We start from the raw sequence: 57671 nt of genomic DNA, 5'->3' as shown, positions 1-57671 counted from the left end.
ACCACGTTTGGGATCACAACCCGTTGCGGCCCCAGGCTGTCGGCCACCCGCACCTCCCACCCGTGGCGAACCAGCGTGCCCGCCTGCGGCAATTGCGAAATGATTTTTCCCTGTGGGACATCGGGACTGTAGAAGTGCCGCTCCACCACAAGACCCAGGCCATTGCCCGTGGCCAGGCGGGTCGCTTCTGAGGGCGTGAGCCCCACCAACTTGGGAACCGTAACCTCACGGCCGTGGACCGAAAAAGCAATGGTTACGACCGCGGATAGCAAGGCCACAATCAATAGAACCATGGCCAGCGAGAGCAGCCTGAAGACATTTCTCATGCGGACGGTCTGCCAATTGTAGCGCCTTTATGCCGACGCATGAGATGATGCTGCTTTCAACGTCGCATCGAGGTGCCACATGAGCTCTCAGACTGCCGTGGAGTCCGCCACCACCGCCCGCTTAACCCGGGAAGAAATCAATCGCAAGCAGAAAGAATTCATTTTTCCATCGGTGACGAACTATTACGCCGATCCGGTCCCCATGGACCACGGCAGCATGCAGCACGTTTGGGACGTTGACGGGCGCAAGTACCTCGACTTTTTCGGCGGCATTGTGACCGTGAGCGTCGGTCACTGCAATCCTCGCGTCACCTCGCGGATGAAAGCACAGATTGACAAGCTGCAACACGTCTCAACCTGCTTTCCTAACGAGCCGATGGTCACGCTTGCCGAGAAGTTGGCGCAGATTACACCGGGCCAACTGAAAAAATCGTTCTTTACTAACAGTGGTACTGAGGCGAACGAAACTGCGGTGGAGTCCGCCCGCATGCACACTGGCAATTTTGAAATTGTTGCGCTGCGTCACGGGTACAGCGGCCGGTCTTCGCTTGCCCGCGCCCTCACGGGAATCAATACCTGGCGGCGCGGGACGATCCAGGTGGGAATCGTACATGCGATGAATCCGTACTGCTACCGCTGCCCTCTTGGACTTAAGTATCCGGACTGCAACATCGCGTGCGTGCGGGATTTGGAGCAGGTGATTCAAACTTCGACCTCGGGGCAGATTGCCGCATTTCTGGCCGAGCCCATCCAGGGCGTCGCCGGTTTTGTGACCCCTCCCAAGGAATACTTCAAGATGGCGTTCAATATCGTGAAGCAGTATGGCGGCGACTTTATTGCGGACGAAGTCCAAACCGGATGGGGTCGCACCGGCCACAAGTGGTTCGGTATCGAACACTGGGAAGTTGAGCCCGATATCATCACTTCGGCAAAAAGTATGGGAAACGGCCACCCCATAGGGCTGACGATTGCCCGACCAGAAATCGCCGATTCATTCCAGGGCTTAAGCATCTCGACCTTCGGCGGCAATCCCGTGACCTGTGTGACCGCAAAGGCGGTGATTGATGTGATCGAAGAAGATGATCTTCGAACCAACGCCGCTGTGGTTGGCGGCTACTTCCGCCAAAAGTTGGAAGAGTTGCAAGAGCAGCACATGCTCATCGGCGAAGTGCGTGGCATGGGCTTGATGCAGGCCATGGAGCTGGTTGAGGACCGGAACTCAAAGAAACCTGCCTCCGCTGCGACCAATGCTTTCATGGAAGAAACCCGGAAACGCGGCCTGCTTGTTGGCAAAGGAGGCATGTGGGGAAATGTGATTCGCATGTCCCCACCGCTGAACATCAGCAAACAAGACGTAGACGAGGCAGTGCGACTGCTGGATGAGAGTTTCATTGCACTGGAAAAGAGCGCCCGTTAACGGCAGCTCGAGACTAGTCAGCGGTCCTGAGGAACAGCTGCAGCGGTGAGAACGGAAGCAACAACATCAGGAACTGGCGAATCGTTTCGGTAGAGCTGAGCAACGCCACTGTTGATCGCTGAAGTCAGGTTGGGGACGTTCGTTTCCGGCGCGAGCACAGCCACAAAAGCAGATGTAAATGCACGCCTCAGCACGCCGGCAAGTGTCCATCCGTCACCCTGCTCTGAAATTCGGGAAGAGACAATCGCAATCTCAAAATAGTGTTGCGTCATCGCCAGCAAGGCCGTCGGAAGGTCGCGGGCGACAACGGTGCTGATGCCATTTTTTGCCAGAGTACCCTGATAACTCATGAGGACTTCCAAATCGGGGTGCACTACCAGGGCCATCTTATTGGCGAATCTTGCTTTGGACTCGGTCATCTCGGGCTAGTACTCCTTGCGTTAGTCCGAAGCGCCATGAGTCTCCTGAGTGCCCCCAGCAATTCCGGCAGATCGGCGGGTTTGGTGGCAACATAGTCCACGCGCAGATCTAATGCCGAACCCAGGTTTGAGACGCTTGCGTAGCCGGTACAAATCACGATGACCGGCTTCGGTTTAAGGCGCTGGGCTGCGCGGGCCACATCCAATCCAATGTCTTCCTTCTCCATATTCAAATCGGTCATGACCACATCAAAATTGCGCCCATCAGCAAGTTTCTTAAGCGCTTGAGCGCAACTATGGGCAACTGTGACCTCATAACCCTCGCTTTCAAACACCATCTGCAGGGTGAAAGCCACATTAACCTCATCATCCACAATGAGCATATTGGGAGAAATAGGCATGCCAAAAGACGAGTGGAGTTCTCAATATTGTACCAGCAACTCGCCCTGAATTCATGCTGGCATGCGGCCGGGCGTTCCTTTTTGTATGATCAGGAACCGACAGCAAACCATGGCAGAATCGCCCACCCATGTGCTTCCGCTCCAAGAAGCCGTCCGAGCAGTGGAACAGCATGCCGTTAAGCTCCCGCCCACGAAACCGGAATTGATTGAACTGCTGCAGTCCGGCGGACGCATATTGGCCGAGCCTATTGCGGCGGATCGAGATTTCCCGCCCTTTCCCCGGGCGGCGCGCGACGGTTATGCGGTGCGTGCCGCCGACGCGCAAAGAATTCCCGCGAAGTTGAAAATCACGGGCGAGATCAGGGCTGGCGCTGCGCCCGAGAGCACAGCCCGGTCATTAAGAGAGGGCGAGGCAATCGCCATCATGACCGGCGCACCGGCGCCAAGCGGCGCTGATGCCGTGATCATGGTGGAGCACACCGCCCGCAATGGCGAACGGGTGGAGCTGCACCGAAGTGTCTCTGCCGGCGAAAATATTGTTCCGGCAGGAGCGGAGGCGCGTGCCGGAGAAGTGCTCCTGCAAGCCGGCGCTCGACTTACCCCGGCAGCGATAGGGGTGGCAGCCTCGGTGGGCCGCAAACAGGTTCGCGTTTACGCCCGCCCCAGCATTGCGGTTCTTTCCACCGGCGATGAAGTGGTGGAGGTTGCGGCGCAACCCGGTCCCACACAGATTCGCAACTCCAACAGCTATTCGTTGGCCGCCCAGATTCGGATCGCGGGTGGCGAACCCCTGTTGCTGCCGATCGCGGCGGATGAGCCGGTGCAATTAAAGCGCCTGATCCAGCAGGGACTGGCGTCGGACCTACTGCTGCTCAGCGGCGGTGTCTCAATGGGGAAATACGATCTGGTCGAGCAAATTCTGGCGGAGTTGAAAGCGGAAGTCTTTTTCACCGGCGCGCTCATACAGCCTGGCCGCCCGGTCGTGTTCGGGCGGGTCCCACAACGGACGGCAGGCGCCGGGCGGACGAACGTATATTTTTTAGGCCTACCGGGCAATCCGGTTTCGACAATGGTCACCTTTGAGCTATTTGCGCGTCCTCTGATTGACGCGCTCTCGGGAGCACCACCTCGCAAGCTTCAGTTTTTGAAGCTGCCTTTGAAATCAGAAATTCGCACTAAGAGAGGGCTCACACGGTTTCTACCTGCGCTTTTGTCCGGGGAGTTCGAAGACGTGGAGGTAGAGCGCGTGTCCTGGCAAGGCTCCGGAGATATTGTTGCGGTAGCGCGGGCCAATTGCTTCGTCGTCGTTCCACCCGACCGTGAGCATATTCCTGCCGGGGAGATGATATCGGTGCTGCTGCGTTAGCCGGGGACGTCGCCGCCCTGTGGGATGGCCCAACAGACCCGACTGCTAAGATACGAATAACCGAGAAGCATGCGACGAAAGCTCTCTCATTACGATTCGAGCGGCAAAGCGCGGATGGTGGACGTCTCCGCCAAAGAGCCGACTCTCCGCCAAGCCGAGGCGAGCGCATTCGTGGCCATGTCTCCGGTCGTGCTTAAGGCTTTGCCACAGAATCCCAAGGGAGATCCGTTGGAAGTGGCCCGGCTTGCCGGTGTAATGGCGGCAAAGAAAACCCCGGAGCTGATACCGTTGTGCCACCCCGTACCCTTGTCGCACATTGATGTGCATCTCCGGCTATGCGAGAATGGCGTCGCCATTACTTCTAAAGTCACTACTACCGCCGTCACCGGCGTGGAGATGGAGGCCCTGGTCGCCGCCAGCGTCTCCGCCTTGACCGTGTACGACATGTGTAAGGCCCTGGACAAGGGAATCGAGATCCGGGAAGTGGTTCTGGAAAGCAAGTCAGGCGGCAAGAGCGGCGGGTACTCCCGGGCGAAGAAGCCTGTCTGAAATGCCTGCAAACGTCAAAGTCCTCCTCGTAGACGACAATCCCATGATCCTGGGGATGCTCAAGCAGGCGCTCGCCCCACTCGCCAGTGTGAGTACGGCAACTGACGGCGCCGACGCCTTGCTCAAGGCGGTGGACGATCCGCCGGACCTACTGATCAGCGACTTCCAAATGCCAGGCATGGACGGTCGACAGCTGGTGGAGAAGCTCAAGAGCCGTCCCGCAACCGCCGGCGCCTCAGTGATTCTGTTGGCGAGCAAGTCCGAAATTGCCGATAAGCTGATGCTGCAGGAGCCGGTAGACGACCTGCTGGAAAAACCCTTCTACTTGAAAGACGCCACCACTCGCATTAAGCGGCTGATTGACAAGATCGCCCTGGAGAAGATGGCCAAGGACACCGGAGGCTCCGGCCTACGTGGCAGCTTGTCGCAGATGAATGTGATTGATCTTATGCAGTCGCTGGAAATGGGGCGCAAAAGCTGCTCGCTCATTCTTACCCAGGACAGCGACCGCTGCGAGATTTTCTTCGCCGACGGGCAGATCAAGCATGCCGTGTACGGATCCGTGACCGGCGATGATGCGGTTTACAAAGTCCTGGCTTGGACTGCGGGCAACTTCCAAGTCGATTTCGATGGGCGCAGTCCGGAACAGACCACGACTCGCTCGACCCAAGGTCTGCTCATGGAAGGCCTGCGCCTGGTAGATGAGGCTGGGCGCGACGCTCAGGAAGATGTCCTCGACACCTGAGTACCGCCAGTGCCTCACCGCCGCCGTGCTCACGGTGAGCGATTCGGCGTCCGCGGGTACAAATAAAGACCTCTCTGGTCCTGCTGTGGTGACCCAACTACAAAAACAAAATATTCAGGTGGTGGCCACCGAAGTTGTGGCCGACGAGCAGCCGCAGATAGAAGCTGCTTTGGTGCGTTTATCTGAGCGGGCGCAGCTGGTAGTCACCACCGGTGGCACCGGTCTCGCGGCACGCGATGTAACTCCGGAAGCGACGCGTGCGGTTTGCGATCGGCTGGTGGAGGGAATCGGAGAGCGCATGCGAGCCGAAGGATCAAAGAAAACCCCGCTGGCCGCGCTCAGCCGTGGCATTTGCGGTGTACGCGGACGGTCACTCATACTCAATCTTCCCGGTAGCCCAAAGGGCGCTGCCGAATCGCTGGCCGCGGTTATTGAAATCCTTCCCCACGGGGTGGAACTTCTCAACGGACAAACCGAACACAAAAACTCGTCTCGATAACTAATCGCGTAGAATCGATTCTTCTTTTGACTGTCATCCGCCACCTTCTGTCGCGCTATACGCTTTTCATCTGGGGGCTGCTACAACCACTCGGATCCTGGGGAGTGTTCGCCATCGCCGCGGTGGATGCTTCGCTCCTGGGAATGCCTCTCGATCCGGTCGTAGCAGGATACGTGTATGCCTATCGGTCGCGGTTTCTTGTGTACGTGATCATGGCTTCTGCAGGGTCAGCCCTGGGCAGCAGCTTGCTTTATTTCATTGGCTACAAAGGCGGAGAGGTCCTGCTGGAAAAGCGCATTTCCAAAGAGCGGTTTGACCGCATCCGGCAATCTTTTGACCGTCACGAATTCTGGGCGCTCATGTTCCCTGCCATGTTGCCGCCGCCATTCCCATTCAAAGTCTTTGTGTTAGCGGCGGCGGTATTCGAAATGAAGTTCGAGCATTTTCTAGTCGCGATTTTTGCCGGACGATTCGTGCGCTTCACGCTATTGGCGTTGCTGACCTTGAAGTTCGGCCCGGAGGTGGTCAGCATTACAGCGATGCTGGTGCATAAGCACCTGACCGCGTTAGCGCTGGCGGTGATCGCCGCATTGGGAATATGGGTAGTGATAAGACGAATTCGGCGGCCCAAGCTTGCGGTGTAAGACGGATTGCCCGGAGTTCAGCCCCCTGGGCCGTCGTTGCTGGCGTAGTGCTCCAGCGCATCCAACTCGCGGCTGAGGTCATCAACTCGCCACTGCAACAGATGCCGGATGGAAAGCATGCCCAGCAATCGCCCACGGTCATCAACGATGGGAAGATGCCGGTAATGGTGTTCAACCATATTGGCCATGGCTTCACCTGGGTTGGTAGCGGTAGTGCCCAACTCTACCGCGCTGGTCATCACCTCCCGCACGGGAATAGACCCTGGGTCGCGGCCACTCAATGCCACTTTGCGGAGGACGTCCCGCTCAGTGAAAATGCCGGCCACGCGCCTTTCCGCATCTACCACCGCTACTGCGCCGACGTGCATGCGCAGCATGGTTTCAATTGAATCCTTTACCGTCGCGGTGAGAGGCACCGAGGCAATATCTGGATCACAAATATCGAGGATTCTCAAACTGCACCTCCCGTCACAGAGCGCAGGTCTCGCGCCGCATTATGAACTTCCCGGCCAGCAAGTCAAGCCCTGATCAATGAATTTCGTTCTTGTACACCTGGCCATTTTTCATGACGAACTGCACCTGCTCCAGCTGCTTGACGTCACGAAGAGGGTCTCCTGGCACAGCAATCACATCGGCATAAGCGCCGGGAGCTATTACCCCGATCTGCCCCGGCATATCGAGCATCTCAGCCGCGCGAACAGTGGCTGAGCGGATGGCTTCCAGGGGGGACATGCCGAATTCCACCATGCGTCCGAACTCCTGGGCAATGGGCTCGCTCCACTTGAAACCGCCGACATCAGTGCCAAATACGATCTTCAGACCCGCCTTCATCGCCTTCTGGAAAGAGGTTGCGTGCTCGGAGGCGCGAGCGCGGTCGCGCTTACCTTCGGGCGTGTTTTCTGGGGCCCAGTCGGTGTAATAAATTGCCAAGGTGGGAACGTACCAGGTACCCTGTCGCTTCATTTGGGCAATGGCCGCATCGTCGAGGAGGAGGCCATGTTCAATAGAGTCACAGCCGCCATCCAGAGCGCGGTGCAGTCCTTCGCCGCTGTAGGCGTGACACGCGACCTTTCTTCTCCAGCCGTGCGTCTCATCAACGATGGGCTTCAGCTCCTCCACCGTGAGCGTGGGCTGGGAGATCAATTCTCCGTTCTTTCCGACCCAGGAGCGATGCGTCATATAAACCTTGATCCAGTCGGCGCCATGCTCAAGCTGCTCGCGTGCAGCCTTACGGGCCTCTACCGGACCATCCACAATCTGCACGCCTTTGGGCAGGTCAATTTCCGGGGCATAACCTTCTAGCGGATATCCACCCGTAGTTGAAATAGCGCGCGTGGAAACCAACAGGCGTGGCCCAGGAATGTGCCCCTCCTCGATCGCCTGCTTAATGCCAACGTCACCGTAGCCCGCGCCTTCGGTCTCGAGATCACGTAAGGTAGTGAATCCCTCTTCCAGCGCGCGCCGTACCGATACAGTGGCCCGAGCGGCCCGGTAGGCAAGTGGGTACTTCAGGAGCTGAATGTCATACCCGCCTTCGGCAGGATCTTCACCCTGCAAGAATATGTGGGTGTGAGAATCAATCAGGCCGGGGAGAACTGTGCCCCGAGAGAGGTCAATTACTTTAGCGCCAGGGGGCACCTGGGCGCCGGGCGCGTCGGAGACGCTCTCCACACGATTGCCCCGGATAACGATCACTTGGTTGTGCCGCGGCGTGTCGGCGCGGGGATCTATCAGCGTGCCCGCGCGAATGACAGTGACGGGAGCGGCGGGATTGGTGGTGGGCGCCTGCTGAGCGAAAGCAAAGGTTGAAACTAGGAGTGCAATCAGACAATAGAAACGCATGTCCACCTCCGTTTTTGAGGACGGGCATGATATCACGTGGCCAGTGTGGGCCAAGGTGTTCTGACAACGGAGAACTGAAGCAATTTGCTATCAGCTTACTCCGCTTTCGGCGGCGACGATTGCATCGGCTTCGATTTCCACCAGCATGTCAGACGAGACGAAGCCGCTCACCCCGATGATGCTTGCAGCCGGCCGAATATCGCGAAAAAATTCGCCGTGGGCCTTGCCTACCTTTTCCCAATCGGCGGTGTTGACCAGAAAAGTGCGGGTCCGGACCACGTCCCGCAGGCTCGCGCCCGCGCGCGTCAACGCGGCTTCGATGTTGCGCAAAGTCTGTTGAGCCTGCGCGTACACATCGCCGATGCCCACAATCTTGCCTTCTGCATTGGTGGCGGTGGTGCCGGAGACGTATATGTGCGGTCCCACCCGTACGGCGCGGGAGTAGCCAACAATGGGTTCCCAGGGTGTACCGCTGGAGATATTCTTTCTCTCCATGAATGGTTCTCCTATCCCAGGAATAAACTTCAACCTGAATTAGCAGCAGATGAGCTCGTGTGCCAACAAGTTTCAACTCCCGACTATACCCGAAACAGCACTGTCCCACTCCAGCAGCATCTAACGTCATATGGCTGTAAAACCGCCACCGTGGCCGTAAATGGGAGACCCTAATGGGCTATCCCGGAAGTTACTTGTCACAGGTCGTGACGATAGGATAAGAAACGCGGTAGGAATGGCGGAACAGGACTCGGAGGTGGTTTAAGTGATTCCTGAATCTCATCCTTTGCGACAGTTGTTTCTGGAACTTGTGAGCCGGCATTACACCCAGGAAATAGGCCTTCGCGACGCCGAGATGAGCGCCTATGTGGCCAACGTGCTCACCGATTTTTGTGAGGTTGAGCAGCTGCACAAGATCCGGAATGCCGCCGACAAACCGCTGGATGACGTTGGGGAAATGCTGCTGGAATCCGATCCCATCTACGGGCAGGCGCCTTCATTCGACCGCGAGCGACAGGTGCGAAAGCACATCGGGGATTACGCTCTGTTTTTTACCGGCATGTTCCCTGAAAGCATCAGCCATTTCCGTTTGCGTAAACAACGCATGGAAAACTTCATTGATTTTATGAAAGCCGGCAAAGAGAGTTACTACATCGTTTCCAAGTTCGAGTTCTTCGAGTATGCAAAGGTGGCGCCGCTGTTCGCTCGTCTCTCACAGCATTTTGAACAGTGCGTGCACGGACTGAACCTGGTGAAAAATGAGCTTCAGGAGATGCAACATCCGATCACGGTTCGTGCTCAAGAATTTCTGATGTAGGAAATGTTTACCCAACCCCATAGAAGCTGAGTCCTGCGTCGCCCTGCAGGAGCTTGCGATAGCGCTCCAGGGCGCCCGCCCGCTGCGGAGATTCAAACTTACTCGCATGCTCTGCGATGACCACGCTGCCGGGCTTCAAAAGCCGCGATTGAGATAAGAACCCCAATACAGTCTCGTAATCTTCATGCTGCCGATAAGGCGGATCGAGAAAGCAGTAATCGCACACGACAGCCTGGGAATCCAATCGTCGCAAGGCGACGTTTACCTCGCGTTGCAAAACTTCGTAGCTCTCGGTTTCGATTTTCAGGGAGGCAATGTTCTCGCGGATGAGGCCCGCGGCCTTGGGCGACGACTCCACGAAATACACGCTGCGGGCACCGCGGCTCAGGGCCTCAATTCCTACTGCTCCTGTCCCGGCATATAGATCCAGCCAAACTGTTTCAGCAAGCGCCTCGGGATTGCCTGCCGTCAGCACATCAAACAGGGTTTCGCGGAGGCGGTCCGATGTGGGCCGCAGGTCAAGACCGCGAAGGGTCCTGAGAGGGCGGCTACGGTACTTACCCGCTATGATCCTCATTTTTCGCGTGCAGGCAGACCATCTTCTTGCCCTGGTCCTGAATGGACTACAGTGCTCTCGAACGCTGCGGGTTTAAGTGTATAGAATGGAAGAAAGGCGCGGGATAGGCTTCCGCCCTGGCAAACGCATGAAAAGCTGGTCCATTTCGATGGGGCGCGTCTTTGGCGTGGAACTGCGCTTACACCTCACCTTTCTCTTGCTCTTGGCCATTGTGTGGGTAACCGAATCGGCGCCCCAAGGGGCGGTAGGAGCGTGGCGAGGCCTCGCGCTCGTGGGCATCATTCTTTTGTCTGTCGTATTTCATGAGTTCGGTCACTTGTTGGTCGCCAAGCGGGCGGGAGTGCCGGCGCGGAGCATCATCCTGTTGCCGATCGGTGGAGTCACGCTGATGGACGAGAGCCGCATGCAGAATAGCGGTATCGCTCCGGGCGAAAGTGGTATCCCCATCTGGAAGCGCGACATTCGCGTCGCAATCGCAGGGCCGCTGGTGAATTTGGCGATTGCATTTCTGGTGGGCGGCATTTTCCTGGCAGTAGCGCCAGAGGTGGGACTAACGACGAGGCCACTGCTGCACTCATCGCACCTGCTGCGTAGCCTGTTCTGGGCAAATCTCTACCTGGCAATTTGCAATCTGCTTCCGGCCTACCCGTTGGACGGCGGCCGAGTACTGCGCGCCCTATTTTCCCGGAGCATGGAGATCGTACGGGCCACGCGGCGGGCTGTAACCGTCGGGCAGAGCTTTGCCATCCTCTTCATGCTCGGGGGCATGCTGTGGAACTTTCTCTTCGGAGGCGCGGTTTGGACATTGTGGCTGACGCTACTCGGCTTCTTTCTTTTTGTGGGAACACAATTGGAGGAGCGTTCAGTGGTGTTCCAGTCGGTCCTCGAAAAAGTCTGCATGGAAGACGTCATGCTGACGGACTTCGCCACCCTCTCACCGGCAGATACGCTTGAGGACGCACTGGAAAAGGCCGTACATTCGCTGCAGGACGATTTTCCGGTGGTCCGCGGGAGTGACATGGTCGGCGTGGTCTCCAAGCAGAGTATTCTGCAAGCCTTACGCGCCCAGGGAAATGGCTACGTGCAGGCCGTGATGAGCCGTGTGTTCGACGTCGCGCAGCGACGCGAGTCGTTGGCGTCGGCTTTCCGCAAAATCACCGCTCGGGGTCTTACCATCATTCCTGTAGTTGAAGACCAGCGCCTGGTTGGGATTGTGACCCTGCAGAACCTGATGCACAGCATGGCCTTGCTGGCGGAAACGCGGAAGTTACGGCGTGAAGCGCTCAACGGCTGATCCGAGGCCAATCTAAAGTCGAATTGCCTTCGCGGACTGTACCGCGGGAATCTTTCGCAGCTGCTGCAAGACGTCTTCCGGGACCCGACTGTCCACGTGCACAACAGCGACCGCTCCCCGCTGCTCCGTGGAAGAGCGGCGAGACCCGGCGATCTTCCCATTGTGCTCACGACCGAGTGAAAAATCGGCAATGTTGATCTTGTGTTCGCCCAGGATTGTGCCAATACGTCCAATCACGCCGGGTACGTCTCGGTTGCTTAGAAAAACCAGATTGCGCTCCAGAGGCGCCTCCACATCAATCCCATCAACCGCGAGCAGGCGGGGCGACACGTCGTGGAGCACCGTGCCCTTGGCCAGTCTTTCTTCGGTGGTCGTCTTCAGCAACACAGAGATCACGTTTCCGGCAGCGCCACTGCTCCTGCCTCTGCGTGCCTCGTGAACGCGGATGCCGCAATTTTCCGCAATTCCGGCCGCGTTCACCAGGTTGGCATGGTCTGATAGCGCCTGATTCAGCACTCCCTTGATCACTGCATTGCGCACCAGTTCTGTTTTCCACTCCGCTATTTCGCCGCTGTAGCGCAAAGACAATTCTTTTGCATTACCCTCGGCGATCTGCGCCAGGAACCCGCCCAGACGTTCCGCAAGCACGATGTAAGGCTGCATTTGAAGGTACTCGTCATGGGAGACCGACGGCACGTTCACCGCATTCTGTATGACGCCGTGCTTCAAATACTCCTTCACCTGGAGCGCGATCTGATAACCCACCGCCTCTTGCGCCTCATGCGTAGAGCCGGCGATATGCGGAGTGAGCACAACATTCTCCAGCCCCAGCAACGGCGAACCTGTGGGCGGCTCTTCCTCAAATACATCGAGGGCCGCAGCCGCGACTTGGCCGGATTTCAAGGCCTCAGCCAGGGCTGAGGAATCCACGAGTTCACCCCGCGCGCAATTAACCAGGCGCACTCCGCGTTTAGTCTTGCCCAAGGAATCAGCGTTGATCATGTGAGCAGTTTGGGGTGTGAGGCCAACGTGCAGAGATAGGTAGTCGCTCTGTCCGAACACCTCATCCAACCCGAGCAGCCTGATTCCTTGTTCGCGCACGATTGCTGTAGATACGAAGGGGTCGTGGGCCACAATTTCCATTCCGAAGGCACGGGCACGGCGCGCCACCTCCATTCCGATACGTCCCAGCCCCACGATGCCCAGAGTTTTGCCACGAAGTTCGGTGCCCTGAAGTGACTTTTTCTCCCAGCGGCCGGCGCGAGTGAGCTCATTTGCCCGGCAAACATGTCGAGCCAGGGCCAGCATGAGCGCGAAGGTGTGCTCGGCCACGGCCACGGCATTGGCGCCGGGCGTGTTCATTACCGCGATACCCTTTCGGGTAGCGGCCTCGAGGTCAATATTGTCCACACCCACGCCGGCGCGTCCGATGACGCGCAGTTTGCGAGCATGTTCGAGAATGGCAGCGTTTACTTCCACAGCGGAGCGGACGATGAGCGCATCAGCAGCTTCAATATGGCGGGTGAGATGTCCGTCAACCTGCTCGGGCGTGACCAGCGTCCAGCGGCTTTCTTCGCGCAACAGGTTGACTGCCGATGGCGAGATCTTTTCTGCGATTACGATCTTCATAACGCTTTGGCTTCGCAGAGTTCAGCCGTGTGCTCGGCATAGGTTGTTTGTGCCGCGCGCAAGCCCATCCCAAATTCCACTTTGCCGTTGGTCACAGAAGCGAGCACGTGCTCCAGGGCGCCTATTATGGCGATGGTATCGAGGTAATCGTAATAACCGAGATGAGCGATGCGGAAAAGCTTGCCCTTCATTTCACTCTGCCCGTTGGCGATGACCGCACCGAATTGTTCACGGAAGGTCGACACGATCTTGCCGGAGTCAATTCCTGGCGGAGGTACAAGGGCGGTGAGAGCAGAAGCCGGGCACCCGGGCGAGAATAACTGTAAGCCCAGCGCTTGCGCAGCAGCACGGGTCATCTCGGCGGAAAGCTCAGCACCGGTGATAAGGGTATTCCGACCTGCGGCAAGATTGCCGTTTCCGATTTGCCGGATATATTTCAACGCGGCGGCCAATGCTGCGACTAAAGACGTGGCCGGGGTGAAGGCTGATTCGCCCTTTGAGGCCGCCTTCCGCTCCTTCCGCAGGTCGAAGTAGTAACGCGGAGAATGAGCCGATTCCATCCTTTGCCAGGCGCGCTCGCTGACCGAGCAGTAGGCCAGTCCGGGCGGGATCATCAGAGCCTTTTGCGAACCTCCGATGATGACGTCTATGCCCCAACCGTCTATGTCGAATTGCGTTGTACCCAAACCGGTGATTGCATCTACCACCAACAAAGCGGCGGGTGCGTGGGCCCGCATCAGGCGAGAGACACTTTCAACGTCGTGGCGCGCGCCAGTTGAGCTTTCAGTGGCCTGCATGTACACAACGCCAGGTCCCTCATCCAACTTCGAGCGAATGTCTGCTGGGGTAAAAGTCTGTCCGTATGGGGCGCTGACCATTTCCACTTTGCAACCAAAACTCGTGGCCAGATCGCGCCATCGCTCGCCGAATTTCCCCGCCGAAAGCACCAACACTTTGTCGCCAGGGGAGGTCAGGTTTGAAATCGAAGCCTCCATGGCGCCGGTTCCAGACGAAGCCAGTACCAGCACATCGTTGTGGGTGCCGATGAACTCTTTCAGATCTGCCAGGGTTTCACTGTAGAGCGCCCGGAAATCGGAGGTGCGGTGATGCATGCTGGCCGATGCCATAGCAACCTGTGCAGCCGGCAGCAAAGGGGTTGGCCCGGGGGTAAACAGTCGCGGCTTTCTGAGCATGCTTTGGAAACCTTTCGCGTGGATCGCCGGCCGCGATCTTGGATCAGTCTACTGGGACGCTCTGATAATTGACCGGAACGCCACTTGCAAGGCGGTGCCCTGAAAGAAATATTACCAGTCCGGACTTGGGATCGTCGGCGTTACGAACTATCAGGATACCGTCGCCATTAATCGGTTCGGGCGCGGGCCCGTTCCATTCCACCCCTGGAACGCGGGATTTGCGCAGGCGTGCAGCCACAGCGAGCGAGGGAAAGCGTGTGTCATAACGAACAGCCCCGTTGGAGATTATCAGCACGCGCCGGGAGCCGTCAGCCCGTACCAGCACGTAAGCAGCGTCCGCGTCATTGCCTTGGCCTGAAAAGTCACCGCTGATGAGCCCGCTCACGGTTGCGCCTTTACTCCGCATCCAGGCCAGAGTATTAGGATCAAAATCGTCGCTACTGGCAGTATGCCAGCCGCTCAATCCCACGATCAGGCTTGCATGCGCAGGCGGCACCCCGGAGATCTCCACCGCAGCCGCGTCCGTTTTAGGCACAGTTGCCCGAGGGCGACTGGCAGCTACGACCAGAGAAATCGCCGCCACGATGCCCACGATAATGGCAGCCCTGCCCAATAGCCTGCGCTCCTTTTCGATCGGCTTAACCACAATCGTGTCCGCGCCGGGCATTTCCGAGAGCGCCGCTCCCAGCGTTGCGATGGAACGCAAGTGCTCTAGTACGTGATTAGCCGTGGCGGGTGTCGGGATCTCTAACTCGCTTAGTTCGAGCGCCGACTCCGCCAGTGCAAGAAAGCTGTTGCCCGAGCAAGCCAGCTGGCGCAGGCAGGTGGGGACCTGCTTCATGGCAAGAAACATACGTGCTTGCGTGGCATCGTCGCTGCGCGCCACGAAGCGAGAGTCGAAGATCATGTCGCCGGTGCGCAGGGTAGTACGTCCCTCGGTGGTTTCGGCCGAGCGTGGTGCGATCCAGAGGGTGAAGGTTGAAGGCACGCCCACGCGGATGTTCAATCCGGGGACGCTTTCCTTGTTGGAAAATCGGACCACAGCGGGTAGGCGGCCCATATTGCCGGAGGTGACCAGATCGCCTCCGTCACGAAAGATCTCTCCCCCTAGGGACTTGGCAATGCGTTCGGCGTCTCGAGCAATCTGGGTAAAGCCCATGAATCGACACAAATTTCGGGCCAGGGCAATCAGAGCACCCAAGATAGCTACCCCTAAGATAATGGCCAGGGTTATGGCCAGCGGTGAAAGAGACGAAATCATGTTTTTTATTTCCAGATAGTTGCTTCCCGCAAACGTCGGAGCCTCCTGCAAGACCGGCTCATATAGAACGCCGGAACTTACAAGAGACGGTTCAGTTTCTGGGGACGGATGCGCCGATCATAACCCGCTCACTCGAGGGAATCAACCAAACTATAATGCCTTCATGAGCATAAGCGAACAGGTACAAAAGGACATGACCGACGCGATGCGGGCCCGGGATGAACACCGGCTCTCCGCCCTTCGGATGGTTAAAGCCGCCTTGAAGAACCGTGAAGTTGAAAAACGCGGGCCTCTGGATGATAAGGAAGCCATGGCAGTCCTGAACACGTTGATAAAGCAGCGTCGCGACTCGGTTGAGCAGTTCACCAAAGGCGGGCGGCACGAGATGGCAGAAAAAGAAGCCAACGAGATCAAGCTCATAGAATCCTACCTGCCGAAAGCCATCGGAGAAGCAGAAATCGTGACCGCGGTTCGCGCCAAGATTTCCGAACTGGGTTCCCCTTCCATGAAAGACATGGGAACAGTTATGAAGGCTGTAATGGCGGATTTCCAGGCGAAAGGCGCGCGGGTTGACGGAAAAGCGGTAAGCGATGCGGTGAAGCGCGAGCTAAGTACGCCCGCGAAGTGAGGTGTGGCCTAGAGGCTTTGGTAATATCGGGTTCCTGGCGCGCCGTCATCGCTTTTCTTTTTACCGGGGAACCGATTCCCCATATCTGAGGAGGCAATCATGGGAAATGAATCGCTCAACTTACCTATTGGTACCCGCCGCAATGAAGATATCGCCCTTGACATGATGAAGTTCATAGCCATGACAACCAGTTACGGCAAGACTGGTTCCCCGGGGGCGGGATTCGGCGGAAACACGGTTTCTAAGGCGGAAGACTACGCCACCCATCTACTCGAGCTCTACGGACGATGTCTGGCGGCAGTTGAACGGAAGAAATAGACGCCCAACCAGCGGCCATGGCTTCCCTACGACCAAAGAAGAGCGCCCCGGTAAACCCCTGGGTTGCGCAGGGCATCGGTTCCTAATAAGCCGGTTCTTCTGAGGTTACAAGCCATGAGAGTTCCACGTTGTTTGTCTTTATTGGTAATACTGCTCGTGTCGTCGTGGGTCATTGCCCAGCAGCCCGAAACATCAACTCCGACCACAACCCCAGCTGATCAGCCGTCAGGCCAGCAGAGCGGTGGCTACTCTGGGCAGCGGAGCACAACCTCCCCCGCGGATCAGCAGAATACGTCCGGCCAGGGTACGTCAGGTCAGAGCACGGCGAGTCAAAGTCCGGTCGAGAATCAGACTGGCACCGAGAAACAAGACTCCAGCCAAGTGGAACCGATGGCGCAAACGCCTGTGTACCGCATTACGGTGGTCTCGCGGACGACCAAAGCAGTGAATTATCGCCATCGCGGTGGATCCACCCGGGTGGACTTCCGCGGAACTGACCTGATGCCGCAGGTAACCGGGTCGGCCAAGGTTGATAGCAAAGCCGGAAGACTCGAAATCAATGCCGGGTTTGACCACCTGCAGCCGGCACGCAACTTCGGCCCCGAATATCTGACCTATGTTTTGTGGGCAATCACGCCAGAGGGACGCCCCAGCAATCTGGGCGAACTCGTGCCTGGAGACGGCGGGGTCAAGATACATGTAACGACTGGGCTGCAGTCCTTCGGCATGATCGTAACTGCGGAACCATATTTTGCGGTCACACAGCCAAGCAATCTGATAGTGGCGGAGAACGTTGTTCGGCCCGATACTGCGGGTTGGGAACAGCCGATTGACACGAAATTCGACCTGCTGGAACGTGGCGCGTACACCATTGATGTTCCTGCTGCACAACTACCCGCCACGAGTGCTCCCCCCAATACACCGCTGGAACTGATGGAAGCCATGAATGCGGTGGCCATCGCCAAGGCCGCAAAAGCAGATCAGTATGCGCCTGATGCGTTACAGAAAGCGCAGGATTTTCTGGCGAAGGCGCAGGATTATTTGACTCGTAATCAAGGTCGAACCCCGATTGGAACCGTCGCCCGGGGCGCAACTGAATCGGCCGAGGATGCGCGCGTCCTAACTATTCGCAAACGCGAGCAGGAACGGTTGGATGCGGAACGGCGCTCGATGCAGGAGCAGACGACACAGGCCCAGAGTGAGGCGCAGCAGTCCGCTGCGCAAGCGCAACAGGCAGCCCAAGAACGTCAAAAGGCGGAAGAGGCCCGCGCACAAGCCGAGCAACAGGCCCAGAACGCAACCACCGAAGCCGAACAACAGCGGCAGGCCGCCGAGCAGGCCAAGGCGGATGCTTTAGCACAGCAGCAACAGGCGCAAGCAGCCAACCAGCAGGCGGAACAGCAGCGGCAGGAGGCAGAAGCCGCCAGGCAGGCAGCCCAAGCCCAGCAGCAAGCCGCCCAAGCCGAAATCCAACGTGCGAACCTGGCGGCACAGCAGGCGCAACAAGAGAAAGAACAAATGCGTACCCGGCTTCTGCAGCAGCTCAACCAGGTGTTGCAAACCCGGGACAGCGCGCGGGGATTGATCGTCAATATGTCCGACGTTCTGTTTGATTTCGGGAAGAGTACGCTGAGGGCGGGAGCGCGTGAGCGGTTGGCCAAGGTGGCGGGAATCGTTTTAGCTTATCCCGATCTCCGCCTGCAGATTGAGGGTCATACCGACAACGTCGGTAGCGACCGATACAACCAGCAGCTTTCTGAGCGCCGAGCTGGAGTGGTGAAGGATTACCTCGTAGCCCAGGGAGTCAACATCAATAATGTCACCGCTCAAGGTTTAGGCAAGACCCAGCCTGTAGCCTCGAATGCCACGGCCACAGGTCGGCAATTGAACCGCCGAGTTGAGCTGATTGTAAGTGGCGAGGCAATTGGGAACCAGGTGGGCGCCATGAACCCGGCGGGAGGAGCGCCCAACACTGCAGTTCCCGGCGGCCAGATCCCAGGAAGCCAAGCGGCAGTTCCGTCACAAACTGGGACTGCGCAGCAGGGCAACTCTTCAGTGGGGCAGAGCGGAAGCAGCCAACCGGAGAACGGGCCGGCTCCCCAGAGTACTCCCCCGAGTATGCCCCAGAGCGGGTCCCAAACACCGCCCCAATGACTCGTGCGCAGCGATGGGCAACGGAAATAAATTCGGCGGGCTGCTGGAGACGTCGGCAGCCCGCCGGATGTTTTTGGGAAGGATTTAGCGCCGGCGTTTGCCGCGCGCGGGCTTCCGTTTGCGCGCACTGGAGCGCTTACCCTTTCGCGAGCTGGATTTCTTAGCGGCTTTTTTCCCGCCACGCTTCTTGCCGCGAGCTTTGGCCGCCCTCCCTTTGCGCGCAGTGGAACGGCTACGAGTGGATTTTCGCGCGGAGCTCTGTTTCTTGGCGGCCTTCTTGGGGGCAGACTTTCTGGCCGGTGCCTTACGTGCTCCGCCGCCACCGCCACCGGAGCCACGTCCTCCGCCTCCGGATTCGATATCGCTCGCCGGTTGGGATGGCATTGAACCAGTGGATACAGACGATCCACCTGGTTCCTCTTCTTCTTCCTCTTCCTCTTCGTAATCTTCTTCCAGAGATTCGCCATACGAACCGGTGTCGCCGAATTCGTCCATATCGTCATCACGCCCGTACAACGTCACATCGTCCGATAGCATGTTGCCTCCGATCTCTCCGGTCTCTGATCGAGACTCAATTTTGCAAAAAATAAAAGAATTGCCAGACCTACGCTGCTGCGTATTGCCCAAGATCAATTCAACATACGAAAAAGCTTGCCCCTGCTCCACGGTCCCGCAAATGGCGCGCGATTATAGCACAACGATTTCAAGTGACAGGACACATGCTGCAAGCGTTGCGCGCCCAAGAATATTACACCCGCCGGAGCGGCAGCGTCTGCAAGTGAAGACTGCGCAAATTTGGGGTGGCGGTTGGTGGCTTAACGCGATTGGTTTATAACCAGCACGTCGCCAGCGCGAAGGTTGGAGGCCACTTTGTGGTTGTCGCGCCGAAGTGCCTCAACCGTGGTGTTGTAGGTGCTTGCGATGCTGTAGAGGGTTTCGCCGCGTTGGACTTTATGGAGCACCCGAGCACTCGAGCTCACAGTTCGTATCTTGCTGGCGGACTTTGATTTGGACGATTTTGTGCGGGATGGCGCGATCTCCTGCCCAGGTGAAACCGGCAAATGAATGACCAGCAGTCGTCCGGACCGAACACGGTCGCCGCGTAACCGATTCCAGCGACGTATGCGTTCGGCGGGAACACCGAAATCACTGGCAATGGAGGCTATGGTGTCGCCCCTTCTGACGCGGTAACGAGTCCCGTGGCGAGAATAGACAACTTCTTCACCCGGCACGCGATGTCCGGGTGCAATTGGAATAATCACCTTGCTTTCCGCTTTAAGCTCATCGGCTTGCAGATGATTGACGTCGAGAATCGCCTTGCTGGTCACCCGATAATTGCGAGCGATGCCGCTCAGCGTATCCGCGGGGGCCACCTTGTGGTAGCGCCACCACACTCGCATGTCGCGCGGTATGGCAGCGATAGCGGCTTGATACTTGTCGGCGGTTCCGAGAGGTAGATGGAGTTCATATCCGCCCTGCTTCGGGCTGACCGTCCGCAACAAACTGGGATTGAGCTCCTGCAGGTTCTGCAGGGTAGAGTCCACGCACTGTGCCACCAGGCGAAGATCCACGGGATAATCAATTGTCAGCCGGTCCACTTCCAGAGGTTTGTCGGGAATGATTTCGTCCAAACCGTACTGGGCGGGATTCTTGGCCATAATGGTGACCGCCAAGATGATGGGAACGTAATTCCGCGTCTCTTTGGGCAGCACGCCACGCCGATAGAGCTGCCAGAAATCAGCATAGCCAGTGCGCCTGACGGCATGCTGCACCGTCAGCGGACCCGAGTTGTAGGCAGCCATTGCCAAGTACCAGTCGCCGAACTGGTTATAAAGATCCTTCAGGTGACGGGCAGCAGCCCGGGTTGATTTCTCCGGATCCTGGCGCTCGTCAACCCAGGCGTCACGCCTTAGGCCATATCCGCGAGCGCGAGCGGAAATGAACTGCCACATCCCGCGTGCGCCCGCACGCGAGAGGGCCAAGGGACGAAATCCCGACTCTGCTTCGGCCAGGTAAATTAAGTCCTGAGGAACGCCTTCCTCTTTCAAAACGCGAGAGATCATGTCCTGGTACAGACCCGCGCGCGTGAGAGCGCGCTCCAAAACGTCCCGTCCCCGAGTGGAGTAGTAATTAATGTAACTGGCGACGGTATCGTTGAGCATAAGAGGCAGGTCGGAATGGGTCTTGCGGACCTCGGCTTCGGCTTTGGCCTTTATGTTCGGATCAACCGGAAATGTAACCTCGTTGGCTTCGTCAATGGGCGCAGGTTCGGACTTTTGCTGCTCTGGGACCGCATCGGCCTGCTTCAGCCCTGTAAGTTCAAGGCTATTCACTCCGTCAACGATTTTGTCGAACTCGTTTTGAACTCGTGGATCGGAACCCGCCCCAGTGGGGGCTCCGGCGAGCAGATCAAAGGCACGGTCGAAATTGCTTTTTGCCGCGTCGGTGCGGCCAGCGGAATACTGTGCTTGCCCTGCCTCATATTGTTTGTCGGCTGCGGCAACCAGATTGTCGATTGCATCGGATTGCGATTGCTGTTTTGGTTCTTCCTCAATTCTGGGCCGTTGTGATTCTGCTTTGACTGCCTTTGTGGACTTGTTGGTTCTGGCTACCTTGGCGGATTTTGGGGTCAGCGTGGGTGGGGCAGGCTCCGCCGGCGCCACAGCCATTGGCTTCTTAGCGCTCTGGCAGCCAGTAATGCTCAGGACCAAGGCAGCGACTACCGCCGTCCAACACTTAGGTTTCGGAATCTGCATGCGCCTATTGGACTTAGCCGGTCCAGCCTTGATTTGGGATGCGAATTTCGGGATCTCTGGAATCCTACTATGGAAATTTTTGATGGGTCAATGAAACCTAGGTACTAGGGTAACCTTACGTTGGGACGTGTACGCGGCTTTCGGGGAAGGCGCGAGGACTGCGCCCCACCCGCCCCTCGGCTTCAACGCTCACCACGAAAGCTTCAGCGCCAACTGAAACTGCCGAGGATCAAAAGCCGCTGTGGGACGCCCAGCATCACTCCACAACGGGTTCACATCCGCCACGTTGAACCGGTTGATAAAGTTGAATACGTCAACCATACCGTCCAGTGCCAGACGCTCACCCAGCTGTATACGGCGCGCTATCCGCATGTCAGTAAATAGAGTCATCGGACGTACTCCGGCGTTGCGAGACAGGTTGCCGGTAAGTGTGCCACTCAAGAAACAAGCGGGCTGAAGGAATCCAGTGGGTGAGAAAGACGATGCCATAGCGGAGTCGCCGCACGCATTGGGCGGGGCGCCGCTTCCGACCGTAAGTGGCCGGTCAGTGGTGGTACCAAAATCAAAATTGCGATCAGAGCCCACGATGATATTGAACGGCCGACCGGCACCGGCCTCGATGATGGGCGCAAAGGTCCAATTGCTGGCAACCTTGCTCCAGACTGAATCACCACTCACCCTGCCGGTCTGATACATGCCGCTGAAAACGAACCGGTGGCGCTGGTCAAAGAGTGACGTCGAGCGATCCAGGTTGGGGCGGTAATTGTCCTGCGGAGATAAGGGAGACTCGAGGTCAGTGGAGTCGTCAATCGCGTGGGAGTAGGTGTAGGAAATCAGGAATTCGTAATGATCGCTAAACCGCTTCTTCAGATTGGCGGTAAAGCCGTGATAAACAGAACTGCCATTGGAAAAGTTTGCCGGCATATCGCTGAACGGGATGCAGCCGGAGAGGCTCAGGGGATCGCAGGTACTGTTGAGTCCCTCTGCGGACAAGATCTGTTGCGCCAATTGGACGCAACCAGCTCCTCCTTGGGCAATAAGGCCGCGTGCCAATGACGGATTCAAACCAGAGGGCCGGAAGAAGCTGACCAGGGCGGCACTCACCCAAGGCTGCCCGGCGAATGGGCCGGGATTCATGTCCACTCCGCACGGCGCGCCCGAGGACCCCACCAAGAGCGGTGCGGCGCCGCCTCCCCCAACTGCTGCTGGATCGCCTGCGGCGGCCGCAACCTGCCAGTTCCGTATGAGCAGATCAGACCGGACCGCGTTGGCATTAATGGGGCGGTTCAGATGCCGGCCGCCATTGAAGTTGTACTGCAGGCTAAGGGCAAAATCGTGACCTAAGTCGCGCTCGATGGTCAGATTTGCCTGGTTGGAATAGGGATACTGAAAGTTAGCGGACGTTGGGAAACCAAATGGCTGCACCACCAGCGGTATGCCGGCAGCCAGATATTGCTGCCCAACGAAAGCAGAGGGCGCGTTCGGCGTCGGATTGAAGCGCTGCTGTCCGGCCAAATAGTTTGTGGCCTGCGCGAAACCTGGCGGGGTACAGTTGGCATTTCCGAGGGTCCCCTGAAAGGTATTCGCCGCGTTCATGTTCAACGGGCTCGGCGTACTGGCGGCAGTGCATGGTGCGCCACCAAACAAGACCATCTGCGGCGCCTGAGCCGCATCGGCTACGTCAGAATCGAAGGCTAAAGCCAGCAGCGGGTGATCATAGAAAAGCCCGTAAGATGCACGGACGACGGTTTTCCCATCCTTGCCTGGATCCCAAGCTATTCCGAGGCGAGGCGCAACGTTATTGGTATCGCGGGGAATGCCCTGGGTGATCCCCAACGAATTCTGCGCGGCTTGGGAGAGCGGATTAATGGCGGCAAAGGTGGGCGTCAGCTCTACTTCGTAACGTACCCCATAATTCAGCGTGAGGTTGGGACGCAAACGCCAACTATCTTGAATGAATCCGCCGAGCGGGACATTGGTAAACGCGTCGTGAGGATTGCCTACACCCTGAATGAAGTTTGAGGGAAGCCCTGCGCCGTATGCCTGCACAGCCGAGAAAGCCGGGAAGGGCTGCGGAAACGGGTTCACGGCACCGAAGTTATAGACTCCACCGAAATTGACGGTGAAGTTCGCGGTCAAGGGGATGAAGTTACCATCAAGCCCGAACCGCAGACTGTGGTTCCCGTGGATCCATGAAAAATTATCAGTGGCCTGATAACGCTGCTCAGTGCGGTCTACAAAGGAAAATGGTTCTCGTCCGAAGAACGCGAATCCGGGGATGTTGACGGCCACACTGCCGCCACCAGGCGCGTGCGAGAAGTTGTAGAGTAAGCCCCGGCGGGCGTACTGAAAGCGGAATTCGTTCACTTTGTTTGCGCCCAGCGTCCAGGTGTCCTGTCCGGCGACGGTAACATCTCGGTAGGTTTGCTCCGAAGTGCGCGAAAACGCATTCTGACCGAAGTTCTGCGGTCCCTGCGCATTCACCTGAATACCCGTGGTCGTGCTGGGGCTGACGTTCCCGCGCAACGATACCTGCTGGGAGTTGGTTAAACGATGGTCCAGCCGCAGCGAATAGAGGCTTGTTCCCTCCGAGATGGGGTAATTTCCCACGATTGAGTTGAGCGGTACGAAAGAACTTGGCAAGAGGGCGTTACTGGTAGGAAATACAGGAAAACCGCCCAGGGATGCCGGCAAGGCGCCATTTAGCGCTACTGCTGCGGAGCCTCCTGCCAGGCCTGTGTACTGTGCCACCGCCATGGCGAACGCTGGCGACGCCTTCTCCATCGCTATGGTTGCAGGGTTGGTTAAGAAGGCCACCTGTTCCTGTGTTAGAAGCAAGGTCCCAAACGGCTGGCCCACCAAAGTCGTATCAAAGGGCACGAACCCGAAGTTGTTGGCGCCGATGTTGGAGAAACCGGTTTCTCGGCGGCGCGTTGTCTCATAAGAGAAAAAGTAAAACGTCTTGTCTTTCTTGATCGGTCCACCCAAGGTAAGGCCAGCCTGCACCCGGGTGTAAGCGGGATCGGAGACATTGCTGAAAGGATTGACAGCCTGAAGATTGCGATTCCGTAAGAACCCGAATACGTTACCGTGGAATGCATTCGAGCCAGAGCGAGTAATAATGTTTACCACCCCGCCCGAGGCGCGACCGTATTCTGCCGAATAGCTATTCTTGATAATTTGAAACTCCTGCACCGCCTCCTGCGAAACCGTAGAACGAATGCCGTTCACCGAATTATCCACCGCGTCCGCGCCATCCACATTCACCAGATTTTGACGGGCGCGCTGGCCGCCAAAGTTCAAACCAGATGTGGGCGCCGCTCCGATACTTGGAGCCGTATCGCGTGCGATCTGCGAATCGGTGAGGGCAAAGTTGATGTAGTTCCGCCCGTTGATGGGGAGATTGTCAATTCTTCGCTGATCAATGGTGGTGGTCGAGGAGGTGCGCTGGGTCTCGACCAGCTCGGCCTCGCTTGAGACTTCTACGGTTTCAGCTGTACCCGCTACCCGTAACGTAACCGGCAATGTAGCCAATTGACCTACGGTGACGATGACGTCACGACCTAAGAACTTGGCAAATCCTGGCGCCTCCACCGTAATTGTGTATTGACCGGGTGGTAGGAACGCAAATTGATATTCGCCATTGGAGCTGCTGCCGCTGCGGCGAGTGAAGCTCTGGGCTTGATTCAGCGCCGACACGGTGGCGTTATTCACCAGCGCACCGTTCTGGTCCTTGACCAAAATATGCAGTTCTGCCGTGGCGGCCGACTGCGCCGCCGCCGATATCGCAAGCACAGCCAACACACTTGTCACGCAAACGAGCTTCACCAGGTTTTTCATCGGGCACTCCTCATTAGGGTGGTACACCGGCTGACAGGACCCGTCCTCGAGAAGTGGCACTCGGGGGCGGCAAACAGCAATCGGCAAAGGGTTGATTTCCCGCAGTTTTTACATCAGGAAAGGCATGAAAGCAAGTATTTCCGAAGGGTAGTCTAGAAATGGGACAGCCAGACAGGCACTATTGGCTGCAGTGCACTAGGTATTCCTTGTGATGCCGCATTCTTGTTTCGCCACCGTTGCGGCGCCCCAAGCCATTCGCGGAGTGTTGTGGGCAATGCCGCACCGTCCATGGGGATCCAAAAGGATGATGCCACCGTGCCCGTTTAAGCGGGATTGGAGATATTTGATCGCATCAGCCGCGGCCTGGGGCGCAGCGACGTAGCCCCCAACTCGGTCGGTTGCCCATTTCGCCAATACAAGCTTCATGATGGGCTCGCCCCAGCCAGTGGTCGATGCGGCGGCAGTTTGATTGTCCGCATAGCAGCCGCAGCCAATCAAGGAAGAGTCGCCGACACGGCCAGGCGTTTTGTTCAGGGTGCCGCCGGTCGAGGTAGCCGCAGCCAGGTTACCGCGCTGATCCAGAGCCACCGCCCCAACCGTGTCATGAGACGCAGAGAAGGTGGATTCGGCGCTGGTGCTGGACTGGACCTGCCGCAAACGCTCAACCTCTCGCGGAATCACCAGGTCCTCATTGCGGCACCGCGGGATGCCGTGCTGTTCGGCAAAACGTTCGGCGCCCTCGCAGACCAGATAAACGTGCGGACTCTCATCCAGAACTTTGCGCGCCGCCCGAATTGGATTGCGGATGTGCTCCACGCATCCCACCCCGCCGGCCCGCAAAGTGGCGCCGTCCATCATGAGAGCGTCGAGCTGAACGCGGCCATCGCGATTTAAGAAGCTGCCACGGCCGGCGTCGAAGGCTTCATCGTCTTCCATGATGACAACTGCCTGCTCGACCGCGTCCAGAGCGGAGCCGCCGCGATGCAATACTTCCCATCCTGCCCCCAGCGCCTTACCGATGCCATGCAGATGGTCGTCTACCATCTCGTCGGGGATTGCCCAACCACCACCATGAACCACCAGGACTGGATCCATGCCCACCGGTACTCAGAGCGCAGCCATAGGAAGACGAGTTGCACAGTCTAGCATCGCCGCGCTACACGTTCTTTGGGAATCGCAGGGAAGGAACCAGCCGCTACTGCGGAGCAGTTTCGGTTTTCTCCTCGGTCTTTGCGGCACCCTGCCGGGTCTTTTTCGCGCCCTTGTGGACGATTTTCTTGGCCGTATGCTTGGTCTTGTGGCCAACTTTTTTCGCTGCTCTCTTGGTAGCGTGGCCAGCTTCTTTCATGTCGCCTTTTACGCCCGTGTCCGTGCTGGTTGTCTCTTGAGCAAATGCGCCCACGCCAACCCCCAATGCAAGCACCAAAACCAGAAATGCGTTTACCAATTTAGTCATATTTTCCTCACTGGATTGTTATATTCGAACTTCTGATACATAACCCTACTGATACATAACCCTACGCGACTGAAATTGTTGTTTGCGGTTTTTGCAATTCTTCTGAGCGTGTCCGCTGCCAGGTGTAGTAGATACGGTGTGCGACGGTAATGTTTGAGAGTACGGCAATCACCCACAGAACCGGAGCCATGCGGTTAAAAACCGCTCCTATGATGACCAGGACGAGTCTCTCAGGCCGCTCCATGAATCCCACTTTGCAAGTTCCAATCAGAGACTCCGCCCGCGCGCGGGTGTAGCTGACCATAACTGATCCGGTCATAACAACGGCCACCAGCACCACATAGAAGAACCGGTTTACGCGCGCGTAGTAAACCAGCAATCCAAAAAAAAGAGCGACGTCGCTGTAGCGGTCCACCACGGAGTCGAAAAAGGCGCCGAAGCGGGTGACCTGGTTAGTGGCGCGAGCCACCCGGCCGTCTACCATGTCCATAAAACCGGCGAGGATGATGACCATTCCGGCGTAGAAAAACATGCGTTGTTGGTTCTCGGCAGTGGCGTACCCGAAGAAGAAAGCTGCAAAGGAATTGATCACCAGGCCCAGAAAAGTGAGTGCGTTAGGCGAAATGCGGGTCAATGCCATGCGATCTACGATGGCGGTCAACAATACGCGGCACCCGCGTCCGAAAGCTCCTGTCCAGCTCACTGCGGCATCCTCACTGGGCCACGTCGTGGATGGTACTCAAGCGGAGAATTTCAAGCTCCCGCTTGCCGTTGGGGGTCACAACGATGGCTGTATCGCCCACCTTCTTGTTGATGAGCGCGCGGCCTATGGGCGAAGTAGTCGAAATCTGCCCCTTCTCGACATCCGATTCTTCGCTTGTAACCAGCTTGTACTCGATCTCCTCGTTTTTGGTGGAGTCGAAGACTTTAACCGTGGATCCCAGGCCAGCCTTGTCCCTGGGAATGTTGCTCATGTTGATTAAGGAAAGGTCGGCCATCCGCTTCTTAAGCTGCCCCAGGCGCGCGCGAACGAATTCCTGGCGCTGCTTAGCCATGTGGTACTCGGCATTTTCACTGAGATCACCTAGAGCGGCCGCTTTTTTCAGCTCCTTAGGGAGTTCATGGGTAAGCTCGTGCTCGAAGCTTTCAATTTCTTCCTGGAGCTTCTTCTTGATCTGTTCCGTCATATGCTAACGCCAGGATTATAAACCGTTTGTTAGTGGCATAGTTTGGAAGGTTGAGGCCATTGCATGGCCATCCAAAGCAGCTGCTTTGCGGTGCACCGGGAGTTTGAAGCTATGGAGCACTCCAAGGGGGCTAACACATAGCTAAAATTGACGTTTTCCCGTTTTGGGGTTATACTAATTTGCGTTGTTCCCCAGATGTAGCCTGCTTTTTGGTGTGCCTCTCATGATGATCAGCGAATTGAATTTCCACATCGGTGACAAGGTCGTTTACCCCAACCACGGCGTAGGAATCATTGAGCAAATTAGCAGCCGGACCACGGGGGCCACGGTAGAGAAATTCTACCTCCTCAAGATTAAGTCCAGCAGTCTCAAGGTGATGGTGCCATTCCACAATGTTACAACTGTGGGCCTGCGACGGGTGGTGAGGAACGGGGAGGTACAACGGATCCTCGAGTACCTGACCGACGGAGAATGCAATAACAACACCGACTGGAAATACCGTTTCAAGGAAAATTCGGAGAAGATGCGCACCGGGTCTCTTCTTGAAGTAGCGGCGGTCTTGAAAAGCTTGCTGGTATTGGGCCAGACCAAGCCTTTGTCATTCAGGGAAAAGAAGATGCTGGAGCGCGCTCGCTACCTGCTGGTCAGCGAACTGGCCATGGCTAAGAACCTTGAAGAAGTTGAAGTTGAGGACATGCTCACCAAGGCCCTCTCCAAGTCTAAGCTCCGCTTCCCTGAGGCCTCGCCCGCCGAAGCCTAACGGCTCCTGGGTGTATTAGCACGCAGTTCAGCAGACCACACCTTACCTTTGCCCGGAAACCTGCCGGTCCTTCCACACATCCATACCACTGAATGCCGGGATCGCTCCACATCCTCGAATTAGGCCAGCGCCGGGACCAGTACGACAATCCTATCCGGGAGTACCAGGTCACCTACGCGCTTGAGGGAGATTCATTCTCACGGACGATCTCAGGCGATGACAAACTTGAAGAGTTTCTGAGCGGGCATGTGGGGTTGGCCTCGGACGCCATACGCCAGGCTATTTCCGAGTTGAAGCAAAACCGCCACGCGACTGTCGCCGAGGTGGAAATCCCCACCGAGCAAGCTGTGGCATCGGGGATGATCCAGGCACCGACCGAAACCTGAGGTCGGCACCCACCGTATAATTCCCGCAGTGAATTTCAGTCAGAAAGACTCTGATCCCAAAACAGTCCCTCCGGCACGGCTCTTAGGACTCGATGTGGGCTCCAGAACCATCGGTTTGGCAGTTTCCGATCCATTGGGAATCACCGCCCAAGGACTCGACACCATCCGACGAAAGAACAAGCGGTTGGACTTCCAGCAGCTCGAGGGTGTAATCCGCCATTACGGGGTGGTTGAAATAGTAGTAGGCAATCCCCTACACATGAGCGGCGCCAGCGGCGTTCAAGCAGAAAAGATGGCAGTGTTCGCTCAGGAATTGCGCACTCGTTTCGGACTCCCGGTACACCTTTGGGACGAGCGACTCTCCTCAGCCCAAGCAAACCGCCTGTTGCGGGATGCCGAGCTCAGTATTCAACGGCGGGGCGAGGTGGTTGACCGTATGGCTGCTGTGCTGATTTTGCAATCCTTTTTGGACGCTAGTGCAATCGCCAGGAGTCGCCGGACTGAGGGCAGCAACGGTTCAACAACCAACGAACAGTAACCGCGATAAAAAGCGGCCAAATGGCTCAACACCTTCGGCTGACCCTTGCGGGTAGGAATTCATCTAAACTGCTGTCGTGCGGGTATTCCTAAAATTACTGGGGTTGGCAATCCTGGCAACCGCGGGGTGGCTGGCCTGGGGTTTGCTGTTGCCGGTTCGTCCCAACGGCGAGAAGTTCGTCCTTCTCAGGCCAGGGTACTCGACCCACCGCATCGCCAATGAGTTGCGCTCTGCGGGAGTGATTCGAAACACCCCCGCATTTCTGCTATGGCATTACGTCGCGCGCCCTCGGAGTCTTAAAGCCGGAGAGTATCTTTTTGACCAATCGGCGAATGCGTTGCGAATTCATAGGCGATTGGCTCGTGGCGACATCTACGTTCACACCGTCGTCATCCCCGAGGGGTTCAACGTATTTGAGATCTCGCAGGCAATAGAAGGCGCTGGTCTGGGGACACGCGCGGACTTTTTAACTGCCGCGCAAAATACGGCGCTGATCAACGATCTTGATCCGGCAGCACACTCGCTCGAAGGCTATCTCTTTCCCGCGACCTACCAGTTCACGCGCACGCAAACCATGCAGGACATGGTCGCAACCATGGTACGCCGGTTTCGTCGCGAAGCCGCTGCCATAGGATTAACAGGCAATCTCCACCAAGTGGTTACCATGGCGTCGATCGTCGAAAAAGAAACCTCCGCGCCGCAGGAACGGCCGGTGGTCGCCAGCGTCTACTACAATCGCTTACACCGGGGTATCGCTCTGGACGCAGATCCCAGCGTGATCTATGCGGCACTGCTGGCAGGCAGCTACGATGGCGTACTGCATCACGCAGACCTGCAGATCAACTCGCCGTATAACACCTACAGGTACCCCGGACTGCCACCCGGTCCAATAGCAAATCCGGGACTTGCGTCATTGAAAGCAGCTCTGCACCCCGCAGACACGGAATACTTTTATTTCGTGAGTAACGGCAATGGGCAGCACCGTTTTGCCGCAACTCTAGAAGAGCATAATCACAATGTATCCATGTACCGGCGCGCCATTTCAGCCTTGCGCCCGCAAACTCCAGCCACGGCCGCAGCGCCTGTTTCCCGACCTTAGCCGCACTGTATACTCGATAGATTGAATCTAAGTTGTTGTGACTTCCAGAGAATGACTCTGCTGATTCGTTTTCGAATCCTATTGCTCCTTTTTGTTGTTTTGCCATTGAGTGGCTGCCTTTTCCGCTCGCGCAAGGTCACCTCCAACGTGAGTATGGCCAAGCTGCAAAGCGCTACCAAGGATGAATTGATCCAGCGCATCAATAGTGAAGCCTCCAAAGTGCAGACCCTCAACGCGACGGTAGACATTGATACGGCAGTTGGCGGCTCGGTAAAGGGGAAGATCACGGAATACAAGCAGATCCGGGGCTACGTGCTGGTCCGAAAGCCGGCGATGCTGCGCATGATCGGATTAATGCCCATCGTGCGAAATCGTGCCTTCGATATGGTGAGCAACGGCGAAATCTTCAAACTTTGGATTCCGCCGAAGAACAAGTTCATTGTGGGGCGGAGCGACGTGGTTCATCCTTCGAAGCAGGCGCTGGAAAACGTGAGGCCGCAGCAGATTTATGACTCACTCCTGCTACGCTCGATTGATCCGCAGAATGAAATCGCCGTGCTGGAGAACGGCCACGAACTCGTGGAAGACCCTCAGACGCACAAATTGCTGGACCAGAACGATTATGAATTGGATGTTATTCGCAACGGGGAGCATGGCTGGTACCTGGAGCGCAAGATCATCTTTAATCGGACCAATCTTCAGCCCAATCGCCAACTCATTTACGACCAGAATGGCTATGTTGCCACGGACACTCGCTATAGCGAGTTCAAGGAGTATGGCGGGGTAAAGTTTCCGTCTGTGATTCAGATCTGGCGGCCCCAGGAAGAATATTCCATCGTGCTGACGATCCTGAAGATGCAGGTCAATGAACCTCTTCGTGACGATCAGTTTGAATTGGCTCAGCCCCCAGGCTCGCAAGTGGTGTACCTCGATAAGCCTGGCAGTCCGGCAAGCTAGAAGAGGGTTTAGAACCAACCGACCATGAACAAGCTAATCGTTTCCAATCTGCTGCACCGGCCGATACGGTCGCTGATCAGCATCGTCGCGGTGGCGCTCGAGGTGACGCTCATCCTGCTGATCGTAGGTCTGTCGGTAGGAATGCTGACCGATGCTCAACAACGGCAGGCCGGGATAGGGGCCGATGTCATCGTCCAACCACCTGGCTCGTCATTCCTTAGCGGCATCACCGGCGCGCCCGTATCTGTGAAAGTGGCTGACGTATTGCGCAAAATGCCGCATGTGGTGACGGTGGCTCCCATCATCATGCAGCTCAGCACTTCGGGTGCTGTGGAGGTGCTGTACGGGATCCAGCTTGATAACTTCGAAAAGCTCGCCGGGCCGTTTCACTATCTGTCGGGAGGCCCGTTTCGTGGTCCCTACGACGTGTTGGTAGATGATTACTACGCGCAGGCGAACCATACCAAAGTCGGCGACACGCTCACCATGTTGAATCATCAATTCCGCGTGGCCGGCATCGTGGAGCACGGCAAAGGCGCACGCAAGTTCATGCAAATGTCCACCCTGCAGGAGTTGAACGGCGCCCAGGGCAAGGCTTCAGCTTTTTACGTGAAGCTGGATAATCCGGCGTACGCTGATTCGGTGGTGAAGCAGGTGAAGATGACGCCGGGAATGCAAACCTACGCGGTAAGGTCCATGCGCGACTATCTCTCCATGATGACACCCGCAAATTTGCCTGGCTTGGCCACGTTCATCAACGTGGTAATCGGCGTGGCTGTGACCATCGGGTTCATCGTTATTTTCCAGGCGATGTACGCGGCGGTGATGGAACGCACGCGAGAGATCGGAATCTTGAAGTCGCTCGGGGCCTCCAAGTGGTACATCGTGGAGGTCATTCTGCGGGAAACGACGCTGCTCTCATTGACAGGAATCGCGGTGGGGATCGCATTCAGTTTTGCAGCTGCTGCAGGAGTAAAAGCTCGTTTTCCGACGTTGACGCCCATGATCACACAAGGGTGGATCATTCGCGCGACGATTATTGCCATCATCGGCGCCCTGGTCGGCGCAATTTATCCCGCATTTAAGGCCGCGCAAAAGGACCCGATTGATGCGCTGGCTTACGAATAATGCGCAAAGTGGGTTGAGAAGCATGCCTCGCGGCCGGTGCATTTTTACTGCTGTTTGTTGTGCTCCCGAACAGCGTGCACAGTGCCGAAAATCAGGGGTGGTTACGTTGACAACCGGCACCTCGTAAGCTATCTTCTAAACTTTAGGACTAGTGTGGTTGCCCGCCTGAGCCCCCGTGCTTTTTCGAGCGTGGGAACGATTCAGCGGTCTTCTTAGCTGTTTTTCATTCTGGGAGAGTTTCAGATGTCAACCTATTTCCCCAAAGAGGGGGAAATCGTGCGCAAGTGGTACGTCGTGGATGCCAGTGGGCAGACGCTCGGGCGTCTAGCGACGCGTGTCGCCAGCATTTTAGCGGGTAAAAACAACCCGCGCTACACCCCATTCATTGATACCGGAGACGCGGTGGTGGTAATCAACGCCTCGAAAGTCCGGCTGACGGGAATGAAGGCGGAGAAGAAGGTCTACCACCGGTACACCGGTTACCCCGGCGGCATGCGCAACGAAGAATTTGAGAAGCGCCTGGCTCGCCGTCCTGAGGCAGTATTGGAAGATGCGATCGTAGGCATGCTGCCCAAGTCGAAAATGGGCCGCGCAATGGCTTCCAAGCTTAAGGTTTACCGCGGAGAGAAGCACCCGCATCAGGCACAAAAGCCGGAAACTTTGGCTTTGGCGTAGAAATTTCAGAACTATACGGGGAATGGACTTTTAATGGCTGAAACAGCTCAATATTACGGAACGGGGCGGCGCAAGTCGAGCATCGCTCGAGTTTATCTACGTCCCGGCAGCGGCGAATTCAAGGTCAACAATCGGGCGTTTGAGCAGTACTTTGTAACCGAGGAGCAGCGTGCCACGGCGCGCCAGCCCCTGATTACTACGGAGAGCGCCGCGAGCTTCAACGTTCTCGCCACGGTCCGTGGGGGTGGAGTCAGCGGTCAGGCGGGGGCGGTAAAGCTCGGGATCGCGCGGGCTTTGATCGTTTTCAATGCGGAATTGCGCAAGAAGTTGAAGACGGAGGGATTTCTCTCCCGCGATTCACGCAAGAAAGAACGGAAGAAGTACGGGCAGAAGGGTGCGCGTAAACGCTTCCAGTTCAGCAAGAGATAGAAGCAGCTTCTAGTTTGAAGACTTGAAACTGATTTACAAATTTTCCCGCGCCCTGGTAGGCGTCGGGGCAACGGGAATCAATCCGGAGCGGCTTCGGGCCAGACGCCGGATGCAAACCTAAATAGGGGGTTAATTGGCTAATATCACCATGAAGGAGTTGCTCGAAGCAGGTGTTCACTTCGGGCACCAGACCAAGCGTTGGAATCCTAAGATGAAGGAGTACATCTTTGGGGAACGCAACGGAATTTACATTATTGACCTGCAGAAGACGCTGAAGTTGTTCAAAGAAGCGTCGAAATTCGTGGCCGATTTGGCCGCCCAGGGCAGGACACTGTTATTTGTCGGGACCAAGCGCCAGGCGCAGGACGCAATCTCCGAAGAAGCGCAACGCTGCAGCATGTTTTACATCAACCAGCGCTGGTTGGGCGGATTGCTTACCAACTGGGTCACCGTGCAAAAATCTGTAAAGCGACTTAAAGAACTCGATGAGATGGCCACGGATGGCCGCTACGAGCTGCTGCCGAAGAAAGAAGTTATCAAGCTGGAGCGCGAGCGCAAGCACCTCCAGGCCAACCTTGCCGGCATTAAAGAATTGACCCGCTTGCCGGATGCGGTTTTCGTCATAGATTCCAATAAAGAGCAGATCGCGGTGCGTGAGGCCCGTAAATTGGGGATTCCCGTGGTTGCCGTGGTGGATACCAATTGTGATCCCACAGAAGTGGATTACGTTATTCCGGGTAACGACGACGCACTGCGCGCGATTCGCCTCTTCGCCTCAAAGGTTGCGGATTCAGTGCTGGAAGGTGCGCAAGTGGCGACCGATAAGCAAGCTGCGGAAGTGAGCGCCGCGCAATACGCGGCCAGCGCAGGGGTTGGCGGCGAAGGCGCAGAAGTGGCGACGAGTGACGCCGGAAGCGAAGACATCAGCATGGAAGATGTCCTCGGCGGCACTCCCCGAAAACAGCCCGCAGCCGCGACCAAACAGGCTGAAGAGGACGAAGTTCCGCAGGTGGAGAGCCAGACCTATTAGCTGGGTTCCTGGGAGACGCTGCGAACGCACGTCAGCGTCACCGAGAATTACGATGATGAATCTGACCCGCGCGCGGGTGAATGCGGCGCGGGTCGAAATTTGTAGAATGAAAAAGGGCAATGATGAGTACAACGACAGTGAATATCTCTGCTGCACAGGTGAAGGAACTCCGGGAGAAAACCGGGGCCCCGATGATGGATTGCAAGCAGGCCTTGACGGAGTCAAAGGGCGACTTGGAACAGGCCGTCGTCCTGCTACGCAAGCGCGGTGTTTCCGTGGCCGCCAAGAAGTCCACACGTGTGACCAGCGAAGGATCAGTAGCGAGCTACATTCATGCGGGCGGCAAGATTGGTGTCCTGGTCGAGGTGAACTGCGAGAGCGACTTTGTGGCCCGCACCGAAGACTTCAAAGAACTGGTGCATGACATTGCCATGCACATTGCGGCCAGCGATCCCAAGTTCATCCGCAAGGAAGACGTGACTGCCGAAGCCTACGAACGCGAGAAGGATATTTATCGGGCGCAGGCCAAGGCCACGGGCAAGCCCGACAATGTGGTGGAGAAGATCGTGGAAGGCAAGATGGCGAAATTCTACGAAGAGGTCTGCCTGTACGAGCAGCCTTTCATCAAGGACCAGACGACGACGGTCTCACTTTTGATAGCTTCGAAAATTGGCAAACTGGGAGAGAATATCGCCGTGCGCCGCTTTGCCCGTTTCAAGGTTGGCGACGCGGGCGAGACGATTGCAGTTACCAGGCCGGACCAGAAGACAGAATAGCCTGAGACTTGAAACCTGAAACCAGCAGCTTGAAACATTAGCTATGGCACCTGTAGCTTTCAAACGTATCTTACTGAAAATTTCCGGCGAGGCGCTGGCCGGCAAAGGCGATTTCGGCGTAGAAGGTGATCGTCTGCAGCAGGTGGCTGCTGAGCTGCAGGAATTGCAAGCCATGGGCGTGCAGATTGCGGTGGTGGTCGGCGGAGGAAATTTCTTCCGCGGAGTACAAGCCCGCGACATGGACCGTGTAACTGCCGATCACATGGGCATGCTGGCGACGGTGATCAACGCACTGGCGTTACAGGATGCTCTGGAGAAGCAGGGCGCTCACACCCGGGTAATGTCGGCAATCGAGATGCATCAGGTTGCCGAGCCGTTCATCCGCCGCCGCGCCATACGCCACCTGGAAAAGAACCGGCTGGTGATCTTCGCCGCCGGGACTGGCAATCCATATTTCTCCACCGATACCGCGGCCTCCCTTCGCGCCATGGAGATCAAAGCCGAGGTTATCCTGAAGGCCACCAAGGTTGACGGGATCTACGATGCCGATCCATTTCTGGTGAAAGAAGCAAAGATGTTCGACCGAATCACCTACATGGACGTGCTCAAGAAAGGTTTGAAGGTGATGGACTCCACCGCCATCAGCCTGTGCAAGGACAACAATCTTCCCATCATCATCTTTAACCTGAATCGCCCTGGAAACATTAAGCGGGTGATAGTCGGCGAAAAGGTGGGGTCGCTGGTCAGCGCCTGAGCCTCCCACCGCAGCTGTGCAAGCCGTAGTCTCCCCCGGGCGAAATCCTGCCTTCGGTTTATAATTCGCAGTTCGCAGCTCGCTGAAAAGGACGGCTGAACGATGGCACAGACATCACTGGCTACGATTCCCGGGCTTAAGGAGTCATACACTCAGCTCAAGACCCGAATGGACAAGGCAGTGGAAGACTTCCGCCGTGAAATGGCGGCAGTGCGCACAGGAAGGGCTTCAGTTCACATGTTGGACTCGGTACAGGTGGAATACTACGGCACCATGATGCCCCTGAACCAGGTGGCCCAGGTACACGCCCCAGAGGCGCAACTGATCACGGTGCAGCCTTTTGATCCGAGTTCACTGGGGCCTATTGAGAAATCCATACGCGCGGCAGACCTCGGACTAAATCCAATGAACGATGGAAAGATGATCCGGGTGCCAGTGCCCGCGCTAACCGAGGAGCGCCGCCGGGACATGGTGAAGCACCTCCACAAAATACTCGAAGAACACCGCACCGCGGTGCGAAATATTCGCCGCGATGGCAACGAGATCATCAAAAAAGCGTTGAAAGACAAGAAGATTACTGAAGACGAGGAACGCCGTGGAGTAGCAGAAATCCAGCGCCTTACGGACGACGAAATCAAGAAGATGGAAGAAATGAGCAAGGGCAAGGAAAAAGAAGTAATGGAAATTAAGTAGATGTGACGAATCGCGAGTAGTTAGCTACCAGAGTTACCGTTTTCGGATAGAATGAATTTTTATGGGGTTTCGGTTCCCACCCTTGCTGGCTTTCGTGCTGGTGTTGTGCATGTTGGCCATCGTATATTCCCCATTTGTTGATCTTCCGCCCACCGTATTTTTAACTCATTCAGCACTCGCCGCCTTCTGCCACATTGTGGCATCTCTTTGTGTTTTTGTGCTGGCACGGTCCATGGCTCCGGTGTTCAGCACCGTGCGCTCTCGGGCGATTGAGCCGGAACGAGGCCCTACTCGCAATCTTCAACTTATAAACTTCATTTGCACATATCTCTGCTAGTCAGTTTCCCCACCTGCTAACAATCTGACTCGAGTCGGCTCTACAACCACAATAACGAACAAGCGCGAAGGGGCAGCATGAATCGAAATGACCACTTCAGGGCAGCGTAATCAAGGTTTGGGGAAAAACTATGCCGATTACTTTTAATCCGATCGCATTTGAATCCTCCCGTTCTTGGGACCAGCACGTTCAGGTGGCTGGAGCTGTGGTCGGACGGACCCTTGAAAATGCAGTTCATTGTCCGAGCTGTGGTGCTCCTTACAATTTATTGGTTCCCGCCCATGCCTCGCTTTCTGAAGTGGAGGATTACAAGAGCTATCTCGAGGCGGTTTTGCGTTCGAGTTGTGGTATGCACCCACCATTTGTGCAGATGCAGTAGAGGTATAGGTTCCCCACCGCTGGACCACAACAACTATTTGGAAGGGCCGAATCAGCGCTTCGTTCTCCTTTGTAAAGCATGGCAACTCTTAGCCGGGCTGGGTGTTGAATCTGGTGTGCGCTCGACGCCCGAGGTTCTTTGCGGTCACTGGACTTCGTTGCCTCCAGCGATCTCGCGGCGCTGTTTTTTGCCTGAGTGCTGCTCCACCGTATAAAATGGCCGTTTCCCATGATACGCATTGCTAAGGTAGTCGCATTCTGACGTTCGACCGGGATAAATTTGTGCCGACGCCTGCCGAGCGCACCCGGTCTGAGGGGGTCTCGCAGCGGAAGATCGTCGGCTTCGTGACTGCGCGTTGGCAAGGGAGAACGCGCCTCGAGGCCGGACGGTCAACTTTTCTGCGATGCGGCCTTACTCTCCTGCTACTGAGTTGCGTTTTCCTAAGCGCCCCGTGGGCACAGGCCCAAAAAGACGTAATCGTTGACATCATCCCCCACGGAAACCGGCGAATTCCAGCGGAGACCGTCAAGGCGCACATATTCACCCGAGCGGGCGACGTTTACGATCCGGCAGCCTTGGAACGCGACTTTAATTCCTTATGGAATACCGGCTACTTCGATGATCTCCGCTTTGAGCGGGAACAAACTCCCAAAGGTTGGGTGATTCACGTTTATGTCAAAGAGAAGCCCACCATCCGTGAAATCAATTACGTCGGTTTGAACGCTGTCTCACAAAGCGACGTGCTGGATCGCTTCAAGGAGCGCAAGGTCGGCCTCACCGTGGAAAGCCAGTACGATCCTACAAAAGTTAAGAAGGCCGAAGTCACCGTTAAAGAGCTCCTGGCCGAACATGGACACCAATTTGCCACGGTGCGCACTGAAGTTCGACCTATCCCGCCGGCCGCCGTGGCCGTCACTTTCGTGGTGAAAGAAGGCCCCAAGGTCAAGGTCGGGCGAATTCGTTTTGAGGGCAACAAGAAGCTAAAAGCGCGCGACCTTCGACGCGCCATGAAGAACCTCAAGCCGATAGGCATCCCGCATTCGATCGTGCTCGAAAGTGTCTTCGCCAAGACCTATGACGCCAGCAAACTCAGCGAAGACACTGAGCGCGTACGTGACGCATACCAGCAGAAGGGGTACTTCAAGGCGCTCATCCAGGACCCGAAGACGCAGATTCACGACACCCATAGCCGGTTTCGCATTCCGCTCGTCCAGCACGGCACCGGAAAAGCCGTGGACATTACGATCCCGGTAGAAGAGGGCGATCGCTATCGCCTGGGCACGATCACGTTCAAGAACAATAAGGCGGTAAGGAATATTCAGGCGCTGCGCGGCCTTTTCCCCATGAAAGACGGGGACATCTTCAACGTATCGCTGGTGCGCAAGGGCATTGAGAACCTCCGCAAGGCCTACGGCGAGATGGGCTACATCAACTTTACCGCGGTACCTGACACAAAGATTGATGAAGACAAGAAACAGATCAACCTGGATATAGACATTGACGAAGGTAAACCGTTCTACGTACGGCGAATTGAATTCCAGGGGAATACGACAACCCGCGATAAAGTCATCCGGCGCGAGCTGGCCATCGAGGAGGGTCAGGTATACAACACGCGCTATTGGGAGTTGAGCCTGCTGCGCCTTAACCAGCTCAATTATTTTGAGCAGCTCAAGCCTGAGGACGCGACCGAACGCAAGCTCAACGAGCAGGAAGGAACCGTGGACCTGACGCTCAAAGTGAAAGAAAAGGGTAAGAACAGCATTCAGCTTACCGGAGGCGTCAGTGGTTTGGAGGGATCTTTCATTGGGCTCAGCTACACGACCAATAATTTTTTGGGACTGGGCGAAACCCTGCAGCTACAGGCGAGTGTCGGTAATTTAATGCGTAGCCTTTTGTTTGGCTTCACTGAACCATACATGTTCGACAGGCCGCTGGAGACGGGATTCACCGTCTATAACAACCGCATCAACTACAACCAGGCAAGGCAGGAGCAGGTACTTTTTGGGCAACGGCTTAACCTGCCGCAGCAGGTGCTGAACACGCTGCAGAACTTCACCCAAAACAGCACCGGCTTCACGGTATCTGCCAGTTACCCGTTACACCGCTCATTTAAGCGGGTCGGCATCACCTACCAGTTTGACAAATCCAGCATCAACACTTTTAGCGACGCCTCCACCAATCTGTTTGAATTTCTTGCATTCCGGGGGATCGCTGGACCTTCGGCGCTGAACGGAATTATCACCAGCAGGATCACTCCGAGTTTTTCTTTCAGCACCATTAACAACCCGATGCGGCCACATACTGGCCAAAGCTTTTTCGCGGCGGTCGATTTCGCCGGCCTAGGTGGAACGGTGCGGTCCATCCGTCCGATTGTGCAGTACAAGCGCTTCGTGCCCGTCAATCACGATCGCAACACCATCGGTTTCAACGTGCTGGGTTCTTTCATCTCCGGTTACGCGGGACTGGTAGCGCCGCCTCAGAGCCGCTTCTATATGGGCGGCGATAATGACTTGCGGGGCTTCGATATCCGTTCCATTTCACCAGTTACCTTCTTGCCCGATCGCGGCAACATCACGCTCACAAACCCCGACGGGACGCCGGTGCCACGTGATCCGTCGAATCCAAGGGCCGGATCTATCACCATCCCCATCCCGGTGGATCGGATTGTGTTTCCTGGCGGCGACACGAACATTGTGGGCAACGTGGAGTACCGGATTCCGATCGTCGGCCCGGTCACGCTGGCGCCATTTGCCGATGTTGGCTTTGACGGCATCGCGCGAACGTCGCAATTACGTATCAATAGCGGACAGTTGGCAGACATCAACAACACACAATTTGGGTGTCCTGCCCTGAACGCGGCTTTCAATTGCATCGGTGGCCAGAAGTTGAAGTTTCCTGCCAATTTAAGTCCCGTGTCTGGGACCAACTTCATTCCACGTGTTTCCACCGGATTGGAACTGCAGGTGATCATGCCCATCGTGAACGCCCCGTTCCGTATCTACTGGGCATACAATCCTTTACGGTTAGACACGTTTACTGGCAGCCCGACCCCGATCACGCGCAGCATGTTTCCGCCTGGAGGGGCTGGCGATTTTACCTTCCAGCAAGCGACCTCGCTGTTCTCACCTGCATACATACTGCGGGAGCCCAGAAAAACCTTCCGGTTTACGGTCAGCACGACCTTCTGAGCCGGCGAGAGAAGGGTTTGACCTGACCCTAGGCTGTACCTATAATGAGGCTACTAAGGCCGGGAAAATAGCATAGCGCGGCAGTACTGTGACGAGACAGGCAAACCTGGAGCATCCATTCTGCTCTTGATGAATTCCCGGAACGATTTCCCAAGGAGTGCAAGTTAGCCAATGACAAGCAAGTTTCTACGTTTCGCGTTCGCAACATGTGTACTCAGTTTGACTGCGTGGGCGCAAGGTAACGCCCAGACCGCCTCAGCGACTCCTCCCGCTGATCCTGCTCCAGCGGCGGCCGCCCCAGCTCCGAGCACCGCCTCTCCGAGCGCCCCCACGGCTGTATCTGGTGTGCGCATCGGCATTATCAACATGCAGCAGGCAATTTTTGCCAGCAATGAAGGCCGCCGTGATTTTGACGCCTTGACCAAGAAATTCGAGCCCAAGCAGGGCGAGTTGAAGAACATGAACGATGAGGTGGAGAGCTTGAAGAAGCAGCTCAACACACAAGGCGAAAAGCTCAACGAGGAATCACGCGCCAGTCTGGTTAAGACCATTGAATCAAAGCAGAAGTCACTGCAGCGCTCGTTGGAGGACGCGCAATCTGATTTTCAGGCGCAGCAGAATGAAGTTCTGAACCGCGTAGGCGCCAAGATGATGAACGTGCTCGACAAGTATGCCAAGGAAAACGGTTACGCGTTGATCCTGGATGTCTCCAACCAGAACAGCCCAGTGTTGTGGGCTGGGGCATCAACTGATGTGACCAAGGCAATCGTTGACGACTACAACACCGTTTCTGGCGTGGCCGCTCCGGCGGCTTCGACGCCATCGGCACCCTCGGCGACGCGCTCAACCGTACCCCGCGTAAACACCGCAAGGCCGGCGAGCAAGCCCACTCCGGGCACTACGCCGACTACGCCACCCAAGAAGTAATCCGAAAGGATGATTTTTCAAGAGCCGCGCATTCGCGCGGCTTTTCTTTTTGCCGCGACACCCAACGGCTTCCAAAAGTTCCCTTTGGAAGACGCAAAAGAGCAGGTTTTGTTACTACATTTGATCGCAGAACTCGTCTCGACGGTGTCTTTAGCAGCAGGAGGACACCAATGTTTGAGCAAAGTTGCCTTGAGTACGCCGAAGATCGCCGAGGAGTGGCTGCGCTGTTTTCCTTTGGAATTCAATTGTGTGCGTTGAGCCTGCTCGTTCTATTGCCTATGCTCTACACGCATCCTGTTCCGAAAAACTTCTTGCGTACGCTGTTTGTACCGATGGCGCCTCTTCCTGCTGCCCCAACTCCGCACACATCTGAAACCACGACCCAGCACACTGGAGCACACGGGGGAATCAGCGTCATGTCGGTGCACACTGTCCACCGAATTCCGAACCCTTTCCCTGGTGACACAGATAGCGCGAGCCCTCCATCTATTGGAGATATCAGCCAAACGGGAACGGAGGGTCCGGGGGCCGGGGTACCCGGAATACTCCGCTCAATCGGTACCGCAATGCCGCCGCGGGCCGCTAGTGCTCCGCACCATGCAGTAACGGTTTCCACGGGTGTAATGCAGGGTCATCTCGTCAGGCCAGTACAGCCTGTTTACCCTCCGCTGGCTCGGTCGGCGCACATACAGGGTGCAGTCGTTCTTGGCGCCGTCATCAGCCGTGAAGGTTCGGTTGAAGGATTGCACCTGGAGAGCGGACATCCGATGCTGGTAAAGGCTGCGATGGATGCTGTCCGGCAGTGGCGCTATCGCCCGTATCTGCTGAACGGCTTACCGGTACAGGTAGAGACGCAAATCACAGTCATTTTTTCTCTCCATGACAACTGAGCGACCATCGGGTGGCAATGCTCTGGTTATAATCGCGGCACGACTTCTATTCTCTTATGACCAGTTCACGTCCCACCTGGGCGGAGATATCACTTCGCGCACTACGGAAAAATTTTGAGACGATTCAACAAATCGTGGGCGGGAATGCCAGCGTGTGCGCGGTGGTCAAGGCCAATGCTTACGGCCACGGCGCCGTCGAGTGTGCGCGGGCGCTGGGGTCCGCAGGGGCGCAGTGGTTCGGCGTGACCTCGACCGATGAGGGACTGGAACTGAGGGAGGCGGGAATAGCCGGCCGCATTCTGCTCATGACCGGCTTCTGGCGGGGCGACGAACCGGAATTAATTCGCGCCAGACTGACGCCCGCAGTATGGGAAGGTTGGCACCTGGAGGCGCTGCAGCAGGCGGCGAAAAGAGGCCCTGATCCAGTGCCGGTTCATCTGAAAGTAGATACCGGGATGGCGCGCCTGGGAGTGTCCATGCCTGAGTTGCCGAATTCTTTGGGGCGGCTGCGATCGGCTTCCAATCTGGTGCTGGAAGGAGTGTTTACCCACCTGGCTTCGGCGGAGACGTCAGGAGCTGCGGATGTTTCTGCACAGATAAAGCAATTTGGACAGGCGATTCGGTTGGTAGAGCAGGGGGGGTTCGCGCCCAAGTATTACCACATTGCGAACAGCGCGGCGATTGTGACCTGCCCGGAAACTTGGGAAATAAAGCGCTCACAATCCAACAACCTGGTGCGGCCTGGGATCTCGCTGTATGGCTATTCGTTGCCGCTGGGTAGCCCTGGCGGAAAGGAGAAACGCTCGGCGACGAGGGCAATTGAGGTCGAACCGGTGCTTTCCTGGAAGACCAGAGTTATCTCCCTCCGGACGGTGTCCACGGGACAGCACGTTGGCTATAACGGCACATACGTCGCCGGGCGTGAGTCACGGTTGGCCGTTTTGCCAGTGGGTTACGCCGATGGACTCAACCGGATGCTTTCCTCGCGCGGCCGCGTCATTGTTCGTGGGAAGTACGCACCTATTGTCGGCCGCGTCTCCATGGATATCACGTTGGTAGATGTCACCGATGTTCCGCATACAGAGACCGGGGACGAAGTGCTGCTCATCGGAGCGTCGGGCGACCTCAGCATCACGGCCTGGGAGCACGCGCAGATAGCCTCGACGATCCCATACGAAATTCTGTGCAATGTTTCCAGCCGAGTCCCGCGCCTCTACGTGGACTGACGGCAACGATGCCATTGCGATATCTTGAATAGATGGCCCGTCCGTACCAGAAGTGGATGCATTCATGGGAGACTCGGCTTGCAAACCGAGACAACAATCGGGTAGTGCGGCCTCTTGACTGGGGGTTGGACTGGACGCAGAGCTGGCCGTGCCGCAACGGAGCAGACCTTAATGATGGCGATCCGGGAAACATCGTTACCGCATTGAATCAGCAGATTCTGACGAACAGCGATAAGTTCTTCGCGTACGAGACGCCTACCGACTTTCGATTGGAAGAGGCCGTAAAACCATTCACCACAAAGGGCACGACGGTTCACCAAGGAACGGGTAACAGCGCAGTGGGCCCACAGAATTTGCGGTTCAGCTCCGCGGTGCGCACGCCATTCGAAGAGAACAACCAAGTTGTCGCACGCTGGTTTCCGGAGCGGCATTCTTCGCGAACTGCCTATGCGGCGAAGAAGGCTGTAGTCGTGCTGCCGCAGTGGAACGCCGACGCCGAGAGCCACCTGGGGCTGTGCCGCTTATTCAGCTTTTTGGGAATCGCGGCCTTGCGTCTTAGTTTGCCGTATCACGACTTCCGCAAGCCGCCCGAGATTGAGCGCGCCGATTATGCCGTTTCTGCCAATGTTGGCCGCACGATTGATGCGGCGCGGCAAGCGGTGATTGATACCCGCTCCTGTCTGGACTGGCTGCAATCACAAGGCTACGAGCAGCTGGGGATTGTGGGGACGAGCCTGGGATCGTGCTATGCCTTCATCGCTGCCGCGCATGATCCACGACTGCGCGTCTGCGCCTTCAACCACGCCTCCACTTACTTCGCTGACGTGGTCTGGGCGGGGCAATCAACGCGCCACATTCGCGCGGGAATAGAAAACGACATTGACCTTGAGCGCTTGCGACGAGCGTGGCTGGTGATCAGCCCGATGGCGTATTTCGATCAGTTTGAACGCCGCGCGTCTTCTGACCGCGGCTGCCGGCAGTCGTTGATCGTGTATGCAACATACGATCTGACCTTCCCGCCAGAACTCTCGCGCGAAATCATTGCTGAGTTCCGCCGACGTGATTTGCAGCATGAGATCGCGGTCCTGCCCTGTGGGCATTACAGCAGCGGTGAAATGCCCTACAAGTATTTGGACGGATTTTATTTGTCGCGATTCTTGAAGCGGGCTTTCACCAAACTGGGAGAACAATAACTAGATCTTTACTGGGCTGGCTCTCCGGCTTCGGCGTCGCTCTTCAATTTTTGCCAACATGGAATCTATTGCGGCAGCGCTGTTCACCAGTTCCATCTTCACCGATACTACCGCAAGCGGCTCGAGCTGCGAGCGCAATGTCCCTAGATTGATTTCGTCTTTCTCGGTGGTAACGAATCCCCCGGCCTCGCTCTGCTCCCGCAGCCTAAGCAGCTCGCGGACGTCGGCCTCGCTGTAGTGATGATGATCGCCGTAACTGGCTTCGGCAGCAGGCCCGATTCCTGCCATTCGCAGCTGCACGAAAAAACTCTCTGGGCGAGCGATGCCGCAAAATGCCACTGGATTATGGGGCACGTCTTTAGGAGGCAGAATGCCCCTGGGCGCGCGCCAGACCATCTTTCCTTCAACAGGAAAGTCGGAAGCTTGAGCCGCTGCAGTAAGCACCACAGCATCCGCGCGCTGTAAGGAGGTAAGTGGCTCGCGCAGGCGGCCAGCGGGCAGCAGGCGATCGCGAGCGTCGGCGGCAGTGACCATCACAATTTCAAACTCTCGAGCCAGGCTGCGGTGCTGGAAACCATCGTCGAGCAGGTGAAATTGCGGCCCGAACTTTCGCTCAGCGAAGCGTCCTGCTTCGTACCGGTCCTCTCCCACGACGACAGGAACCCCCAGTCGTCGCGCAATCAGCAGCGGTTCGTCACCAAAATCGAGCGGCGATCCAACGGGACCAACCAAGGCCACGCCCCGCGACTTGCGCCCATAGCCGCGAGAGAGGACATCAAACGGAATGCCACGTGCCTTCAGCAATTGTCCGAGAAGAATGACAAAGGGGGTTTTGCCGGAGCCACCCACTGACAAATTCCCGACACTGATAGTCGGGCCTTCAAGATGACGGGCACGGAGACTGCCGCGGTCGTAAAGCACATTTCGCGCCCGCACGCCTGCAGCAAACACCGAGCTGAGGAGACTAGCAGCAGGCAGCATCATCGGTGACGGTTAGAATTACCGGCCGCAACCGGCTCTGGTTCTGCGCTGGACGAAGGGAACAGAGGCTCCAACAACTGGAGCGTCCGTTCGGTTGCTCCCGATCGTGAACGCAATGTCTCTAGCGCGCGCTGGCCCAGAATTCGGCGTTGCTGCTCGTCAGCGAGAAGGTCCATAAAAACCAGTGGAAGCTCCGCGGCGCCGACCACCTTCAGCGCTCCGGAATCGCGGAACAGATTGACCATTTCGCGGAAATTCTCGGTGTGTGGCCCGACCATTACCGGCGCGCCGTGCTGCGCGGCTTCCAGGATGTTGTGCCCACCCCGCTCGGCGAGGCTGCCCCCAACAAACGCGATGGTAGCCAGCGAATATGCCGCAGCCAACTCACCAATGCTGTCCAAGAGGAAAACACCGCCGGCAATTGGCTGATTTGGGTCCCAGAGTGACCGCCGCCAACTTTTGATTCCTAACGACGAGATCAGCTCGGCGACTTTCTTGAAGCGCTCAGGATGGCGCGGCGCCAGAATCATGACAGCATCCGGATAGCGGGCCAGCACAATCTCGAAGGCCCGCAACAGGAGCGGCTCTTCGCCCTCTACCGTGCTGCCGCAGACCAGCACCGGCCCGGCATTTGAGCGCTCAAACGCAGACTCCAGCTCCGCGATGAGCGGCGGTGGGGCAGGTAGTGCAATGTCAAACTTCAGATTTCCAGCGACAGCAGTCCGGGCAGCGGAGGCGCCGATCGCCAGCAGGCGGCGATAGTCCTCTTCTGTTTGCGCCAGAATCAGATCGATATTCTGGAGGACACGGCCCAGCCAGCGCCTTATACGCCGATATCCCGGAAAAGATCGGTCGGAAATGCGGGCGTTCACCACCGCGATGCGCGCGCCGGATGCGTGCGCCAGCCGGAGAAAATTCGGCCAAAGTTCTGTCTCTGCGATCACCACCAGCCGTGGCCGGAGCGCTCGCAAGTACGCACGTATCGCAAAGGGAAAATCCAGAGGAAAATAAAAGACGTTGGCGTCGCCGAAACGTTGTCGTGCAAGCCGCTGGCCCGTAGCCGTTGTCGTCGAGATCACTATCTGAGTTTCGGGATGCCGCTCGCGTAGCTTATTGACCAAACCGCTGATCGCAATCACCTCGCCCACTGAGACGGCATGAACCCAAATGTTGTCTGCGGCCGCGGGGCGCAGCCGGCCGGGTATCATCCCGAACCTCTCCAGCAATCCCTCGCGATACTTGCCCTGACGCAGCATCTGAAATAACCAGTAAGGCGAGGTTATGAGCAGCCAGAGTGCCAAGGCCAGTGTGTAAATGAAATACATGGGTAAGGGCCATTCTACAAGCATGGAGCGGGCCTGCCGGATGGAGGATAATCGGAACATGCGTTCCCTAATGTATTTAACCCTGCCAGTGGCGGTCAGCATTTCGCTTTGCCTGGCCGCGGTCGGTAAGACCAAAGAATTTGTCGTGCCTGAGGTGCATCCTGCCGCGACCTATCCGGCACATGACGAGCACAAGGACGAGCGGGTCACGATCGCCATTGATCCTTATGACACGCCTGAAAAGCAGGCTATCTTCTCTGTGCCATATCGTGAGCACGACCTGCTGCCAGTAAGACTGATTGTTACCAACGACGGCGATGAGCCGATCACGTTCACCGATCTGCAGGTGCGGCTGATCACCGCCCACCGCACAAAAATCACGGCAGCCACCAACGATGACCTCTATCGGCGGATATCCAATCCGCAACGCAACGACCGCCCCAGAGTTAATCCACTGCCCTGGCCCCGCGGGAAGATGAAGGGAACCGTGAGCCAACAAGTTCGAGATGAGCTTGATCGCGCGCAGTTTGCCGCCCGTGCCGTGGAGCCCCACTCCACCCGGGCGGGATTTGTTTTTTTTGATCTGGAGGGAATCTCCACCCCCTTGACCGGAGCAGTTGTGGATGTGACCGGGGCGCATAACGCCAAAGGCGGCGAACTTCTCTACTTCGAGGTCCCGCTGGATAAGTACTTGAATGTCGGGTCCGGCACGAAATAACCGGCCGCTACCCCACGATATAATCACTGTTTATGGTAACCACGCCGGAACGGACGGTTGCAGCGGCCTCGGGATATGAGCCCGTCATTGGGCTCGAGGTGCACGTCCAGCTTCTGACAGCGACCAAGATTTTCTGTTCGTGCTCCACCCGCTTTGGCGCCACTCCCAACAGCAACACCTGTCCGGTGTGCCTGGGCTGGCCCGGCGCACTGCCAGTGCTCAATCGCAAGGTGGTGGAGTTTGCGGTGCTGGCGGCAATGTCGTTGAATTGCCGCATCAACGAAACCTCGATTTTTGCCCGAAAGAACTACTTCTATCCCGACCTGCCCAAGGGATACCAGATCTCACAATACGATAAGCCGCTCTCCGAGCATGGCTTCATTGAGATTCCCAGTAATGGCGGACGTAAGAAGATTGGCATCACGCGCGTTCACTTGGAGGAAGACGCAGGCAAGAGCCTGCACGAGGGCTTTCCCGATTCGTCTGAGAAGACCTATCTGGACCTCAACCGCTGCGGTGTGCCGCTGATTGAGATCGTCAGCGAACCTGACATCGCCTCTCCCGACGAAGCTTACGAATACCTCACGCGGCTGAAGGAGATCATCCTCTACACCGGCGTGAGCGACGTGAACATGGAGGAAGGGTCGCTGCGTTGTGACGCTAATGTGAGCGTGCGTCCGCGGGGGCAGAAAGCGTTCGGCACCAAGACTGAAGTGAAGAACGTCAATTCATTTCGCTTTATACGGCTGGCGCTGGAGTATGAGATCGAACGACACATCGAGGTACTCGAGTCAGGGGGGCGGATAATCCAGGAAACGCGGCTTTTCAATTCCAATGAGGGCAAGACTTATGGAATGCGCTCCAAGGAGCAGGCCCACGATTACCGTTACTTTCCCGAGCCTGATCTGCTGCCGTTAGTGGTGGACCCGAAATGGCAGGCTCAAATTCGAGAGCAGCTTCCGGAACTGCCCGAGGCGCGCCGGGCACGCATGGTAAGCGAGTTCGGCATCACCGAGCAGGATGCCGGCGTGTTGACCGTGACCAGGTCATTGGCTGATCAGTTCGAAGAAGCGGCGCGCGCGGCAAAAAATCCCAAGCGCGTTGCGAACCTTGTGCAGAGCGAACTGATGGGCCGGCTGAAAGCTCGAAGCCTGGAAATTGAACAGTCGCCCATCTCCATGAAGGGTGTGGCGATGTCGGCTGACCTGGTGGAGGCGGGCACGATTTCCGGCAAGATGCTGAAGGACCTTTACGACCTCGCATTTGAGCGCGGGCAGGACTTCCCGGCCATTTACGAAAAGGAAAAGCCGCAGCAGATCACGGACAGCGCTGCAATCGACAAGATCATCGACGAAGTCATAGCGGCGAATCCCAAGCAGCTGGAGCAATACCGGGCGGGTAAAAAGACGGTGATGGGATTTTTTGTCGGGCAGGTGATGAAACTCTCCAAGGGCCAAGCCAATCCCAGACTGGTTAATGAGCTGCTGGAAAAGAAGCTGTCTTAGGAAATCCTCACCCCAAAGGACGAAGCTTCCAAAGAAAATCGGGCACGTGTTCTCCTCAGATCGAAGCGTGCTGGAACGTAGCCGGTCAGTCTACGGGCCCGGCGCTGTCATATAGCTTTATCAGGCGGTCAGGAGTGACGCGGTAGATAGCGTAGCCGGCGCCGGCATCGGAGATCTCATGGAAGAGCAGCTCCCCGCGGCCGTCGCCGTCCGCATCCACGGCATCAATCAGCTCTAATCGCGGAATCTCATCCGCGTGGCGGCTGTCGGTTACAGAGGAAAAGATCTGTCGCAGCTCGCCGTAGAGATCCATCTTTCCAACAATCGTAATGTAGGCCTGAACGCCCGAGTCCGTTCCAGGGGCGGGACGTTGTCGAGTGCGGCTGCTCGCGCCAGCGGAGCCAGTGAAGAGATTCGCCGTTGTCATATAGATAAAAACGGGTTGGTTGCTTAGATCAACGTCAAACACATGAAAAGCACCCGGCGTCAGTTGTGCGGAAACGAAGTTGGGCATTCGCAGTTTTTCGTACTTGACCACTTCACTTTGCGCGAACCCCTGCATTTTTTTCGTGAAGTCGCGCTCCTCTCCGGGCTTGAGCTGCCATAGAAATGAACGGGACTCGGGACCACCGGCGTCGGAGATCGCGGGAAGCAGCTGCGGCTTGGGAGCGCTCCGCGGTGCAGGAGCGGTGTCTTTAGTCGCGGAATTAGCTGCCGCCGCGGGTGCGGCAGTACCAGATAATTTGGTCTCAGACGATGGCTTCTCGGAGACTATTGGCTGTTTACCCCGACGCAGCACCGGACGATTGGGATCATCCTCAGTCGAGGTCGAGCTGGCAGGCTGCGAATTTGGCGCTGGTGAGGCGCTCGGGGTCGGCGGCGGCGGGGACGCAGGGGCAGGTTTCTCCGGAGAAGGGTTTGCCGCCTGGGGAGGCGAACTGCCGGGCCGCCGCAATACTGGCGGCTTATCTTCATCGTCGCGGCGTTTCGGTGCTTCCACTTTCGCTGCCTTGGCTGCTTGAGCAGCGCCCGCCGGCTCCCATTCGCCGCGTGCGTCCCATACACCATTAATCTGCTCCGCAGGACCAACTGTAAACAGGCCAGCAGGAACACCACTGTGCTGGGCTTCATAAACTACCCCGGGCTCCAATGCCATAGGGCGAGGATCAGCATGGTAGAGGCCAGCGTCATAGAACTTGCCATTGACCATGATGGCGATCGGCAGCAGACGAGCGCTGCCGCCGGTAAATTGCACCAGCGCGATAGCCCGGGGTCCTTTGGACTGTTGCGCAGTGCGGCCGAATTGCGCCAGCACAGGAACGGCCAAGGATCCAAAGACGATTGCGAGGCAGATGACGGTCCGTCGGGCGATGCGATATAAAGATTGCGGTGTTGAACCGGCCGGTCTGGTAGGGGAAAACATGGAAGCCAATGAGAAAGCGCCTGATTTCAGTTTACCTGACCAAAATGGCGAGCAGGTATCGCTGAAGGATTTTCGTGGCAAAACTGTAGTGCTGTTCTTCTTTCCCAAGGCCGATACGCCCGGCTGAACCATAGAAGCGTGCGGGTTCCGCGACGCATACAAAAAGCTGCAGAAGACAGGCGCTGTCATCCTCGGCATCTCCGCAGATCCGCCTGCGCGACAGAAGAAATTTGAAGAGAAGTACGACTTGCCTTACACACTTTTGTCCGACGTGGACAAGAAGGTCGGCGACGCTTTCGGCGTGATCAAAGAGAAAAATATGTATGGCAACAAAGTGATGGGCATTGAACGCACGACATTCATTATCGGCCCTGACGGAAAGATCGTCCGTGTGTTTCCCAAGGTCAAAGCTGAGGGTCACGCGGCAGAAGTGCTGGAGGCGCTAAAGGGACCAGCTTAATAGCAGGGCAAAACAAGGCACGGCCCGGCTTGCGCCGGGCTGTGAAATTATATTTGCCACAGAAGTAAACTACTGGGCTTTAGTTTTGGACGTTTTTGTACGCGAGGCGGTCATTCCCGACCCGGTTACCTTAAACGTAAGCAACGCCTCGGCTGGCACTACGGCTTCCTGCTTCCCGGTATAGGCGGCCACGCCTGTACCCGCGGCGCCACCAGCCATAGTTCCAATAGCCGCGCCTTTGCCGCCCCCGGCAATGGCGCCGATCACAGCGCCCGCCGCCGCACCACCGCCAATCTTTTCAGCATTGCTGCGCGTGTGGCTCTTGCCTTGCTGGCGGACAGCAGTGGTATTCAGAGCTACGTTCTGGTCGCCCAGGCTGATTGAGGTCAGCCGCAGCGTGAGCTGTCCGGGAGCATGCAGCCGGCCGCTGGGTTTCGCTGCGGTCACTTTTCCCGAGACTGGAGTACCCTTCTTCGCAATCACCTTTCCGTCCACCACTAAATCCTTCGCCAGCGTGGCTTGGAAGGTGTCGCCAGGTTTAGCTGTGGCCGAACTTATCTCTGACGAAACGCGCACCGGAACTACCGTACCTGCGGGGATCTGTGCACTGGCGAGCAGCGCCAGTCCCAGTATCACGGCGAGCACTTTCAAGCTTCTGCGGAACATTCGTCCTCCTTCATACCAAGCAAAGACTGCAGTATGCAGCACGGTTGTAGGATGCAAGAGGCTGGGCTGCTGTTCGCCCCAACTTGAGAGTTGGGCCTTAGTTCCCTCGGGCTGGTGTCTGCTCGATTTTGAGCTGGCGCATCAGCAGCCTGACGACCAGGCCGTCGTACTGGGTCCCACTCAGGCGATCCAGCTCCGCCAAGGCTTTTTCCGGAGTGCGGGCGGCTGCGAAGGGCTGGTCAGTGGTCATGTTTACGTATGCATCGGCCACGTGAAGAATGCGCGCGCCGAGTGGGATCTGCTCGCCACTCAGAGCAGCGGGATACCCGCTGCCATCGAATGCCTCATGATGGTGCTCCACCCATTCTCTATAACGGTCGCTGCGCGGAATAGTCGCCAGTATTTCGGCCCCGACTTTGGGGTGCATCTTCACTAGATAATATTCGTCGTCAGTTAACGGTCCAGGCTTGTTCAAGATCTTTTCGGGTAGAAAGATCTTTCCGACATCGTGAACACGGGCGGCATAGGTAAGATCTGACAACTCGTCGGGAGAAAGGCCGAGCTCGTGGCCGATCAACCGCGCGTACTTCGCAACCGATTCGCCATGGCTGGCAGCGTGTACTTCGCGAGTCTCGGCCGCGCGGCACAGCGCTTCAATCGCTCCCTTGAGGATCTCTGGATCGCACTCTTCACCCTCGCCATTGAATTTCTTGAGGGTGATAATCAACTCTTCCGCGTATTCGGGCCCGGTGTGTTCACGTTGTAAAAAACCTTCGATGTAGCCAGAGATGAGTTGCTTCTGCACCGCGGCGGTTTCCTCTTGCGGAAATTCTTCGGCGGTAGAAACGCGGTTTCCACCGGCATGTTTGGAGACATACATGCCCGCGTCTGCGACCCGCAGGATGTCCTCCGCGGTAGAGCCGTGCAGAGGGAAACTTCCGACCCCAAAGCTACCGGTAACATGGTGCTCGTTCAGCATAGGGTCAGTGGCGATCCATAAGCGCAGACGCTCAGAAAGAATTTGCGCCTGCTCGACCCCGGTCTCTGGCATCAACACGACGAATTCGTCTCCGCCATAGCGGGCGACCACGTTAGATTGCCGGCATTTCTGCTCCAGAAGCCGGCCTACGCGTGCCAATACTAAATCGCCTTCTAGATGGCCCTGGGTGTCATTTATCTGCTTGAATTTATCCAGGTCGAGGAGAACAACGGAGAATGGGCGCCCAGAGCGCGAAGCGCGCTTCCATTCCGAACTCAACGCTTCCCAGAAAAAGCGCCGAGTCTTGATGCCGGTAAGGCCATCGGTAATTGACTGCTGTTGCATCTTCTGGAACACAAAAGCATTGTGCAAAGCGGTGGCCAGCAGATCGGCCAAGGTATTCATGATCAGAAGGTCTTGCGGAGTGAAGGCGTTCTCTCGCCGGCTCTCAATATTGAGTACTCCCAGCAAGCTGTCCCCGTAGGTGATAGGCAGGCAAAGCGACGACTTAGCATCCTCCAGTATGCCCACCAACTGCCCTTCGGCAGTATTTTGTGTCAGTACAGTTTCATTGGTGCGCGCCACACGCCCCATGGTGCCGACGCCCAGCGGTATTCGCCGGCCCAAGGCCTTGGCGGTAGTGCCGGCTTCGGCCTTGATTTCGATGTCCTTGGTGGCATAGTCGAGAATGCCGATGCCAATGTGGTCAAACTGGAAATTTTTCTGAATTTCGGCCACGATTCCTGACAGCATCTGCTCGGCGTGCTCACTGGAGATTGCGGTGTTTGAGACGTTGTTCAAAAAGTCCAAATGGCGCGCTCGCAGTTGCTCCTCGCTGAACAAGCGAGCATTCTCCACGGCCACTGAAACTTGGCCGGCCGCCGTCCGCAGCACTTCAAGATCGCGCTCGTCGTAGGCAAACTCGCGCTCCAAGCTCATGGCCGCCATTACTCCAGCCGCTTTGCCATTCACCAGGATGGGAACGCCGCAATAACACTTGGCAGGCCTGCCCGGCACAAACGAGACACCGTGCTGCTCGCGAACTTTTTCCAGATCAGAGCGCACCAATAGCGGCTCACCCGAACGAATAATGTATTCCGTAATTCCGTTCCCCATTTTGCGCAAGCGCCGGGGCTGGGTTTCGCCGCCAATAACTTCCAACTCGAAATGGATCTCGTCACCGCGCTGGAACGCGATGTAGAAATTGCTGGTGTCGAACAGTTGGCCCAGCTCCTTATGCATCGCGCGGAGGATTTCGTCCTTGTCCAAACGCGAGCTGATTGCCTGCCCGATCTCCGTAAGCAGCGCGTATTCTTTCGACCGGCGGTGAGCATCGTGCATCACCACATAATTTTCCAGGGTCATGCCGATCTGCAGGCCTACGCCAAGCAGCAGACGGGTTTGAGACGAACTGGTCAATTTCCGCACGGCATGAGGAAAAAGCACCACTCCGAAATTGTTCTCGCGAGTTTGCAGGCTGAGGACGCTTAGGTTGCGAATGCCTTCAGCAAGAAGAATTTCCTTCACCTTTGCCGAACGAGCAGCGCCGGTGGAGGCGGGCGCCGACATCAGCGGCAAATCCCGGACGGTGGCCAATCCACCACCGCGATTGGCCAATTCGCACAGATACTCGCCGCCGCCCGCCTCCTGCAACTTGTGGAGGAATTCCGGCGAGAAACCCTGTTGAGTGGAGGGCAGCAAAGTCCGCCAGCGGCCCACGGTCAGGAGGCAAGCTCGCGACGCCGGGATCAGCTTTACCAGGCGGTCAAGAATCTTCCCCAGGATAGGAGCCAGTTGCTCGGGTGAGAGCAGATGATCGGGCTCGACTTCGAGCGTGGAAAATGCCAACGCATTTTCCTGGACCGCGCGCCGCTCGTTTTCAAACAGCACCATCAACATGCCGACGCCCAATAACATCTGCGGAATCGGCCCGAGAAAGTGGCCAAATTGGCCGAACATTTGTTCGAAGATGTCATGGAACTGACGGAATCCCAGGAGAAACGCCCACAGCACCAGCGAGAGCGCCAGCAGACGGAACCCCAGAGAATCTCGCTGCTGTGCGTAGCGGTAGAAGCGGATCGCGCAGAAGAGAAGCAACGCGCCCACTCCGACTTCAAGGCGCAGGTGGGGCCGGATTTCAACGTCGAGACGGAAGACACCCCGAACAAAATGGGCCCACAGGTTCCAGACTGCCAGGCTGCTGAGTGCCGCCGCCAAAATCACATCGGAGCGACGCCACTTGAAGGTCTGTTGCTCCATCAGCCGAGTCGAGACATAGATACACATTCCCATCGTCACCAGTAACAAACTGGAGAGGAAATAAACAAATGGCGATTGGTAGGTATAAAAGTTGAGCGCGCCCAGGCAGTAGTAAGCGCAGTAGGCGCCCCAGCCGATCTGCCACGAGCGGAAGTATGCTTCCCGGCTCTGCTGGTAGAGGTAGGTGAAGACGGCAAACAGCAGCAGAGCAACAATTCCAGGGACAATGACAATACTGGCCAGCAACTTCTCCATGCGGCTCCCGCGGCGCTTCCCGCCGCGTCCGGCGGAAACAGAGCGCTATAAGCTTAGCGTGGAAGGGAGACGGGAGCAAACAGTACTGTTTAGGGCTAAGCAGCCCGAATTGGGATAGCTTCCTCTGCTTGCCTTGACGCTGCTTTTGTTCGGCCCGTAACATCGAATTGCTGCAACTTACGGAGAAAGATGGCCCAAACTGCCCCAAATTTGGTGCAATCAGGAGTCCGCGTACGCTTCGCGCCGTCGCCCACCGGTTACCTGCATGTAGGCGGGGCTCGAACCGCACTCTTCAACTGGCTCTTTGCCCGCCACCATAAGGGAACATTGATCTTGCGTATCGAGGACACTGACCTGGAGCGCTCGACTCCGGAGATGGTGGAGGGAATTCTCCAGGGCATGCGCTGGCTCGGACTGGATTGGGATGAGGGCCCTTATTTCCAGACGCAACGCATGGAGCTGTATCGCGCCGCCGCGGAGCGCCTGGTGGCCTCTGGCAATGCGTATTACTGCTTCTGCTCAAAGGAGCAACTGGAAGGCCGGCGCGCCTTGGCGGCGGCAGCAGGACGCCCGCCGAAATACGAGGGCACGTGCCGGAAGATTTCACGAGAAGAGGCAAGCCGGCGTCGAGCAGCGGGAGAGGTCTGCGCAGTGCGCTTTGCTGTGCCGGAGAGTGGGGTCACTGCCTTCGACGATGCTGTCTTTGGGCGGGTAGAATTCGCCAACGCCGAACTCGAGGATTTCGTACTGCTACGCTCGGACGGGGTTCCTACGTATCACCTGAGCGTTGTGACTGACGACATGGACATGGGCATCACTCATATCATCCGGGGCGCCGACCATCTTTCGAATACCCCCAAGCAGGTGTTGCTGTATGCCGCTCTGGGTGCGCCCACGCCAGTGTTCGCGCATGTGCCGCTCATTCTGGGTCCGGACAAGACGCGGCTCAGCAAGCGCCATGGAGCCACCAGCGTGATGGCCTACCGCGACGAGGGGATTGTGCCCGAGGCTTTCCGCAACTTCCTGGCGCTGCTGGGATGGACACCGCCGGATCCGTCAAAGGAAATTCTGGGCGACGCGGAGATGATCTCGCTGTTCAGCCTGGATGCCATTTCCCGATCCGACGCGGTCTTCGACCGTGCCAAGCTGGATTGGTTCAATACAGAATATATTCGCCAGTATCCGGCAGAGAAGTTGCTTCCCTTGATCCAAGAAGAGTGGACAAAGGCGGGAGTGAAACTGGCACACCAAGACCGGCAGTGGGTGCTCTCTACCATCGAGTTGCTGAAGCCGCGGGCGCGCAATTTGAAGGACTTTGCCAACTCATTCCGCGCGTTTTTCACGGATGATTTCTCCGCCGATCCGGCAGCCGTCCAGAAGTTCTTGCAAGACGATGCGGTGCGGCAGATGCTGGCCGAGCTCGGCGCGCGATATGCGACGTCAGGCAATGGATTCACTGAGCAGAGCGCCGAGAAGTTGCTGCGCGATTTTGCCGCCGAGAAGAGCGTAAAAGCCGGGGCTCTGATCAATGGCGCCCGCGTGGCCCTAACCGGACAAGCCGTGGCTCCGAGCCTATTTGCGGTGATGGTGGCTCTTGGAAAAGAACGCACGGTTGCACGGCTGAGGTCGGCCGAGAAGATGGCCCGAGGCTAAATTCTCGACGAAAAATATCTCCTCAACCTTTCGTTCGCTGCAGTTCGCGATAGGCTTCACTTCGGGAAATTCCTGCCTCTTTGGCAACGCGCTTCAGCGCGGCCTTTTCATCGAGTCTCTCTTCAGACATGAGCTGTTTCACACGGCTGCCGATGCTGAGCTTCGGAGTCGCGGAGTGCGCACGTCCATCCCCCTTGCCGATCAGCAGCGTGATCTCGCCCTTGAGGTCGCGCTGCCGAGAGATGTTGAGCAGCTCTTCGGCGGTGCCA

At 57.0% G+C, this 57671-nt stretch carries 56 protein-coding genes (2 of these 56 only partly in view); 33 read left to right on the top strand and 23 right to left on the bottom strand.

Features of this window, described 5'->3' with window-relative positions; genetic code table 11:
• Positions 1–326, bottom strand: the 5' end (the start) of a protein-coding gene (locus VFA76_03495; GenBank protein HZR30904.1) for a PASTA domain-containing protein. The gene continues 403 nt to the left of window position 1, outside the view; 326 of the gene's 729 nt are visible here — the first part of the coding sequence; its start codon is at positions 324–326; its stop codon lies off the left edge, out of view.
• A 79-nt stretch (positions 327–405) separates the two neighbouring features.
• On the opposite strand from VFA76_03495, the gene VFA76_03490 reads away from it, so the two are divergent.
• Complete coding sequence (locus VFA76_03490; protein HZR30903.1) at positions 406–1743, top strand: aspartate aminotransferase family protein; 1338 nt, start codon at positions 406–408, stop codon at positions 1741–1743.
• A gap of 17 nt (positions 1744–1760) precedes the next feature.
• Here VFA76_03490 and VFA76_03485 read toward each other — a convergent pair whose 3' ends face one another.
• A complete protein-coding gene (locus tag VFA76_03485) occupies positions 1761–2162 on the bottom strand; it encodes a hypothetical protein (GenBank protein HZR30902.1) in 402 nt (133 codons plus the stop codon).
• Positions 2159–2545, bottom strand: coding sequence for a response regulator (locus tag VFA76_03480; GenBank protein ID HZR30901.1), 387 nt, complete (start codon positions 2543–2545; stop codon positions 2159–2161). The genes VFA76_03485 and VFA76_03480 overlap by 4 nt, the downstream gene beginning before the upstream one ends.
• 127 nt (positions 2546–2672) lie before the next feature.
• On the opposite strand from VFA76_03480, the gene glp reads away from it, so the two are divergent.
• The 5 genes from glp to VFA76_03455 all read left to right on the top strand — a co-directional run bounded on the left by glp (position 2673) and on the right by VFA76_03455 (position 6366).
• A complete protein-coding gene (gene glp, locus VFA76_03475) occupies positions 2673–3929 on the top strand; it encodes a gephyrin-like molybdotransferase Glp (GenBank protein ID HZR30900.1) in 1257 nt (418 codons plus the stop codon).
• A 69-nt stretch (positions 3930–3998) separates the two neighbouring features.
• On the top strand, positions 3999–4478 hold the full coding sequence (gene moaC, locus VFA76_03470) for a cyclic pyranopterin monophosphate synthase MoaC (GenBank protein HZR30899.1): 480 nt from the start codon (positions 3999–4001) through the stop codon (positions 4476–4478).
• Position 4479: 1 nt separating this feature from the next.
• A complete protein-coding gene (locus VFA76_03465) occupies positions 4480–5223 on the top strand; it encodes a DUF4388 domain-containing protein (protein ID HZR30898.1) in 744 nt (247 codons plus the stop codon).
• Positions 5207–5722, top strand: coding sequence for a MogA/MoaB family molybdenum cofactor biosynthesis protein (locus VFA76_03460; GenBank protein HZR30897.1), 516 nt, complete (start codon positions 5207–5209; stop codon positions 5720–5722). The genes VFA76_03465 and VFA76_03460 overlap by 17 nt, the downstream gene beginning before the upstream one ends.
• A 26-nt stretch (positions 5723–5748) precedes the next feature.
• Positions 5749–6366, top strand: a complete 618-nt coding sequence (locus tag VFA76_03455) for a VTT domain-containing protein (protein ID HZR30896.1) — start codon at positions 5749–5751, stop codon at positions 6364–6366.
• 17 nt (positions 6367–6383) lie between these two features.
• On the opposite strand, the gene VFA76_03450 is transcribed toward VFA76_03455, so the two are convergent.
• The 3 genes from VFA76_03450 to VFA76_03440 form a co-directional block, all read right to left on the bottom strand.
• Positions 6384–6821 (bottom strand): CBS domain-containing protein, encoded by a 438-nt coding sequence (locus VFA76_03450; protein HZR30895.1) that lies wholly within the window; start codon positions 6819–6821, stop codon positions 6384–6386.
• A 73-nt stretch (positions 6822–6894) separates the two neighbouring features.
• Entirely contained in the window at positions 6895–8208 is a 1314-nt protein-coding gene (locus VFA76_03445) for an amidohydrolase family protein (protein ID HZR30894.1), read from the bottom strand.
• Positions 8209–8298: 90 nt separating this feature from the next.
• Entirely contained in the window at positions 8299–8703 is a 405-nt protein-coding gene (locus VFA76_03440; GenBank protein ID HZR30893.1) for a RidA family protein, read from the bottom strand.
• 265 nt (positions 8704–8968) lie between these two features.
• Between VFA76_03440 and VFA76_03435 the strand changes: the two genes are divergently transcribed.
• Complete coding sequence (locus VFA76_03435) at positions 8969–9520, top strand: hypothetical protein (GenBank protein HZR30892.1); 552 nt, start codon at positions 8969–8971, stop codon at positions 9518–9520.
• 7 nt (positions 9521–9527) lie between these two features.
• Here the strand turns inward: VFA76_03435 and rsmD are convergent, their stop codons facing one another.
• Positions 9528–10097 (bottom strand): 16S rRNA (guanine(966)-N(2))-methyltransferase RsmD, encoded by a 570-nt coding sequence (gene rsmD, locus VFA76_03430; GenBank protein HZR30891.1) that lies wholly within the window; start codon positions 10095–10097, stop codon positions 9528–9530.
• A 127-nt stretch (positions 10098–10224) separates the two neighbouring features.
• Here rsmD and VFA76_03425 point away from each other — a divergent pair, with 127 nt between their 5' ends.
• Positions 10225–11391, top strand: coding sequence for a site-2 protease family protein (locus VFA76_03425; GenBank protein HZR30890.1), 1167 nt, complete (start codon positions 10225–10227; stop codon positions 11389–11391).
• A gap of 12 nt (positions 11392–11403) precedes the next feature.
• On the opposite strand, the gene serA is transcribed toward VFA76_03425, so the two are convergent.
• The 3 genes from serA to VFA76_03410 form a co-directional block, all read right to left on the bottom strand.
• On the bottom strand, positions 11404–13020 hold the full coding sequence (serA, locus tag VFA76_03420) for a phosphoglycerate dehydrogenase (GenBank protein HZR30889.1): 1617 nt from the start codon (positions 13018–13020) through the stop codon (positions 11404–11406).
• Positions 13017–14147: an alanine--glyoxylate aminotransferase family protein gene (locus VFA76_03415; GenBank protein HZR30888.1), complete on the bottom strand. Its 1131-nt coding sequence runs from the start codon at positions 14145–14147 to the stop codon at positions 13017–13019. Before VFA76_03415 ends, serA begins: the two co-directional genes overlap by 4 nt.
• 109 nt (positions 14148–14256) lie before the next feature.
• Positions 14257–15474 (bottom strand): hypothetical protein, encoded by a 1218-nt coding sequence (locus tag VFA76_03410; GenBank protein ID HZR30887.1) that lies wholly within the window; start codon positions 15472–15474, stop codon positions 14257–14259.
• Between the two features lie 163 nt (positions 15475–15637).
• Between VFA76_03410 and VFA76_03405 the strand changes: the two genes are divergently transcribed.
• The 3 genes from VFA76_03405 to VFA76_03395 all read left to right on the top strand — a co-directional run bounded on the left by VFA76_03405 (position 15638) and on the right by VFA76_03395 (position 18574).
• A complete protein-coding gene (locus tag VFA76_03405) occupies positions 15638–16102 on the top strand; it encodes a GatB/YqeY domain-containing protein (GenBank protein HZR30886.1) in 465 nt (154 codons plus the stop codon).
• 99 nt (positions 16103–16201) lie between these two features.
• Positions 16202–16420, top strand: a complete 219-nt coding sequence (locus tag VFA76_03400) for a hypothetical protein (protein ID HZR30885.1) — start codon at positions 16202–16204, stop codon at positions 16418–16420.
• A 390-nt stretch (positions 16421–16810) separates the two neighbouring features.
• On the top strand, positions 16811–18574 hold the full coding sequence (locus tag VFA76_03395) for an OmpA family protein (protein ID HZR30884.1): 1764 nt from the start codon (positions 16811–16813) through the stop codon (positions 18572–18574).
• Positions 18575–18658: 84 nt separating this feature from the next.
• Here VFA76_03395 and VFA76_03390 read toward each other — a convergent pair whose 3' ends face one another.
• The 7 genes from VFA76_03390 to greA form a co-directional block, all read right to left on the bottom strand.
• On the bottom strand, positions 18659–19111 hold the full coding sequence (locus VFA76_03390) for a hypothetical protein (GenBank protein HZR30883.1): 453 nt from the start codon (positions 19109–19111) through the stop codon (positions 18659–18661).
• A 278-nt stretch (positions 19112–19389) separates the two neighbouring features.
• Positions 19390–21243 (bottom strand): LysM peptidoglycan-binding domain-containing protein, encoded by a 1854-nt coding sequence (locus tag VFA76_03385; GenBank protein HZR30882.1) that lies wholly within the window; start codon positions 21241–21243, stop codon positions 19390–19392.
• Positions 21244–21519: 276 nt separating this feature from the next.
• A complete protein-coding gene (locus VFA76_03380; protein ID HZR30881.1) occupies positions 21520–25170 on the bottom strand; it encodes a carboxypeptidase regulatory-like domain-containing protein in 3651 nt (1216 codons plus the stop codon).
• 195 nt (positions 25171–25365) lie between these two features.
• Positions 25366–26265 carry an isoaspartyl peptidase/L-asparaginase gene (locus VFA76_03375; protein HZR30880.1) on the bottom strand — a complete coding sequence of 300 codons (900 nt, stop codon included), beginning with the start codon at positions 26263–26265 and terminating at the stop codon, positions 25366–25368.
• A 100-nt stretch (positions 26266–26365) separates the two neighbouring features.
• Positions 26366–26626: a hypothetical protein gene (locus VFA76_03370; GenBank protein ID HZR30879.1), complete on the bottom strand. Its 261-nt coding sequence runs from the start codon at positions 26624–26626 to the stop codon at positions 26366–26368.
• Positions 26627–26687: 61 nt separating this feature from the next.
• On the bottom strand, positions 26688–27329 hold the full coding sequence (locus VFA76_03365) for a CDP-alcohol phosphatidyltransferase family protein (GenBank protein HZR30878.1): 642 nt from the start codon (positions 27327–27329) through the stop codon (positions 26688–26690).
• Between the two features lie 10 nt (positions 27330–27339).
• Complete coding sequence (gene greA / locus VFA76_03360; GenBank protein ID HZR30877.1) at positions 27340–27813, bottom strand: transcription elongation factor GreA; 474 nt, start codon at positions 27811–27813, stop codon at positions 27340–27342.
• A gap of 223 nt (positions 27814–28036) precedes the next feature.
• On the opposite strand from greA, the gene VFA76_03355 reads away from it, so the two are divergent.
• The 18 genes from VFA76_03355 to VFA76_03270 all read left to right on the top strand — a co-directional run bounded on the left by VFA76_03355 (position 28037) and on the right by VFA76_03270 (position 45178).
• Positions 28037–28573 (top strand): CarD family transcriptional regulator, encoded by a 537-nt coding sequence (locus VFA76_03355; GenBank protein HZR30876.1) that lies wholly within the window; start codon positions 28037–28039, stop codon positions 28571–28573.
• A gap of 92 nt (positions 28574–28665) precedes the next feature.
• A complete protein-coding gene (locus tag VFA76_03350) occupies positions 28666–28959 on the top strand; it encodes a hypothetical protein (GenBank protein HZR30875.1) in 294 nt (97 codons plus the stop codon).
• A gap of 28 nt (positions 28960–28987) precedes the next feature.
• A complete protein-coding gene (ruvX, locus tag VFA76_03345; GenBank protein HZR30874.1) occupies positions 28988–29497 on the top strand; it encodes a Holliday junction resolvase RuvX in 510 nt (169 codons plus the stop codon).
• A gap of 76 nt (positions 29498–29573) precedes the next feature.
• On the top strand, positions 29574–30596 hold the full coding sequence (mltG, locus tag VFA76_03340) for an endolytic transglycosylase MltG (GenBank protein HZR30873.1): 1023 nt from the start codon (positions 29574–29576) through the stop codon (positions 30594–30596).
• A gap of 153 nt (positions 30597–30749) precedes the next feature.
• Positions 30750–31553, top strand: coding sequence for a DUF4292 domain-containing protein (locus tag VFA76_03335; protein HZR30872.1), 804 nt, complete (start codon positions 30750–30752; stop codon positions 31551–31553).
• Positions 31554–31577: 24 nt separating this feature from the next.
• Positions 31578–32681: an FtsX-like permease family protein gene (locus VFA76_03330; protein ID HZR30871.1), complete on the top strand. Its 1104-nt coding sequence runs from the start codon at positions 31578–31580 to the stop codon at positions 32679–32681.
• Positions 32682–32924: 243 nt separating this feature from the next.
• Positions 32925–33356, top strand: coding sequence for a 50S ribosomal protein L13 (gene rplM / locus VFA76_03325; protein HZR30870.1), 432 nt, complete (start codon positions 32925–32927; stop codon positions 33354–33356).
• A 33-nt stretch (positions 33357–33389) separates the two neighbouring features.
• On the top strand, positions 33390–33785 hold the full coding sequence (gene rpsI, locus VFA76_03320) for a 30S ribosomal protein S9 (protein ID HZR30869.1): 396 nt from the start codon (positions 33390–33392) through the stop codon (positions 33783–33785).
• A gap of 133 nt (positions 33786–33918) precedes the next feature.
• Positions 33919–34815 carry a 30S ribosomal protein S2 gene (gene rpsB, locus VFA76_03315; protein ID HZR30868.1) on the top strand — a complete coding sequence of 299 codons (897 nt, stop codon included), beginning with the start codon at positions 33919–33921 and terminating at the stop codon, positions 34813–34815.
• A 119-nt stretch (positions 34816–34934) separates the two neighbouring features.
• Positions 34935–35591, top strand: coding sequence for a translation elongation factor Ts (tsf, locus tag VFA76_03310; protein ID HZR30867.1), 657 nt, complete (start codon positions 34935–34937; stop codon positions 35589–35591).
• A gap of 43 nt (positions 35592–35634) precedes the next feature.
• Positions 35635–36345 (top strand): UMP kinase, encoded by a 711-nt coding sequence (gene pyrH / locus VFA76_03305; protein HZR30866.1) that lies wholly within the window; start codon positions 35635–35637, stop codon positions 36343–36345.
• Positions 36346–36447: 102 nt separating this feature from the next.
• A complete protein-coding gene (gene frr / locus VFA76_03300; protein ID HZR30865.1) occupies positions 36448–37038 on the top strand; it encodes a ribosome recycling factor in 591 nt (196 codons plus the stop codon).
• Positions 37039–38035: 997 nt separating this feature from the next.
• Positions 38036–40942, top strand: coding sequence for an outer membrane protein assembly factor BamA (gene bamA / locus VFA76_03295; GenBank protein HZR30864.1), 2907 nt, complete (start codon positions 38036–38038; stop codon positions 40940–40942).
• Positions 40943–41113: 171 nt separating this feature from the next.
• The gene (locus tag VFA76_03290; GenBank protein ID HZR30863.1) at positions 41114–41869 is read left to right on the top strand and encodes an OmpH family outer membrane protein; all 756 of its coding nucleotides are present in this window, start codon (positions 41114–41116) and stop codon (positions 41867–41869) included.
• Positions 41870–41878: 9 nt separating this feature from the next.
• Positions 41879–42127, top strand: coding sequence for a hypothetical protein (locus VFA76_03285; GenBank protein HZR30862.1), 249 nt, complete (start codon positions 41879–41881; stop codon positions 42125–42127).
• Between the two features lie 308 nt (positions 42128–42435).
• Positions 42436–42759 carry an energy transducer TonB gene (locus VFA76_03280; GenBank protein HZR30861.1) on the top strand — a complete coding sequence of 108 codons (324 nt, stop codon included), beginning with the start codon at positions 42436–42438 and terminating at the stop codon, positions 42757–42759.
• A 56-nt stretch (positions 42760–42815) separates the two neighbouring features.
• Complete coding sequence (gene alr, locus VFA76_03275) at positions 42816–43985, top strand: alanine racemase (GenBank protein ID HZR30860.1); 1170 nt, start codon at positions 42816–42818, stop codon at positions 43983–43985.
• Positions 43986–44017: 32 nt separating this feature from the next.
• Positions 44018–45178 (top strand): alpha/beta hydrolase family protein, encoded by a 1161-nt coding sequence (locus tag VFA76_03270; protein ID HZR30859.1) that lies wholly within the window; start codon positions 44018–44020, stop codon positions 45176–45178.
• Here the strand turns inward: VFA76_03270 and lpxK are convergent, their stop codons facing one another.
• Together lpxK and VFA76_03260 are read right to left on the bottom strand one after the other, a co-directional pair.
• Positions 45179–46162 (bottom strand): tetraacyldisaccharide 4'-kinase, encoded by a 984-nt coding sequence (lpxK, locus tag VFA76_03265; protein ID HZR30858.1) that lies wholly within the window; start codon positions 46160–46162, stop codon positions 45179–45181.
• Positions 46159–47508 (bottom strand): 3-deoxy-D-manno-octulosonic acid transferase, encoded by a 1350-nt coding sequence (locus VFA76_03260; GenBank protein HZR30857.1) that lies wholly within the window; start codon positions 47506–47508, stop codon positions 46159–46161. The genes lpxK and VFA76_03260 overlap by 4 nt, the downstream gene beginning before the upstream one ends.
• 34 nt (positions 47509–47542) lie before the next feature.
• Between VFA76_03260 and VFA76_03255 the strand changes: the two genes are divergently transcribed.
• Both VFA76_03255 and gatB read left to right on the top strand, forming a co-directional pair.
• Positions 47543–48202 carry a hypothetical protein gene (locus VFA76_03255; GenBank protein ID HZR30856.1) on the top strand — a complete coding sequence of 220 codons (660 nt, stop codon included), beginning with the start codon at positions 47543–47545 and terminating at the stop codon, positions 48200–48202.
• A 32-nt stretch (positions 48203–48234) separates the two neighbouring features.
• Complete coding sequence (gene gatB, locus VFA76_03250) at positions 48235–49707, top strand: Asp-tRNA(Asn)/Glu-tRNA(Gln) amidotransferase subunit GatB (protein HZR30855.1); 1473 nt, start codon at positions 48235–48237, stop codon at positions 49705–49707.
• An 85-nt stretch (positions 49708–49792) separates the two neighbouring features.
• On the opposite strand, the gene VFA76_03245 is transcribed toward gatB, so the two are convergent.
• A complete protein-coding gene (locus VFA76_03245) occupies positions 49793–51034 on the bottom strand; it encodes a hypothetical protein (GenBank protein HZR30854.1) in 1242 nt (413 codons plus the stop codon).
• Between the two features lie 94 nt (positions 51035–51128).
• On the opposite strand from VFA76_03245, the gene bcp reads away from it, so the two are divergent.
• On the top strand, positions 51129–51590 hold the full coding sequence (bcp, locus tag VFA76_03240; GenBank protein HZR30853.1) for a thioredoxin-dependent thiol peroxidase: 462 nt from the start codon (positions 51129–51131) through the stop codon (positions 51588–51590).
• A 69-nt stretch (positions 51591–51659) separates the two neighbouring features.
• Here bcp and VFA76_03235 read toward each other — a convergent pair whose 3' ends face one another.
• Together VFA76_03235 and VFA76_03230 are read right to left on the bottom strand one after the other, a co-directional pair.
• Positions 51660–52256 carry a hypothetical protein gene (locus VFA76_03235; protein HZR30852.1) on the bottom strand — a complete coding sequence of 199 codons (597 nt, stop codon included), beginning with the start codon at positions 52254–52256 and terminating at the stop codon, positions 51660–51662.
• A 97-nt stretch (positions 52257–52353) separates the two neighbouring features.
• Positions 52354–55749 carry a diguanylate cyclase gene (locus VFA76_03230; protein ID HZR30851.1) on the bottom strand — a complete coding sequence of 1132 codons (3396 nt, stop codon included), beginning with the start codon at positions 55747–55749 and terminating at the stop codon, positions 52354–52356.
• 189 nt (positions 55750–55938) lie between these two features.
• Here VFA76_03230 and gltX point away from each other — a divergent pair, with 189 nt between their 5' ends.
• The gene (gltX, locus tag VFA76_03225; protein HZR30850.1) at positions 55939–57402 is read left to right on the top strand and encodes a glutamate--tRNA ligase; all 1464 of its coding nucleotides are present in this window, start codon (positions 55939–55941) and stop codon (positions 57400–57402) included.
• A gap of 22 nt (positions 57403–57424) precedes the next feature.
• Here the strand turns inward: gltX and rsmI are convergent, their stop codons facing one another.
• Positions 57425–57671: the final stretch of a 16S rRNA (cytidine(1402)-2'-O)-methyltransferase gene (gene rsmI / locus VFA76_03220; protein HZR30849.1), read on the bottom strand. Its footprint extends 659 nt past the window's final position; 247 of the gene's 906 nt are visible here — the last part of the coding sequence; its start codon lies beyond the right edge, outside the window — the gene reads right to left on this strand; it ends in the stop codon at positions 57425–57427.

The organism is Terriglobales bacterium, assembly GCA_035651655.1.
Lineage (GTDB): Bacteria > Acidobacteriota > Terriglobia > Terriglobales > Acidobacteriaceae > DASRFG01.
The sequence above is the reverse complement of the archived record's forward strand: the minus strand, read 5'-3'. Positions and strand labels throughout refer to the sequence as shown.

What these genes read in the sequence shown, in the direction of transcription:
- VFA76_03330 (HZR30871.1), top strand. Translation starts at nt 31,578, where the DNA reads ATGAACAAGCTAATCGTTTCCAATCTGCTGCACCGGCCGATACGGTCG.
- gatB (HZR30855.1), top strand. Translation starts at nt 48,235, where the DNA reads ATGGTAACCACGCCGGAACGGACGGTTGCAGCGGCCTCGGGATATGAG.
- glp (HZR30900.1), top strand. Translation starts at nt 2,673, where the DNA reads ATGGCAGAATCGCCCACCCATGTGCTTCCGCTCCAAGAAGCCGTCCGA.
- VFA76_03415 (HZR30888.1), bottom strand. Translation starts at nt 14,147, where the DNA reads ATGGCATCGGCCAGCATGCATCACCGCACCTCCGATTTCCGGGCGCTC.
- rsmD (HZR30891.1), bottom strand. Translation starts at nt 10,097, where the DNA reads ATGAGGATCATAGCGGGTAAGTACCGTAGCCGCCCTCTCAGGACCCTT.
- gltX (HZR30850.1), top strand. Translation starts at nt 55,939, where the DNA reads ATGGCCCAAACTGCCCCAAATTTGGTGCAATCAGGAGTCCGCGTACGC.
- VFA76_03405 (HZR30886.1), top strand. Translation starts at nt 15,638, where the DNA reads ATGAGCATAAGCGAACAGGTACAAAAGGACATGACCGACGCGATGCGG.
- rpsI (HZR30869.1), top strand. Translation starts at nt 33,390, where the DNA reads ATGGCTGAAACAGCTCAATATTACGGAACGGGGCGGCGCAAGTCGAGC.
- VFA76_03285 (HZR30862.1), top strand. Translation starts at nt 41,879, where the DNA reads ATGATTTTTCAAGAGCCGCGCATTCGCGCGGCTTTTCTTTTTGCCGCG.
- VFA76_03375 (HZR30880.1), bottom strand. Translation starts at nt 26,265, where the DNA reads ATGGATCCAGTCCTGGTGGTTCATGGTGGTGGTTGGGCAATCCCCGAC.
- moaC (HZR30899.1), top strand. Translation starts at nt 3,999, where the DNA reads ATGCGACGAAAGCTCTCTCATTACGATTCGAGCGGCAAAGCGCGGATG.
- VFA76_03370 (HZR30879.1), bottom strand. Translation starts at nt 26,626, where the DNA reads ATGACTAAATTGGTAAACGCATTTCTGGTTTTGGTGCTTGCATTGGGG.
- VFA76_03425 (HZR30890.1), top strand. Translation starts at nt 10,225, where the DNA reads ATGAAAAGCTGGTCCATTTCGATGGGGCGCGTCTTTGGCGTGGAACTG.
- greA (HZR30877.1), bottom strand. Translation starts at nt 27,813, where the DNA reads ATGACGGAACAGATCAAGAAGAAGCTCCAGGAAGAAATTGAAAGCTTC.
- alr (HZR30860.1), top strand. Translation starts at nt 42,816, where the DNA reads ATGACCAGTTCACGTCCCACCTGGGCGGAGATATCACTTCGCGCACTA.
- VFA76_03410 (HZR30887.1), bottom strand. Translation starts at nt 15,474, where the DNA reads ATGATTTCGTCTCTTTCACCGCTGGCCATAACCCTGGCCATTATCTTA.
- VFA76_03350 (HZR30875.1), top strand. Translation starts at nt 28,666, where the DNA reads ATGCCGGGATCGCTCCACATCCTCGAATTAGGCCAGCGCCGGGACCAG.
- VFA76_03335 (HZR30872.1), top strand. Translation starts at nt 30,750, where the DNA reads ATGGCCAAGCTGCAAAGCGCTACCAAGGATGAATTGATCCAGCGCATC.
- VFA76_03260 (HZR30857.1), bottom strand. Translation starts at nt 47,508, where the DNA reads ATGCTTGTAGAATGGCCCTTACCCATGTATTTCATTTACACACTGGCC.
- VFA76_03440 (HZR30893.1), bottom strand. Translation starts at nt 8,703, where the DNA reads ATGGAGAGAAAGAATATCTCCAGCGGTACACCCTGGGAACCCATTGTT.
- serA (HZR30889.1), bottom strand. Translation starts at nt 13,020, where the DNA reads ATGAAGATCGTAATCGCAGAAAAGATCTCGCCATCGGCAGTCAACCTG.
- VFA76_03460 (HZR30897.1), top strand. Translation starts at nt 5,207, where the DNA reads ATGTCCTCGACACCTGAGTACCGCCAGTGCCTCACCGCCGCCGTGCTC.
- VFA76_03385 (HZR30882.1), bottom strand. Translation starts at nt 21,243, where the DNA reads ATGGCTGTGGCGCCGGCGGAGCCTGCCCCACCCACGCTGACCCCAAAA.
- VFA76_03485 (HZR30902.1), bottom strand. Translation starts at nt 2,162, where the DNA reads ATGACCGAGTCCAAAGCAAGATTCGCCAATAAGATGGCCCTGGTAGTG.
- VFA76_03230 (HZR30851.1), bottom strand. Translation starts at nt 55,749, where the DNA reads ATGGAGAAGTTGCTGGCCAGTATTGTCATTGTCCCTGGAATTGTTGCT.
- VFA76_03280 (HZR30861.1), top strand. Translation starts at nt 42,436, where the DNA reads ATGCCGCCGCGGGCCGCTAGTGCTCCGCACCATGCAGTAACGGTTTCC.
- VFA76_03400 (HZR30885.1), top strand. Translation starts at nt 16,202, where the DNA reads ATGGGAAATGAATCGCTCAACTTACCTATTGGTACCCGCCGCAATGAA.
- frr (HZR30865.1), top strand. Translation starts at nt 36,448, where the DNA reads ATGGCACAGACATCACTGGCTACGATTCCCGGGCTTAAGGAGTCATAC.
- pyrH (HZR30866.1), top strand. Translation starts at nt 35,635, where the DNA reads ATGGCACCTGTAGCTTTCAAACGTATCTTACTGAAAATTTCCGGCGAG.
- lpxK (HZR30858.1), bottom strand. Translation starts at nt 46,162, where the DNA reads ATGATGCTGCCTGCTGCTAGTCTCCTCAGCTCGGTGTTTGCTGCAGGC.
- VFA76_03445 (HZR30894.1), bottom strand. Translation starts at nt 8,208, where the DNA reads ATGCGTTTCTATTGTCTGATTGCACTCCTAGTTTCAACCTTTGCTTTC.
- VFA76_03380 (HZR30881.1), bottom strand. Translation starts at nt 25,170, where the DNA reads ATGAAAAACCTGGTGAAGCTCGTTTGCGTGACAAGTGTGTTGGCTGTG.
- VFA76_03395 (HZR30884.1), top strand. Translation starts at nt 16,811, where the DNA reads ATGGCGCAAACGCCTGTGTACCGCATTACGGTGGTCTCGCGGACGACC.
- VFA76_03490 (HZR30903.1), top strand. Translation starts at nt 406, where the DNA reads ATGAGCTCTCAGACTGCCGTGGAGTCCGCCACCACCGCCCGCTTAACC.
- tsf (HZR30867.1), top strand. Translation starts at nt 34,935, where the DNA reads ATGATGAGTACAACGACAGTGAATATCTCTGCTGCACAGGTGAAGGAA.
- VFA76_03465 (HZR30898.1), top strand. Translation starts at nt 4,480, where the DNA reads ATGCCTGCAAACGTCAAAGTCCTCCTCGTAGACGACAATCCCATGATC.
- VFA76_03235 (HZR30852.1), bottom strand. Translation starts at nt 52,256, where the DNA reads ATGTTCCGCAGAAGCTTGAAAGTGCTCGCCGTGATACTGGGACTGGCG.
- VFA76_03270 (HZR30859.1), top strand. Translation starts at nt 44,018, where the DNA reads ATGGCCCGTCCGTACCAGAAGTGGATGCATTCATGGGAGACTCGGCTT.
- VFA76_03290 (HZR30863.1), top strand. Translation starts at nt 41,114, where the DNA reads ATGACAAGCAAGTTTCTACGTTTCGCGTTCGCAACATGTGTACTCAGT.
- VFA76_03390 (HZR30883.1), bottom strand. Translation starts at nt 19,111, where the DNA reads ATGCTATCGGACGATGTGACGTTGTACGGGCGTGATGACGATATGGAC.
- rplM (HZR30870.1), top strand. Translation starts at nt 32,925, where the DNA reads ATGTCAACCTATTTCCCCAAAGAGGGGGAAATCGTGCGCAAGTGGTAC.
- VFA76_03255 (HZR30856.1), top strand. Translation starts at nt 47,543, where the DNA reads ATGCGTTCCCTAATGTATTTAACCCTGCCAGTGGCGGTCAGCATTTCG.
- VFA76_03355 (HZR30876.1), top strand. Translation starts at nt 28,037, where the DNA reads ATGATGATCAGCGAATTGAATTTCCACATCGGTGACAAGGTCGTTTAC.
- VFA76_03480 (HZR30901.1), bottom strand. Translation starts at nt 2,545, where the DNA reads ATGCTCATTGTGGATGATGAGGTTAATGTGGCTTTCACCCTGCAGATG.